Origin of the sequence: Mycobacterium lehmannii (assembly GCF_001499925.1) — a bacterium.
GTDB classification, from domain to species: domain Bacteria; phylum Actinomycetota; class Actinomycetes; order Mycobacteriales; family Mycobacteriaceae; genus Mycobacterium; species Mycobacterium lehmannii.
Map to the genome: position 1 here is coordinate 56,089 of NZ_LQIR01000004.1, position 56,275 is coordinate 112,363.

The following is a 56,275-nucleotide window of genomic DNA, read 5'->3' on the forward strand; positions in this document are numbered from 1 at the left end:
GCGGGATCGGGTTGAGGAAGCTGCGCGGATGGCTGATCAACCCGTTTTCCACCGCGTACGCCCAGAACTGGCGCGTCACCTGGAACTGCTCGTTGACGCGCACCGCCTTGGAGATGTCGATCGACCCGTCGGGCTTTTGCGGGGTGTAGTTCAGCTCGCACAGCGCCGAGTGGCCGGTACCGGCATTGTTCCACGCGTCGCTGCTCTCGGCGGCCGCCGCGTCGAGGCGCTCGATCAGTGTGATGTCCCAGTCCGGCTCCAGCTGTCGCAGCAGCGCGCCCAACGTTCCGCTCATGATGCCGGCCCCGATGAGCACGACGTCTGTCTTCCTCGGTTCGTCAGACACTCTCAGTTCCCCCGACTGGACTCGGTGTTCCGCGCGGCCAGAGAGATCCGGCCCCGGCCATGGTCGATCATCAGGTTAGCCCGCAAAGGGCGTTCTCAATCCCCGCGCGATCGCCGCGCGCAGAACCCCATAGGGCCGCTTCGCCCAGCGGTACCGGCTGTCGCGGCTATCGTTGCTGTCGTGCCCGACTGGAAGGCAGACGTGCTGCCGGGCTACTGGCAACACACGATGGCCCTCGGCGCAGACCCGGACGGGGAGGGCGAGCTCGTCGCGACCCTGGTGCGGCGCGGTGAACCGGATCGGTCGGCCACGCGCGCGGTGCTGTTGGTGCACGGGTTCACCGACTACTTCTTCAACACCGAGCTCGCCGACCACTTCGCCGGTCGCGGATTCGCGTTCTACGCGATCGACCTGCACAAATGCGGGCGTTCGTGGCGCGAGGGCCAGACCCCTCACTTCACCACCGACCTGGCCCGCTACGACGTCGAACTCGAGTGCGCACTCGACATCATCGGTTCGGTGTCCCCCGCGGAGGTCCTGGTGTACGGGCACTCGGCCGGTGGGCTGATCGTGTCGCTGTGGCTGGACCGGTTGCGTCGGCGCGGGCGGACCGGGCGCAAGCGCGTCGGCGGCCTCGTGCTGAACAGCCCGTGGCTTGACCTGCAGGGGCCGTCGATCCTTCGGGCCGCACCGACGCGCGCCGCGCTGGGCGCCGTCTCGCGGGTGACCAAGCGGCTGGTGGTGCGCCCGCCGAGCGAGGGCGGCTACGGTTCGTCGCTGCACCGCGACTACCACGGCGACTTCGACTACGACCTGAGGTGGAAGCCCGTCGGCGGCTTTCCCGTCACGACGGGCTGGATCGCCGCCATCCGCCGTGGCCACGCGAGACTGCATCGCGGTCTCGACGTGGGTGTGCCCAACCTCGTTCTGCGCTCGGACCGCAGCGTGCGTGAGGCGCGGGACCCGGACGCAATCCAGCGCGGGGATGCGGTGCTCGACGTCAGGCAGATCGCCCGGTGGGCCGGATGCATCGGCAACCGGACCACGATCGTGCCGATCGTCGACGCCAAGCACGACGTGTTCCTATCTGTACCCGAGGCGCGGCGGGCCGCCTACGGCGAACTCGACCGGTGGCTGGACTGGTACCTCGACCCGGCCGCCCGCGGCTCGGCCGTCACCCGATCCCCAGGAGGCTGGTCATGACGCACTTCGACATCGCGATCATCGGAACCGGCTCGGGCAACTCCATCCTCGACGAGCGCTACATCGACAAGAAGATCGCGATCTGCGAGCAGAGCGTGTTCGGCGGAACGTGTCTCAATGTCGGTTGCATCCCGACGAAGATGTTCGTCTACGCGGCAGGCATCGCCGACAACGTCAGGGACGCGGCGCGATACGGCGTCGACGCGCACATCGACGCCGTGCGGTGGCCCGACATCGTCTCGAGGGTGTTCGGACGGATCGACCCGTTGGCCGTCGCGGGAGAGAACTACCGTCGCTCCTCACCGAATGTGCAGGTGTTCTCCAGCCACACCAGGTTTGTGCCCACGCGACCCGATGGCCGGTACGCGCTGCGCACCGACGACGGCGACGAGTTCACCGCCGACCAGGTGGTGATCGCAGCCGGTTCCCGCGCGGTGGTGCCCGACGCGGTCAGCGAATGCGGTGCGCCCTACCACACCAGCGACACGATCATGCGGATCACCGATCTGCCCGAACACCTCATCATCGTCGGCGGCGGTTATGTCGCTTGCGAATTCGCCCACATCTTCTCGTCTCTCGGAAGCAGGATCACGCTGCTGATCCGCGGCAGCACCCTGCTGCGCGGCCACGACGACGACATCGCAATGCGCTTCACCGACATCGCGGCCAAGAAGTGGGAGGTGCGCAACCATCACGAGCTGGCCGACGCCCGCGAGGTCGACGGCGGCGTCGAAGTCACCTGTCACGACGGCTCGAAACTGCGCGGCGACGTGCTGCTGGTGGCGACCGGTCGCGTCCCCAACGGTGACCTGCTCGACGCAGAGCACGCCGGCGTGAAGGTGACCGCGAGCGGACAGGTCGTCGTCGACGAATACCAACGCACCACCGCCCGCGGCATTTTCGCGCTCGGCGACGTGTCGTCGGACTTCCAGCTCAAGCATGTGGCCAACCATGAAGCGCGCGTCGTCAAACACAATCTTCTGCAGGACTGGGATGACACGGATGCGCTCATGCCTGCCAACCACCGCCATGTCCCGTCGGCGGTGTTCACCGACCCGCAGATCGCCAGCGTCGGGTTGACCGAAAACGAGGCGCGCGCACAGGGTTTCCGGATCCGGGTGAAGATCCAGGATTACGCCGACGTCGCCTACGGGTGGGCGATGGAGGACACCTCCGGCATCGCCAAACTCATCGTCGACGACGACACCGGCCTGCTCCTCGGCGCGCACATCATGGGCCATCAGGCGTCATCGCTGATCCAGCCGGTCATCCAGGGCATGGCGTTCGACCTGCCCGCCCAGGAGATGGCGCGCGGGCAGTACTGGATTCACCCCGCCCTCCCGGAGGTCGTCGAGAACGCATTGCTGGCGCTGTGCGGCGAGCCGCCGTGGCCGCCGTCCCGACGACACTGACTTCCCGGCGATTTGTGCACATTCAGGAGCGCTCAGCGCTCCTCGATGTGCACAAGTCAGGGCCTGGTGGGCACCTCGAAGCCCCAGGGCAGCTCGAGGCGGTGCGCGGCAAGCAGCTCGGTGTCGGCGAGGATCTCCCGGATGGGCGCGTCGGCGACGATCACGCCGCGATCCATCACGACCGCCCGCTCACACAGCTGAGCGGCATAGGGCAAGTCGTGCGTGACGATAAGCATCGTGGAGTCCAGTCCAGACAACGTCTCGGCCAGTTCCCGGCGAGCGACCGGATCGAGGTTCGCCGACGGTTCATCGAGCACAAGGATGTCGGGCCGGCAAGCCAGTACGGTAGCCAACGCCGCACGGCGCCGCTGGCCCGCCGACAGGTGGGTGGGGCTGCGGTCGGCCTCCTCGGTCAGAGACACCGTCTGGAGCGCTTCTCGGACCCGGTCGGCCAACGCGTCACCGCGCAACCCGAAGTTCGCCGGACCGAACGCCACATCCTGGGCGACGGTCGGCATGAACAACTGGTCGTCGGGGTCCTGGAAGACCAGGCCCACACGCCTGCGCACGTCGTGAAGCGTCTTGCGGGTCAGCGCGAGATCGCCGATGCGCACCGAACCCGACGTCGCGGTCAGCACACCGTTGAGGTGCAACATCAGCGTGGTCTTGCCCGCGCCATTGGGACCGAGCACGGCGATGCGTTCGCCGCCGCGCACGGTCAGGTCGACACCGTCGAGGGCGACGTGGCCGTCGGGGTAGACGTGGCGAAGGCCATCGATCGTGATCGCGTTCATCGCAGCACCCACGCCGACGCGGAAACGATGACCGCGGCCGCGGCGGGAGCCATCACGATCACCCACTGCGACGCGACGGCGCGTGGCGGCGCACCGATCACGGCTAGATCCGGTGCGTTGCCGTCGAACCCGCGCGAGAGCATCGCGACGTAGACCCGCTCACCGCGTTCGTAGGACCGCAGGAACAGTGCGCCGATACCCTTCGCGATCGCGCCGGCCTGATGCAGGACGCGCGGTGAATCGCCACGCGATATGCGCGCCATGCGCATCCGGCCGGCCTCGGCGGTCAGCAGGTCGACGTAGCGGATCATCAGCACCAGGACCGACGTCGCGATCGCGGGCACACCGAGCCGGCCCAGCGCGGTGGGCAGCTCTGTCGTCGACGTGGTGGCGGCCACGGTCAGTGCCGCCGCGACCCCGAGCGTGCCCTTGATGACGATGCCCCATGCCGCCCACAACCCGCTGACCGAAAGCGCCACTCCCGCAACGTCGATACGTTCGCCTCCCTCGGCGAAGGGCAGCAGCACGGCCAGGACGAGGAAAGGCGCTTCGATCAGCATCCGAGGGAGGACCCACCGCAGCGGGATACGGGCGAGATGCCAGATCCCGACGACGATCAGCGCGTAGACGGCGAAGGGCCAGAACACCTCCCGCGGGGTGGCGACGACCGCGAGCACGAACACCAGAAGGCAGACGACCTTCACCTCGGCGGGGGCGCGGTGCACGGCGGAGTCGTCGTGCCGGTAGAGGGGGTGAGCGCCCGCGCCCATGGTCAGCCCGATCCGCTGCGGTCGGTCGCTCTGCGGCTCCGCGCGATCAGCCAGAACACCGATCCTGCGACGACGAGCGTCGCGAGCACGCCGATGATTCCGGCGACGCCGCCGGTGCCGTCGCGTCCGCCGATGGCGTAGTCGGCGAGCGGTGAGGCCGCCAGGCTGTGCTCCTCGGCGTGCTGGGCGATGCACTCACCGGTGAGTTCCTCGCCGTCGGCGGTCTCGACGACCTCGCACCCGCGCAGCGTCGTCGAGTCGAGCCCGTCCGGGTTCGAGCTGGCGAAGTAGGACACCACCCCGGCGATCAGCAGCGTGACGGCCGCGAAAATCGCCAAGAACTGCCAGCGCGACCTCATGCCGCAACCTCCTGTCGGGTACGCCGCAACAGGTAGACGAGGTCGGGTCGCGAACGCGCGACGGCCATCACGGTGACGGCGGTGATGACGCCCTCTCCCACGCCGATCAGCGCATGGGTGCCGAGCATGTAGCCCGTCACCGCGCCCAGTGACGTGGTGGCCGCTCCACCCATCGCGTATTCGACGACGAAGCCCATTGCCGCACAGATGGTTCCGATCAGCGCGGCCACGAAGGCGATCACACCCAAGCCGGCCACTGGCACGTCCGCGCGCTTTCTGGCCATGGCGTAGAGCAGGACGGCGGTCAGATATCCGGCCGCGACGCCGATCACCGCCATGTTGACGATGTTGGTGCCCAGCGCCGTGACCCCGCCGTCGGCGAACAACAGCGCCTGTACGACCAACACGATGGCGATGCACAGCGCCCCGGTGTAGGGGCCGACCAGGATCGCGGCGAGCGCCCCGCCGAGCAGGTGCCCGCTGACCCCCGGCAGGATCGGGAAGTTGATCATCTGGACGGCGAAGATGAACGCGGCGACGAGGCCTGCCAGCGGCACCGTGCGCTCATCGAGCTCGTTTCTGGCCTTGGCCGCGCACAGTGCGACAACGGCGACGGCGATGAGGCCGAAGACGACGGAGGTCGGGGCGTCGACGATGCCGTCGCTCATGTGCATCGCGACGTACGAAGAGGTCACCAGGCGACTCTAGAACTCCGGGCGAACACCTGTCTAGCTGAACACATGTTCACGCGAGCTCAGCCCTTCGGCGGGACCGGGCGGGCATCGTGGCCCGCCCGGTCGTCGCCTCAGCTGAGGCAGAGCCTGTGGTAGTTGTCCAGCGTGCGATTGGCAATATGAGTCCAATCCTTTTCCGCCTTCTTGTCACCCTGCTGGCGTGCCACGTTGGCTGCATGAATGGCGCTATCGGCCGACGCGGCGATCGCTGCGCAATTGCCCTCTCTCGGCTTAGCTGCGGCAGTACCTGTGGTGAGACCGGCGACTGCCGGCGTCGCGAGGGCCGCGGACAGCAATCCGGCGGCGATCGCCCGGTTGAGCATCGTTCCCATGGTGTTCTCCTTCGCATGTCGCCCGCGGCTGCTCCCGCGAACTGTTACGTCGTCACGTCGCGCGGGCGGTTTCGGTCTTCGTTGACGTATCGTGAAAAGCCCTGGTCAAGCGGCTATCGGCGGAAGCGCAGGAGGGACGCCCTGGCGAGTTCGACCGCCTCGGCGCCGGACAGACAACGGTGACCGGGTTCGATGCGAACGTCGCCGAGCGGTGATTCCTTGCCGGCTACCGTCAGCGCGTGGTGAAGCGCGCGCGCGTCGTCCTCGGCCCCGATGCGGGCGAGGAAGCGAGTCACGTAGCGCAGGTTGAGCCACTGCTGGCTCCAGTCACCGACCCGGCCCCAATGGTCGAGGACGTCGATCAAAACTGTTGCGGCCTCGCCAGGTTCACCGTGAACGGCCCGGGTAGACGCGGCCTCCATCAGCGCGATGCCGTACCACCACAGGTTGCGCACCGACGCGGCCAATGCTGCGGCGTCGTCGAACAACTGCAGCGCGCGATCGGGCTCGGATTTCTTGAGCACCAGACCGAGCGCGTAGCGGCCCATCGACTGCGCGGTCGCGTTGCGCGTCTCGTCCGCGACACGCACCGCCTCCTCGGCCGCGGCCACGCCGTCCATCGGCACGCGCAGTGCGGCATGGCATATCGAGATGTAGAAGAGCGTCCACACCAGACGAATCGGGTCGGCATCGCTGCTGGCCCGCTTCGCCTCCGCCTCGTAATGCCGCAGAGCGGCGGCGGCGTCGCCCTCGTAGAGCGCGACATCGGCGAGCACATCACCGGGATAGGCGACGCGGGCGGTGCCGCGGGCGGGAGCGCGCCCCTGCGCGAGCTTCGCGAGAGAGCGGGCCGTGTCGAATTCGCCCCTGTTCCAGGCCCCCCGCGCCGCGAAGCCGACGGCCGCGGTGTAAAGCGGGTGAGCGGGGTCGGCCACTTCGACGGCGCGCTCGGCCCAGCCTGCCGACTCGTAGCTGTGTCGTAAGTGGACGACTTCGGGTAGTGAGGTCACCAACCGCAGCGCGGTGTCGACGTCCTCATCGGACAGCGCGTGCTCGAACGCCACTCGCAGGTTGTCGTAGTCGGGCAGCATCCTGTCCACCCACATCCGCTCGTCAGGGCCGTGCATACCGGCGGCCGCACTTTCGGCCAGCGCGGTGAAGTACTCGGCGTGCCGCGATGCCACCGATTTGTCGATGCCGTTGTCTAGCAGACGGTCCCGGCCGTATGCGCGAAGCATCTCGAGAACCGTGTATCGCGTTCGATCGATGACGGTGTGCCGTGTCACCATCGATTTTTCGATGAGTCCGGTGAGCGAGTCGAGCGTGTCGTCTTCGTCGCCCACGCCGCAGACCACATGCGCGGCTTCGAGATCGAAACCACCCGCGAACACCGACAATCTGATGAACAGTTGCTGTTCGGCATCGGTCAGCAGTTGGTAGGACCAGTCGATGGTCGCGACGAGGCTCTGTTGACGAGGGCTGCCGCGCGCGCCGCCACTGAGGACCCGCAGTCCGTCCAGCCGGCGCGCGACGTCGAGGCTGCTCATGGCGCGCATCCGGGCGGCCGCCAGTTCGATCGCCAATGGCAGACCGTCGACGCGACGACAGATTTCGGCGACGGCGCCGACGGGCTCGTGCTCCAATGCGAAATCGGGCCGGCTGGCCTTGGCGCGGTCGGCGAACAACCGGGTGGCCTCGCCGAGCGGCAGCGGTGACACCGGCCAGATGTGTTCGCCGTCAACGCCGATCGCTTCTCGACTGGTGGCCAGTACCACGACGTCGGGGCAGTTGCCGACGATCGAGTGGGTCAGCGTCGCCGCCGCATCGAGCAGATGTTCGCAGTTGTCCAGGACCAGCAGCAGGTTTTTCGTTCGGAGGTAGTCGGTCACTGTTTCCTCGATGCCCAGCCCATGACGTTGCTGCAAGCCAAGCGCGGCCGCCGCGGTGTGGCCGACAGCAGCACCGTCGTCCAGAGGCGCGAGCTCGACCAGCGTGACGCCGTCGGAGAAGCGTTCTCCGGCTCTGGCTGCGACCTCGAGGGCCAAGCGGGTCTTGCCCACGCCGCCGACCCCGGTCAACGTCACCAGCGACCGTTCACCCAGCACATCGACGACGTGAGCGACCTCGTCGTCACGGCCAATGAAACTTGTGCTTCGCCGCGGCAGGTTCATCCGCGGCCGCGCGCTGGCGGCCGCGAGAGGTCCGCCGGGAACCACACATTCGGAGTCGCCCTCCAGGAGCTGCATGTGCACCTGTCGCAGCGCCGGACTCGGATCCGCGCCCAGCTCGTCGACGAGCCGTTGACGCATCGCGCGGAACGTCTCGAGGGCGTCGGCCTGACGGCCACACCGATACTGCGCCAGCATCAGCTGCGCGGCCAACCGCTCGTCCAGCGGATGCTCGCCGAGCATGGTGGTCAGTTCGGGAAACAACTCGGCGTGCCGGCCGGCCCGCAGTGCGGCGTCGTTGCGATCCAATGCCACAGCCAGTCGTTCGGCGTGCAAGGCGTTTCTGACCTCGTTCAGCCACGGAGTGTCCAGCATGACGAACGGGCTGCCACGCCACAGCTGCAGCGCTCGGGCGAACAGGTCGTCGGCTTCGACGGGATCCACGGCGGCGCGCGCCTGGTTGGCCAGGTGGCGGAAACGGTACAGGTCGACGGTCATCGGGTCGGCCAGCAGGATGTAACCGCCGGACTCCCGCTTGATGTCGACGCCTCCGCTGTGCCCGATAACCGCCCGCAACCGAGACACATAGGCGGCCAGGGCGTTACGAGCGCGGTAGGGCGGCTCGTCGGCCCACACACGATAGATCAGCTGGTCGGACGGTACGGGGCGGTTGAGGTCGATCAGCATCGCGACGAGAACCGCACGCTGGCGCGCGTGCCCGACGTCGACGCGTTCACCGTCGATGTCGGCCCCGATGTCGCCGAGCAGCCGGAGCATCACCGTCACGGTCACAGCTTTCACCAGGCCGCAGCGGGTGTCCGGGCTATTCGTCAAGTACAAAGAATCGGAGACTCAATGCCCCGGTGCCGCCTTCGTGGCAGTGACCAGCAAATACTCGGCGTCGTACGCGGTGGCCGCCGAGCGGGGCCAGTCGGTGAGGAACTGTAGGAAGTCACGGTCGAGGTCGGCGATCCGCTGTGGCTCACCGGCGTTGAACGCATAAGTGGCGATCGTCGGCCCGTAGTTACGCTTCCAGTACTCCCTGAACTCGAGCGGGCTCGCGCAGCGATGCATGCGCACGGTTCGCCGCTGCATCCGCAGATCCGTCACCCGGTCGGCGAACAGTGACTGCACATGCGCTTCGCTCCCCCACAGCGGCGCGGGGCTCGCACCGGGCGGTGGCGGCGGCGCGTAGGGCTTCATCGTTGTGAACAAGTTGCCGATGAACCCCTCGGGAGTCCAGTTGATCATTCCGATGGTTCCGCCGGGGCGGCACACCCGCACCAGCTCATCGGCGGCGACCTGATGGTGCGGTGCGAACATCGCACCGACACACGACATCACGACGTCAAAGCTGTTGTCGGCGAACGGCATCGCTTCGGCGTCCGCTTCCACCCATTCGATCTGGACTCCATGCTGGCCAGCGATCGCGCGCCCCGCCGTGAACAACTCCGGTGTGAGGTCGCTCGCCGTCACGGCCGCACCCACGGTGGCGGCCGGGATGGCCGCGTTACCGGAGCCCGCGGCGACGTCGAGCACGCGGTCGCCCGCGCGGACACCACAGGCCCGCACCAGTTCGGGCCCCAGCTGGGGAATCAGTTCGGCGGCGACGGCCGGGTAGTCACCCGATGCCCACAGCGCGCGGTGTTTGGCCTTCAGCGCGCGGTCCGCGTCGTGTTCGGTCGTGTTTTCGAGGGTGTTCTTCATGGTCATGCGCCTCGGTCTCTCTGCCCGTCGTCCGCCGAGCATGTTCATCTGACGGTTCCGACGATCGGTCGAGGTTGTGAAACGACGATTCGGGAATCGTGAAATGCCCTGGTCAGGCGTCAGCCGTGCCGGGCGCCGATCCAGTGCAGCAGGTCGTGCACGATCTCGTCGTCGAGGCGGTAGCTGACGGCCCGTCCCACCCGCGTGGCGCTGACCCAGCCCTGCTGGCGCAACACGCGAAGCGCTTGGGAGACGGCGTTTTCCGAGCGGCCCAGCGCCGCTGCGAGGTCTCCCACACGAATCCCCGGCACTCGATGCAGCGTGAGCAGGATCTCCAGCCGATGCGGGTCCGACAGCAGGTCGAATCGCTGCGTCCAGCTCGCGGTGTCGACGTCGGCCAGCGCCGACGCGGCGCGTTCGACGTCCACCTGGCCGACTGGCTCGTTCACGGGACTCAATGTAGCGCCGATGTGCACGCTCGCGGGCGCATGAGCGTGCGCGGATGTCGAGAAATCGGCGGCGTGTCGTGTGCCGACACGCACACTCGCGGTGCTGGGGGTGCGGTGCGTGGCGTCAGTCGAGGAAGCCGTGCAGCAGCGCGGCCGACCCCTCGACGTGAGTCCGCATCGCTGATGCCGCTCGGTCGCCGTCGCCTGCGAGGATCGCGAGCACGATCGCCTCGTGCTGCTCGTCGGAATGGGCGATGTTGCGTGGCAGCAGCGGGATCTGGTCGAGCAGGGCGTTGAGCCGCATCCTGTTCTCGGCCAGCAGCGGGACCAGCGACGGTGATCCGACGGTCTCGGCGATCGCCAGGTGCAGGCGCGAGTCGAGCCGGCGGTAGTCGTCGGGGGCGGCGGTGCGGACGTCGGTCATCCGGGCCCACAGTTGTTCGCGCTCCGATTCGCTCAACGTGCGGCTGGCCGCCATGCGCGCGGCGCCGACTTCGAGGATCTCCCGCAGGCGCAGTGTGTCGTCGATCTCCGCGCGCGTCACGGCGTCGGTGCGGGTAATCGGTCGCGGCAGTTCGTCGGCGAGAAACGTCCCTCCGTACCGTCCGCGCCGAGATACCAGATAACCCGCATCGGACAGCGACTTGATCGCCTCGCGCACGGTGTCGCGGCTGACGCCGAGACGCGAGGCGAGTTCCCGTTCGGGCGGCAGGCATTCGCCGGGTGCCAGCACACCGAGCCGGATGGTCTGCAGGAGCCGGGCGACGGTGTCCTCGAAGGCGTTACCCCCACGCACCGGACGCAGCAGCGCCTCGGCGGCCGCCAACGCGGTGAACCCCGCGTGCGCTATTGGTACGTCCGAGTCGGCCGACATGGCTACAGCGGGGTGACGTAGTGGCCGCCGATACCGCCGTCGACCAGGAAGCTCGACGCGGTGATGAACGACGCGTCGTCGCTGGCCAAAAACGCGACCGCGGCGGCGAGTTCCTCCGGTTCGGCGAAGCGGCCCACCGGCACATGCACCAACCGCCGTGCCGCGCGCTCCGGATCCTTGGCGAACAACTCCCGCAGCAGCGGCGTGTTGACCGGCCCGGGACACAGCGCGTTGACGCGAATCCCCTGCCGCGCGTACTGCACACCGAGTTCACGCGACATGGTCAGCACCCCGCCCTTCGAGGCGGTGTAAGAAATCTGCGACGTCGCCGAGCCGACCACCGCGACGAACGACGCGGTGTTGATGATCGACCCCTTCTGCTGCGGAACCATGTGCCGCAGCGCCGCCTTACAGCAGAAGAACACCGACTTGAGGTTGACGTCCTGAACCCGCTGCCAGGCGTCGACGCCGGTGTCCTCGATGAGACCGTCCTCAGGTGGGCTGATGCCCGCGTTGTTGAACGCGATGTCGACCGATCCGTGTGTCTCGGCGGCGGTGTCGAACAACTTGTCCACCGCGACCTGATCGGAGACGTCCACCTGGATGAAGGTGCCGTTCAGATCGTCGGCGACGGTCTTTCCGGCCGCCGGGTCGATGTCGCCGATGACGACGGTCGCGCCCTCGGCCTGCATCCGCTTGGCGCTTGCCAGGCCGATGCCGCTGGCGCCACCGGTGATGACGGCGACCTTGCCCGCCAGTCGTTGCGTCAGATCCATCTAGGGTGCCTCCTGCACGGCGATGAACACGTTCTTGGTTTCGGTGAACGACAGCGGCGCGTCAGGGCCGAGTTCGCGTCCGAGGCCGGACTGTTTGAAGCCACCGAACGGCGTGTTGTACCGCACCGACGAATGTGAGTTGACCGACAGGTTGCCCGCCTCCACCGCCCGCGACACCCGCACCGCCCGCGACAGGTTCTCCGTCCAGATCGACCCGGACAACCCGTAAGGGGTGTCGTTGGCCAGTGCGATCGCGTCGGCCTCGTCGTCGAACGGCAGCACGGTGACCACCGGGCCGAAGATCTCCTCGCGCACCGTGCGGTCGGTGCGCTGCGGCGTCAACACCGTCGGCGGGAACCAGTACCCCGGGCCTGAGGGAGCCGAGCCGCGGAACGCGACGGGCGCGTCGTCGGGCACGAACGAGGCGACGGTGTTCCAGTGCCCCTTCGACACCAGCGGGCCCATCTCGGTGTCCTTGACGCGCGGGTCGCCGACCACCACACCCTTGACCGCGGGCTCGAACAGTTCCATGAAGCGGTCGTAGACGTTGCGCTGCACCAATATTCGACTACGCGCACAGCAGTCCTGGCCCGCGTTGTCGAATACCCCGTACGGCGCGGTGGCCGCCGCCTGCACCAGATCACAGTCGTCGAAGACGATGTTGGCGCTCTTGCCGCCCAGTTCGAGGGTGACGCGTTTGACCTGTTTGGCCGCGCCCGCCATGACGCGAGTGCCGACCTCGGTGGAACCGGTGAACACCACCTTGCGCACATCGGGGTGCGAGACGAAACGCTCCCCCACCACCGACCCCTTACCGGGCAGCACACGGAACAGGTCGGCAGGGATTCCCGCCTCGACGGCCAACTCCCCCAGGCGGATCGTGGTGAGCGGCGTCCACTCAGCGGGTTTGATGAGCACCGCGTTGCCCGCGGCGAGCGCAGGCGCGAAACCCCACGAGGCGATCGTCATCGGGAAGTTCCACGGCGTGATGACACCGACCACACCGAGCGGCTCGTTGAACGTCACGTCGATACCGCCCGCGACCGGAATCTGCCTGCCGGACAAGCGTTCCGGTGTGGCGGCGTAGAACTGCAGCACGTCGCGGACGTGGCCGGCCTCCCACTCGGCGTTACCGATGGGGTGCCCGGAGTTGGCGACTTCCAGCGCCGCCAGCTCGTCGACGTGCGCGTCGACGGTCGCCGCGAATGCGCGCAACGCCGCCGCCCGTTCGGCGGGCCCCTGCCGCGCCCAATCCCGTTGTGCCGCTTTCGCCCGGGCCACCGCATCGTCGACCGCGGCCTCGTCGGTCTGCTCGACGGTACGCAGCAGCTCCTCGGTCGCCGGGTTGATCACGTCGGATGTGCTCAAGCGCTCGCCCTTTCTGTTGCGTATGCGTCCGCCGCTTCGACGACGGCGGCGAACAGCCGCAGGTCGTCGAGGCGCTCTTCGGGATGCCACTGCACCGCCAGCACGAAATGCTCACCTGATAGTTCGACCGCCTCGATGACCCCATCGTCGTCCTGCGCGCTGATCACCAGACCGTCGCCGAGTCGGTCGATGGCCTGGTGGTGGTAGCACTGCGCGTCCGACGACCCGCCGATGAGCTCGGCCAACCGGGTGCCCGCAACGGTGCGGATGGTCGACGTGGTGAACACGGCGTTGCCCTGCTGATGGCGGTTGTGCCCGATGACGTCGGGCAGGTGCTGGTGCAGTGTGCCGCCCATCGCGACGTTGAGCACTTGGGCGCCGCGGCAGATGCCCAGCACCGGCATGCCGCGCCGCAGCGCGCCGCGCACCAGCGCAAACTCGAACTGGTCACGGCGCCGGTTGTCTTCGACGTCGGCGTCGGTGGCCGGGTGCGGTTGCTGGCCGTAGTGCGCGGGCACGACGTCGCGTCCACCGGTGATGATCACGCCGTCGAGCCCGTCGAGCACCCGGTCGGCGATGTGGTCGTCGACAGGTTGCGGCGGAAGCAGAACGGAGATTCCGCCGGCCAGTTCGACACCCTCGAAGTAGATCGCGGGCAGAAAGCTCGCCCGCACATCCCACACCCCGGTCTGTGCCTGCTGCAGGTAGGTGGTCAGCCCGAGCACGGGTCTGCGCTTCTGCCCGCCTGCCGAAACACTAGAGCCGCTCAAAACCGCGGATCCTTTCCCAGTCCGTGACGGCGGCGTTGAACGCGTCCAATTCGACGCGGGCGTTGTTGAGGTAGTGCTCGACCACCTCGTCACCGAACGCCTCACGGGCCACCTCGGACTTCTCGAACAGCGCCGCGGCCTCGGTGAGGGTGGTCGGAAGCCGTTCGACGCCACTGGTGTAGGCGTTACCCTCCATCGGCTCGGGCAACTCGAGCTCGCGTTCGATGCCATACAGGCCGCCGGCGATCAACGCCGAGACCGCGAGGTACTGGTTGACGTCACCGCCGGGGGCCCGGTTCTCCATCCGCATGCCGTGGCCGTGGCCGACGACGCGCAGCGCGCAGGTCCGGTTGTCCAGACCCCACGCGATCGCGGTCGGGGCGAAACTCGCGTCGACGAAACGCTTGTAGGAGTTGATGTTCGGCGCGTAGAAGAGCGTCAGCTCCCGCAAGGTGGCCAGCTGTCCGGCCACGAAGCTGCGGAACATCGGCGACATTCCGAGCGGGTCGGTGTCGTCGGCGAACACCGCTGTGCCATCTGGACTGCCATCGTCGCCTCGCAGCGAGATGTGGACATGGCAGCTGTTGCCTTCGCGTTCATCGAATTTCGCCATGAACGTCAGGCTCTTGCCGTGCTGGTCGGCGATCTCCTTTGCGCCGTTCTTGTAGATCGTGTGGTTGTCACAGGTGACCCGGGCATGGTCGAAGCGGAATGCGATCTCCTGCTGGCCGAGATTGCACTCCCCCTTGACGCCCTCGCAGTACATGCCCGCGCCGGTCATGCCGAGCCGGATATCGCGCAGCAGCGGCTCCATCCGCGTCGAGCCGAGCATCGCGTAGTCGACGTTGTAGTCCGAGGCCGCCGTCAATCCGCGATAACCCTTGGCCCACGCCTCGCGGAAGCCGTCGTCGAACACCATGAACTCGAGTTCGGTCCCGACGTAGGGCACCAGACCGCGTTCGGAGAGCCGGTCGATCTGACGGTTGAGGATGCTCCTCGGGGCCTGCTCAACCGGGCTGCCGTCGTGCCAACCCAGGTCGGCCATCACCATCGCGGTGCCGGGCAGCCACGGGATCAGCCTCAGCGTCGAGAAGTCCGGCGTCATCACCATGTCCCCGTAGCCGGTCTCCCAACTCGACATCGCATAGCCGTCAACGGTGTTCATGTCGACGTCGACCGCCAGCAGATAGTTGCAGCACTCTGCGCCGTGTTCGGCGACCTCCTCGACGAACAGCCGGGCCGACACCCGCTTCCCGGTGAGCCTGCCCTGCATATCGCAGAACCCGACGATCACCGTGTCGATCTCGCCGTCGGCGACCATGCGCTCGAGGTCGGCCTGCGACAACATGCCCGATGTGACGCTCATCCGTAGTGGGGCCTTTCCTTCGACAGCGCGAGATTGCGGGTGGTCAACCATTGGATGCGGCTCGCTCCGGCGTTCGCCCAAGGCTTTTACAGAGAAGTCACTTCCAAAGGTAGGACACCAGACCTTTGCAAGTTTATTCTCCCAATGCCCCATAACCGCAAGAACGGAGCGACCACGTGGCCCAAGATCAGGCAGGGGACAAGATGAAGCGCTCGGGCGGGGTCACGTACAGCCAAGCGGGCGAGGGCTACTTCGAGAAGCGGCAACTCAAACGCACCGCAGGCTTCTGGGGCCTGTGGGGCATCGGTGTCGCCGCGGTCATCTCCGGCGACTTCTCCGGCTGGAACTTCGGCATCGGCGCGGCCGGATGGGGCGGCTTGGCGATCGCTTCGGTCGTCATAGTGATCATGTACTTCGGCATGCTCTTCTCGATCGGGGAGATGTCGGCGGCCATGCCGCATACCGGCGGCGCGTACTCATTCGCGCGCGCCGCGATGGGACCCTGGGGCGGCTTTGTCACCGGGTTCGCCGAGACCATCGAGTACGTGTTCACCACCGCGGTGATCGTCTACTTCTCGGCCTCCTATGCCAACGCCGTCACAACCGACCTGTTCAACCTCTCCCTGCCGATGTGGGTGTGGTGGGTCATCCTGTATGCGCTCTTCGTCGGGCTGAACTCGTGGGGTGCGGAGATCTCGTTCAAGTTCGCCCTCGTCGTCGCGATCCTGTCCATCGGCATCCTGGTGTTGTTCGGCATCCTGGCCATCGCCAACGGCGCCGTGGACTTCAGCAAGCTCTTCGATATCGCGCCCGATCCGGCCGCCGCCGGTTCGTCGACGTTCCTGCCGTTCGGCTGGGTGGCGATCCTGTACGCGATGCCGTTCGCGATGTGGTTCTTCCTGGGCATCGAGGAACTCCCGCTGGCGGCCGAGGAGGCGCACGACCCTGCCCGCGACATTCCCCGCGCCGGCATCTGGGGACTGCTCTCGCTGATCGGCTGCGGTGCGATCGTGTTCTTCCTCAACCCGGCGGTGACCGGGTCCGAGGCCCTGGGCAGTTCGGACGAACCGCTGCTCGACGGCTTCCGCGCCTTCCTGCCCGCCAACCTCGCCGCGGTGTTGTCGGCGTTCGCGCTGATCGGCCTGCTGGCCAGCCTGCAGGGCATCATGTACGCCTACGGCCGCAATATGTACTCGCTGAGCCGCGCCGGCTACTACCCGAAGACGTTGTCGCTGACCGGTTCTCGGCAGACACCGTACGTCGCGCTGCTGGCGGGGGCGGTCATCGGATTCGTGGCGCTGCTCATCGTCAACTACAACGAGGGCGCCGGTGCGGTGGTCCTCAACATCGCGGTGTGGGGTGCGGTGCTGGCGTACGGGTTACAGATGGTCTCGTTCATCCTGCTGCGGCGAAAGTTCCCCAACGCGCGACGACCGTGGGTGAGCCCGACCGGCAACTCGGGCGCGGTCGTCGCGCTGGTCATCGCGGCGGTGACATTCGTCGGCATCCTCGTCAACCCGGACTACCGGCCGGCGGTCATCGCGATCGTCATCTTTTACATCCTGGGCCTGCTGGTGTTCGGCCTCTACGGCAGGCACCGCCTGGTGCTGTCGCCCGAGGAGGAGTACGCCGTCACCGGCGGCCTGCACGGCTACGACCCGAGCGCCGAGGGGCTCGGCGGCACCATCGAGGACGAGATCCTCAAGGGCCGCACCGACTGAGCCGCCGCGGCGCCACATGTTGCCCGTGGGGAGTCCCGCGTCGGCAGTTTTACGCCACCACCAGCGCGAACATAACCCACGTCACACCCGTAACAGGTTTCGCTGCCGTCAACAAGGGTAATGTCGAGGGCGTGTGTGGAGCCACCGGCGAGGTGCGTCTCGACGGCCGGATACCTGATGTAGCAGCTGTCTCGGCGATGGCCGAGGCGATGACACCGAGGGGCCCGGACTCGGCGGGCGCCTGGTCTCAGGGCAGGGTCGCGCTGGGTCACCGTCGCCTGAAAATCATCGATCTCTCCGAAGCGGGCGGTCAGCCCATGCTCGACCCCGAACTGGGGTTGGCGATCGCGTGGAACGGCTGCATCTACAACTACAAGCAGCTGCGCCGCGAGCTCAGCGGCCACGGCTATCGGTTCTTCTCGCACAGCGACACCGAGGTGCTGCTCAAGGCGTATCACCACTGGGGCGATCGGTTCGTCGACCACCTCCATGGCATGTTCGCGTTCGCGATCGTCGAGCGTGACAGCGGCCGGGTCCTGCTCGGTCGCGACCGACTCGGCATCAAACCGCTGTATATCAGCGAGAATTCCGCCCGCGTCCGGTTCGCGTCGTCGCTGCCCGCACTGCTGGCCGGTGGCGCCAGGGACGGATCAGTGGACACCCGCATCGATCCGATCGCGCTGCACCACTACATGACGTTCCACTCGGTGGTGCCCGCGCCGCGCACCATCCTGCGCGGGGTGGCCAAGGTGCCGCCGGCGTCGCTGGTGGCGATCGAGCCCGACGGCCGGCGCACGACGACGACGTACTGGGAGCCCGACTTCACCCGTAGGGCCGACCGGGCCGACTGGTCCGAACGGGATTGGGAGAACGCCGTCCTCGACGCGTTGCGCGTAGCCGTGGAGCGACGCCTTGTCGCGGACGTGCCCGTCGGCTGCCTGCTCTCGGGCGGCGTCGACTCCAGCCTGATCGTCGGCCTTCTCGCCGAGGCGGGACAGCACGGACTCAAGACGTTCTCGATCGGCTTCGAATCGGTCGGCGGTGTGGCCGGCGACGAATTCAAGTACTCCGACATCATCGCCGAGCACTTCGGCACCGACCATCACCAGATCCGCATCGGCACCGACCGCATGCTGCCCGCGCTCGACGGCGCGATCGGCGCCATGAGTGAACCGATGGTCAGCCACGACTGCGTCGCCTTCTACCTGCTCAGCCAGGAGGTGGCCAAGCACGTCAAGGTCGTGCAGTCGGGTCAGGGCGCCGACGAGGTGTTCGCCGGATACCACTGGTATCCCCCGCTGGGCGGACCGGACGCGACGTCGATCGACGGGGCGGTGGCCAGCTACCGCAAGGCGTTCTTCGACCGCGACCGCGCGGGCTACGACGCTCTGGTGACGCCGGCGTTCGCCGTCGACGGCGACCCGAGCCTGGACTTCGTCACCGAGCACTTCGCGCGGGCGGGCGCCGAGACCGGCATCGACCGCGGTCTGCGATTGGACACCACCGTCATGCTCGTCGACGACCCGGTCAAGCGCGTCGACAACATGACGATGGCGTGGGGCCTGGAGGGTCGCGTGCCGTTCCTCGACCACGAACTCGTCGAACTCGCCGCCACCTGCCCACCCGGGCTGAAGATCGCCCACGAAGGCAAGGGCGTGCTGAAGCAGGCCGCGCGCCAGGTGATTCCATCCGACGTCATCGACCGGCCGAAGGGCTATTTCCCGGTGCCCGCGCTCACCCATCTCGAGGGTCCGTACCTGGACATGGTGCGCGATGCGTTGTACGCGCCCGCGGCCAAGGAACGTGACCTGTTCCGGCCCGCTGCGATCGACCGGTTGCTCGCCGACCCGAACGGACGCCTGACGCCGCTGCGCGGTAACGAACTGTGGCAACTGGCGCTGCTCGAGCTGTGGTTGCAGCGACACGGCATCACCGGACCCGCGGCATGACGGCGCTCGGGCCCGACGCAGAGCAGACCGAAGCGATCACCCTCGGCTTGCACGACGCGTCGCCGCAGCATCTCGTCGATGCGATGGCCGACGATGTCGTCATCGAGATGGGTTGGGGCCGATTGGTTTTCGGTCAAACATTCGCCGACCCCGCCAAGCTGGCCGAAGTGCTCAGGCATGAGGGACCCGGACGACGCGACATCTGCATCTACGCGCGCGAACCCCACGTCCTGGTGTCGATGGCGCCCGCGGAACTCTTCATCGATCCGAGCCACACCTACCGGCTGCGGTTCACCGAGGATCCCGAGCCCGACAAGGCGCCGAGCGGGTTCTCGGTGCGTGCGCTGCAGAGCGCCGACGACGCCGACGAGATGAACCGCGTGTACGTGCGCTGCGGCATGGTGCCCGCACCCGTCGAAGTGCTGTGGAACAACCACCGGACTCAGGATGCCCTCGATTACCTGGTCGCGGTGCGTGACGACGACGGGTCCGTGCTGGGCACCGTGACCGGTGTCGACCACAAACGGCTGTTTTCCGATCCGGAGAATGGTTCGAGCCTGTGGACGCTGGCTGTCGACCCGGCGACGAGCCTGCCCGGTGTCGGCGCGGCGCTCACCCGGGCGCTGGCCGCGATCTACCGCGAACGCGGCCGCGCCTACATGGATCTGTCGGTCAGCCACGACAACGCGGCTGCGATCTCGCTCTACGAGAAGCTCGGTTTCGAGCGGGTTCCGGTGATGGCGGTCAAGCGCAAGAACGCGATCAACGAACCGCTGTTCACCCACCCGCCCGAAACCGTCGAGGACCTCAATCCGTACGCACGGATCATCGCCGACGAGGCCATGCGCCGCGGAATCTGGGTCGAGGTGCTCGACGCCGAGGCCGGTGAGATACGCCTGTCGCACGGCGGCCGCACCGTCATCACCCGGGAGTCGTTGTCGGAGTTCACCTCCGCGGTCGCGATGGCGCGCTGCGACGACAAGCGCCTCACTCGGCGGTTGGTGGCCGAGAACGGCATCGCGGTGCCCAAGGGCAGGCTGGCGACCTTCGACGAAAGGGACCACGAGTTTCTCGAGGAGGTCGGCGACGTCGTGGTCAAGCCGACGCGGGGTGAGCAGGGCAAGGGCATCACCGTCGGGATCAGCAGCGCCGAGGACTTGGACGCCGCGCTGGCCCGCGCCCGCCAAGAACATCCGCACGTGCTGATCGAGCAGCGGGCACCCGGCGACGATCTTCGGCTGGTGGTCATCGACGGCAAGGTGGTGGCCGCGGCGCTACGCAAGCCCGCCGAGGTCATCGGGACCGGACACCACACGGTGCGCGAGCTGATCGAGGCGCAGAGCCGGCGCCGGGCGGCGGCCACGGGCGGTGAATCGCGCATCCCGATCGATGCGGTCACCGAGTCGACGGTCACCGAGGCGGGTTGGTCGTTCGACGATGTACTTCCCGAAGGCGAGCGGCTGCGGGTGCGCCGCACCGCGAACCTGCATCAGGGCGGCACCATTCACGACGTGACCGCCAAGGTTCACCCCCACCTGTGCGACGTCGGGGTCCGGGCCGCCCACGCGATCGGCATCCCCGTCACGGGGATCGACCTGCTGGTGCCCGATGTCACCGAGCCGGAGTATGTCTTCATCGAGGCCAACGAGCGGCCGGGGCTGGCCAATCACGAACCACAGCCCACCGCAAAGGCTTTCGTCGACTTTCTGTTCCCGGGCAGCCCGGCGCTGCCTCAGGCGTGGACGCCCGAGGAGTCGCCCGCCTGAGTCACCAGGTGCTGGTGCGCATCACGATCTCGGCGGCCAGCTGCGCGGTGGATTCGGCGGCGTTGCGCCTGCCGAGCAGGTCGACCATCCGGTAGTCGCCGTACACGTAGCGCTGGCTGGCCTTGGCGACCGCGCGCGCCGCGGGGGTGCTGACCAGTGCCGTGGTGTTCATCTCCACCGGCGGGCAGTGCTCGTCGCGGATCACGCCCGCGGCGTCCGCGACGCGCGGATGGCCGCGGTCGATGACGACCAACCCGATGAACCGGTCGAGCCGGGTGGCGGCCAGTTCCCACGCCAGCTCGCCGCCGACGCGGTCCCCCACTAGCAGCGCCCATTTCACGTCGAGGGCGTCGAGGATGCTGACCACCGACTTCGCGGTCAGCCGGGGATCGGGAGGCACGACGACGGTCCGCAGCGACGCGGTGTGCAGCCGTTGACACACGGCGTCATAGGCGGCGGCCGGCTGATGGCCCGCCCCGAGCACCACCACGACCGACCCCTTCTCGGGACCGGCGACGTCGACGGGCACGTTGAACCCCTCGACGGTGACCGTGGTGGATGGCATTGGGCCACGCTACAGCGGTCGACGGTGCGACGCGGTCATTTCGCCGGGAGTGAACGGGGCGATTCAGAGTGCGGCGATGCGCTCGGCCTGCTCGGTCGCGATGTCCAGAAAGGTCTGCGGCAGCGCGGCTTTGACCGGAATCGTCGGGTTCGGAGTCGGAAATGCGACGCCGTACACCGCCATGGTCCCGATGTTCTCGAACGTGAAGTAGACGCTGCTGTCGACTCCGCCGAGTTGCATGGTCTGCTCGTAGAGGAGCGCGTCGGCGCGAGATGGATCCATCCTGGTCGTCGTCATCGGGATGCCCGGCGAGGATTCGTCGAAGAACGTCTCGAAGTTCGCACACCGTTCGGCCGTGGCCGCCAGCTTGTCGAGATCCAAACGCCATGTCAGCACCGTCATCACGATGCGGGCGCCGTCGTAGCCCACGACGTACTCCGCGGCGCTGCCCGGCCCGCGCTCTCCCGTCTCGGCGATCACCCGGGTGAGTCCCTCCGAACACCCCGCCGGTCGGGACAGCATGGCCGGCGGGGCACCAGCACCGTCGCCACCCTCGCCGGGTTCGCGGACGACGTGGTCGAACTGCACCCCCTGCGGGAAGTCGGCCGCGGTGAGCAGCGCTCGGTCCAGCCGGGCGCCTGGCCAGGTCGGCGAGCCCTCGGTCGAGTGCGTGCAACCGGTCAACGTCACCGCGGTCAGGGCGGCCGCCAGGGCGAATCGCCGGATCATCGCCGCAGTCCCGTCACGATGTCGGGCCGGGCCGGGGCGCCGTCGGAGAGCAGGGTCAGCACCGCGTCCACGTCGAGGTGGCTGGTCAGCAGGTCGGCCATCAGGTCGAGTTGCGCGTCGCGCCGGGCGCCGACGTCGACGTCGTCGGCCACGACGAACCCGTTGCGGCCGGCGGCCTGCGCGACCTCGACCAGCCACGAGCGCCGCACGTCGTCGTTGTCGAGCACACCGTGCCAGTGGGTGCCGTACACCGCCCCGCGCCGCAAGCCCACCCCGAGCCACTGTTCCTCGGTCGAGCGACCGATCTGACCATGATGAATTTCGTAGCCGGACAACGGTTCTTCGTGACGCAACAGCGTCTTCTCGGGCGTGAAGACGATGTCGGCGTCGAGCAGGTTCAGGCCGGGCACGACGCCTGCGCCGGATTCCACGTCATCGTCGATGCGCGCGCACAGCATCTGGAAGCCGCCGCACACCCCCAGCACGGGCAGGCCGCGGGCGGCGTGCGCGCTCAGCGCGCCGGCAAGCCCGCTGCGGCGCAGCCAATCGAGGTCGGCGACGGTGGCCTTGCTGCCGGGGATGACGACAACGTCGATGTCGACGAGATCGGCGGGTTCTCCGACCCAGCGCACGAGCACGCCCGGCTCGCAGGCGAGGGCCTCGACGTCGGTCGAGTTGGAGATCCGCGGCAACCGGATCGCGGCCACGCGCAACCACTGCTCCCCCCGTGGGGGCTGCGGTTCACCGACCACGCGACGGGCCACCACCGAGACCGAGTCCTCGGTGTCCAGCCACAAACCCTCGGCATACGGGATGACGCCGTAGGTCGGCCGTCCCGACAGCTGCTGCAGTTGCGCCAGACCGGGGTCGAGCAGCGACGGATCACCGCGGAACTTGTTGACCACGAAGCCGGCGATCAAGCGTTGGTCCTCGGGTTCGAGCACCGCGACGGTGCCGTACAGGTGCGCGAGCACGCCGCCGCGGTCGATGTCGCCGACGACGATCACCGGGAGGTCCGCCGCACGGGCCAACCCCATGTTCGCCAGATCGGTTGCCCGCAGATTGATTTCGGCAGGGGAACCGGCACCCTCGCAGATGACGGCGTCGAATTCGGCCCGGAGTTGCTTCAGTTCGTCGGCGACCACCGCTCTAAGGTGCTCACGGTGCCCGATATAGTCGCGCGCGCTGACGGTGTCGACCACCCGACCGCGCACCACCAGCTGCGAAGTGCGGTCGCTGCCGGGTTTGAGCAGGATCGGGTTGAACCGCGTGTGCGGCGATAGGCCGGCGGCGCGGGCCTGCATCGCCTGGGCCCGGCCGATCTCGCCGCCGTCGACGGTGACCGCGGAGTTGTTCGACATGTTCTGCGCCTTGAACGGTGCGACGCGAATGCCCTTGCGCGCCAACAGCCGACACAGCCCGGCCACCACCATCGACTTGCCCGCATCCGAGGTGGTTCCGGCCACCAGGAGTGCGCCGCCCGCCGGTTGTGAATCAGGCGACGGCATTTCGTGTCTGGGCGTCGTCGGATTCACAGTCGAGCGCCCTAGTCGGCGACTGTCAGGATCTCGGCGCCGCCGTCGGTGACCACCAGCGTGTGCTCGAACTGCGCGGTCCACTTCTTGTCGGTGGTGGCGACGGTCCAACCGTCGTCCCAGATCTCGTAGTCCAGGCCGCCGAGGTTGATCATCGGCTCGATGGTGAACGTCATGCCCGGTTCCAGCACCGTCTCCACGGCGGGCTGGTCGTAGTGCAGGACGACGAGGCCGTTGTGAAACGTGGTGCCGATGCCGTGGCCGGTGAAGTCGCGAACCACGTTGTAGCCGAACCGGTTCGCGTAGGATTCGATGACCCTGCCGACGACAGAAAGCTGCCGACCGGGCTTGACGGCCTTGATCGCACGCATGGTCGCCTCATGCGTGCGCTCCACGAGCAGCCGATGTTCCTCGGAGACGTCGCCGGCGAGGAATGTCGCGTTGGTGTCGCCGTGCACACCGTCGATGTAGGCGGTCACGTCGATGTTGACGATGTCGCCGTCCTCGATGACCGTCGAGTCCGGGATGCCGTGGCAGATGATCTCGTTGAGCGAGGTACAGCAGGACTTCGGGAATCCCTTGTAGCCGAGCGTGGACGGATAGGCGCCGTTGTCGATCATGAACTCGTGCGCGATGCGGTCCAGCTCGTCGGTCGTGACGCCCGGCGCGACGGCTTTGCCCGCCTCGGCCAGCGCGCCCGCCGCGATCCTGCCCGCGACGCGCATCTTCTCGATCACCTCAGGTGTCTGCACCCACGGTTCGCTGCCCTCGTCGACGGTCGGCTTCCAGGCGTACTCCGGCCGCGGGATCGACGCGGGCACCGGCAGCGTCGGGGAAACCACGCCGGGGCGGAGGGCGGTACGAACGGGCATGTCAACAGGGTAGACGAGGCTAGCGCCGGTCGAACGGGCTCAACCGCCAGGACCGGCGCGGCCCGCGGATGTCGACCGAGCCGAAGACCACCTTGCCGGTCAGGATCACGTGCGGGTTGCCTTCGGCAGGCGCGTCCCTGCGGTGGTCGCGGGCGCTGCCCGCGTTGACCTCGACGTCATCGATGGAGGCGCTGGCCCCGTCGGGCAGCCGCAGTTCGAGCCCGCCGAACTTCAGGTCGAGCTCGATGACGACCATCGGCCCGGCGAAGCGCGCCCGGGTCAGGTCCAGGTCCACCGAACCCATGCGCCGGTGCAGGGCCAGCCGGCTGGGCACCGTCCATTCGCCGTGCCGCTTGAGGGAGCCGAGCACGCCGCGCAACTCGATGCGGTCGGCGGCCGAGGTGACGATCGCACCCGGTCCGGGCAGGTCGCCCACCAGCGCGTCCAGGTCCGAGTGCAGCCGCGCGCGCGCCACCGCCGCCGAGCGCTCCTCGAACTCCTCGATGTCGATCAGGCCCAGCGCGACGGCGTTGTGCAGTCGCCGCAGCGTGCCATTGCGGTCGGCGTCGGAGACGCGCATGGCGTCGTGGTTGGTCTCGGTCATCGCACGTTCCACGGTACGGCGATGACGCCCGATCAGGCCAGGTAGTCCGGCGGCAGTCCGTCGAGCATGCCCTTGAGCATGCGCACCGCGTACTCCGAGGAACCGCCCCCGACGATCATCGCCGCGAACGCCATGTCGCCGCGGTATCCGGCGAACCAGGAGTGCGAACCGCCCGCGAACTCCGCCTCGCCGGTCTTGCCGCGCACGTCGCCCGCACCCTGCAGGTCCTCGGCGGTGCCATTGGTCACCACCAGCCGCATCATCGGCCGCAACCCCTCGACGATCTTCGGGTCCATCGGCGCCGGGCTCTCGGCGATCTCGGTCTCTTTACCCTGGATCAGTTGCGGGACTGGGGTTTTGCCGGCAGCGACGGTCGCCGCGGCCAACGCCATGCCGAAGGGGCTGGCCAGCACCTTGCCCTGACCGAAGCCGTCCTCGGTGCGCTCGGCGAGGTCGACGGTGGGCGGTACGGAACCGGTCACGGTCCTCAGCCCGGGGATGTCGTAGTCGGCGCCGATGCCGTACTTGGCCGCGGCCATCGTCAACCCGCGCGGCGGCATCCGGCTGGCCAGCTCGGCGAAGGTGGTGTTGCAGGAACTGGCGAACGCCCGCGACATCGGCACGGTGCCCAGGTCGAAGCCGCCGTAGTTGGGCACGGTCCGGTGGCCGATGTCCATCGTGCCGGGGCACGGAAGCATCGTGTTCGGGGTGGCCATATCGCGTTCGATGGCCGCACCGGCGGTCACCATCTTGAACGTCGACCCGGGCGGATACAGGCCGGTGGTGGCGATGAGGCCCTCGGTGTCGGCGGCGGCGTTCTGCGCGACGGCCAGGATCTCACCGGTCGACGGTTTGATCACGACGATCATCGCCTTCTTGCCGGTGAAATTGACCGCGTTCTGCGCGGCGTCCTGGACCGACCGGTCGAGGCTGATCCGGATCGAGGGTGCGGGATCCCCCGGCACCTCGTTGAGTACGTCGACGTCGACGCCGTTCTGGTTGACGGTGACCACCCGCCACCCCGCGGCGCCGGCGAGTTCACCCGCCACCGCCCTCTTGACCTCACCGACGATCGCAGGCGCGAAAGTCTCGTCGGTGGGCAGCATTTCGGCCAGCGGCGTGATGACCACACCGGGTTGCGCACCGATCGCGGCGGCCACCCGGTCGTGGTCGGCCTTGCGCAGCGTGATCAGGTTCAGCGGCTGTTTGGACGAGCTGGCCTGCTCGGCGAGCCGCTGCGCGTCGAGGGTGTTGTCGAAGGGCCGCAACGCGTCGACGACGGCCCGCGCGGTCTGCATCAGCGAACCGCCGGCCTCGCGCGCGTCCAGCGAGTAGCCGTAGAGGTATCCCGGCACCAGCACCTCGGTGCCGCCCCGCTCGATCACCGACGCCCGCGGGGGCGAGTCGGCGCGCAGCGCGAAGGTCTGGTTCTCGCCGAGCCGCGGGTGCAGGCCGGTGGCGCTCCACCGCACCATCCACCGGCCCTCGTCGCGGACCATGTTCAGCTGTCCGTCGTAGGTCCAGGTGCGGTCTTTCGGCAGATGCCACGTGTAGCGGTAGGTGACGCTGCCGGTGTCCATCGCGTACTTGGAGCCCAGGATCTGCGTGTCCAGGTGGGTGGCCTGCAGCCCGGCCCACGCCTCGTTGAGGTCTTCGCGCGCATCGGCGGGCCGGTCGCTGAGTTCGGCCGCGCCCGCGGTGTCACCGGTCGCGAGGGCCGCGAAGAATTTCTCGGCGGCGGTCTCGGGTCCGGCGGGCTTGGGCGTACAGGCGCTGTTGAGGCCGACGACCAGGATTCCGGCCGCGGCGAGGCTCACTATGCGTGTTACTGAAGTTGCCATTGGGGCAGATGTTACGAAGTCGAGACCTGCAATCCCGGTAGGCGCACCGCATTGGGGGGCCGGTTCTTCCGATCGGAGGGCTTACCGGGTTGATCGCACTCACCTCCTGCGTGGGATCAACCGGTTAAGGCCCGCAGCGCACGCCGGCGGACCGCAGCGTCAAGCGGCGCCCAGGCAGCGTCGGGCGTCCTCAACCCGCGGCCGGTGCCCGCACCACCAACGGCACTCCCGGGAAGTAGGCGGCCATCTCCGAGCGCGACTTGCGCAGCGCCGCGGTGCCGTACCCCTGCTTGCGATGGTCGGGGTGGATCCAGATCCGCACGTTGACCTCGCCGGAGACCAGGTCGCCGAACACCATCCCGATCTTCTCGGTGCCGTGCACCGCGACCAGCCAGGCCGCCTCCTCGGCGTCGACGCGCCGCAGGCCCGCGCGGATCTCGTCGTCGAGATCGCCCGCGGGGGCGCGCGACCCGTCGCCCGCCTCACGCACGTCCTGGGTGCGCGCAGCGAAGATGTCGCGATCGGCGGCGGCGAGGAACGGGCGCAGCGCCATGCTGTCGGCACTGCGGGCGGGCTCACCCATGGTGAAGCTGAGCTGATTGTTGAGGTCCTCGAGTTCGGCGGCGATCCGGCGCCGCGACACCTTGGTCAGCCGATCGAAGGACAGCCGCAGCACCGCCTCGGCGGCCGTGTGCGATGCGCCGAGCATGCTCGCGATCGACTCGATCGCGGCGTCGTAGTCCTCCGAATCGACGATGACGTCGAGCAGTTCGTGGCGCCGTTCCAGAGCGCGCACCATCGTGTCGGCGATCTCCCTGCGCGCGATTGTACGGTCGTCGTCAGCCATGCCGTGAGCGTAAATCAGTCGGATCGTCAGTCGAGCAGAACGGTGGCGAACGTACCCACCTGTTGGAAGCCGACGCGGTCATAGGTCGCGCGCGCGACGGTGTTGAAGTCGTTGACGTACAAGCTGGCCGTGCGCCCAGAGCGCACCACCGCCTCGGCCAGCGTGGCGGTGCCCGCGGTGCCCAGACCGTGCCCGCGCCAGTCGGGGTGCACCCACACACCCTGGATCTGCCCGACGGTGGGCGACTGCGAACCGACCTCGGCCTTGAAGACCACCTCGCCGCGTTCGAAGCGGGCCCAGGCCCGGCCCGCGGCGATCAGACCGGCGACCCGCCTGCGGTATCCCCTGCCTCCGTCGCCGAGCCGCGGGTCGATGCCGACCTCACCGATGAACATGTCGATCGAGGCGACGAGGTAGGCATCGAGTTCGTCGGCACGCACCCGGCGCACGGCGCGGTCGGTCGCACACGACGGCGGCGTGCTCAGCGCCAGCAGCGGCTGATGCTCGCGCACGTCGCGGGCGGCGCCCCAGGCGTTCTCCAGGCGACGCCACATCGGCAGCACCAACTCGGCCCGGCCGACCAACGACGAGCAGCGACGTGCGGTGCTCATCGCCTTCTCGGCGAACGCGTGCAGGTCAATCATGTCCCCGCGCAACGGAATCAGGTTCGCACCGGCGTAGCACAGCGATTCGGTGGGCCTGCGTCGCGTCCACAGTTCCCCGCCGATCGCCGAAGGCTCCACACCGTACTCGGCCACCCGGCAGGCGACCATGCACGAGCCGACCGGATCTTCGTCGAGCACCCGCATCACGGCGCCGACGTCACGCACCACCGAAACCCGTCGTTCGTCGACGTGACGAAACAGCGGCGGTGCCGACATGGGATCTCTTTCTAACCGACACCGGGCGGCTCTACCCGGTGTTTGGGATCACATTCAGCTTACGGTCACGACCGGCGAACCGCTGGCATCTGTTCCACGCTCTTCAGCGATTCGCATGGCCTCTTCGATCAGCGTCTCGACGATCTGGGCTTCGGGGACGGTCTTGATGACCTCACCCTTGACGAAGATCTGACCCTTACCGTTGCCGGACGCCACCCCGAGGTCGGCTTCGCGCGCCTCGCCGGGACCGTTGACGACACAACCCATCACGGCCACGCGCAGCGGGACGTCCATGCCCTCCAGCCCGGCGGTGACCTCGTTGGCCAACGAGTAGACGTCGACCTGGGCGCGCCCACACGACGGGCACGACACGATCTCCAGCGACCGCGGACGCAGGTTCAGCGATTCGAGGATCTGGTTGCCCACCTTGACCTCTTCGGCGGGCGGCGCCGACAGCGAGACGCGGATCGTGTCGCCGATGCCCTTGGACAGCAGCGCGCCGAACGCGACCGCAGACTTGATCGTGCCTTGAAACGCCGGACCCGCCTCGGTGACGCCCAGATGCAGCGGGTAGTCGCACTGCGCGGCCAGCTGTTCGTAGGCGGCCACCATCACGACGGGGTCGTTGTGCTTGACGCTGATCTTGATGTCGCCGAAGCCATGCTCCTCGAACAGCGAGGCCTCCCACAGCGCGGACTCGACCAGCGCCTCGGGTGTGGCCTTGCCGTACTTTTCCATGAAGCGCTTGTCCAACGACCCGGCGTTGACGCCGATGCGGATCGGGATGCCCGCTGCGCCAGCGGCCTTGGCAACTTCGCCGACGCGGCCGTCGAACTCCTTGATGTTTCCGGGGTTGACCCGCACGGCCGCGCAGCCGGCGTCGATGGCGGCGAAGATGTACTTCGGCTGAAAGTGGATGTCGGCGATCACCGGGATCTGACTGTGGCGGGCGATCTCGGCGAGCGCGTCGGCGTCCTCCTGGCGCGGGCACGCCACCCGCACGATGTCGCAGCCCGACGCCGTCAGTTCGGCGATCTGCTGCAGCGTGGAGTTGACGTCGTGAGTCTTGGTGGTGCACATGGACTGCACCGCGATCGGGTGATCGCTGCCGATGCCGACATCGCCGACCATGAACTGACGGGTTTTGCGTCGCGGCGCCAGAACCGGTGCCGGCGGCGCCGGCATGCCCAGTCCTATTTGTTGAGGTCCGCTCTGTTGGCCGGAGGCCATTTACTCTCCTACTGCTTACTGGAAGATTCTGATGGGGTTGACGAAGTCGGCGGTCACGGTCAACAGCATGTAGCCGGCCACCACGACGAGGATCACGTACGTGGCGGGCATCAGCCTCAGGTAGTTGACCGGAGCCGCGGCCACCTTGCCGCGTGCCGACCGGATCGAGTTGCGGATCTTCTCGTAGAACGCGATCGCGATGTGGCCGCCGTCGAACGGCAGCAGCGGTACGAGATTGATCGCGCCGAGCACGAAGTTCAACTGCGCCAGGAAGAACCAGAACGCCACCCACAGCCCCTGATCCACGGCGTCACCGCCGATGATGCTGGCGCCGACGACGCTGATCGGGGTTTCGGGATCGCGCTCCTCACCGCCGATGGAGCGCACCAACGCGCCCATCTTGGTCGGCAGCTTGGCCAACGACTTGCCGATCTCCACGGCGAGGTCGCCGGTGAACGCGATCGTCGCGGGCGCCGCCGACAGCGCGTTGTACTGCGTGGGCCCGAACTGCGCCGCGGTGATGCCGACCGTGCCGACCGGAGCCGGTTCGGCGAGATCACCCTTGGCGACCCAGCGCTGGGCGGGCACGACGTCGACCAGGGTGGTGAACTCCTCGCCGCCGCGCTGCACGGTGAACTCGGTCGGGCCGTCGAGCGCGCGGACGGCGGTGACCAACTCGTCGAAGTTCGCCACGGGCGTATCGCCGATCTTGACCACCGTGTCCCCGGCTTGGATGCCCGCGGCCGCGGCGGGAGAGGGCGCCAGGCAGTCGCCGAGCTGACCCCTGCTGACTTCGGCCTTCACACACGAGGTCTCACCGACGATCGCCGTGGTCGGCGCGTGCAAGTTGGGCAGCCCCCACACCACGGCGATGCCGTAGATCAGCACCAGGCCGATGACGAAATTCATGCCGGGGCCGGCGGCCAGCACCGCGACGCGCTTCCACGTCTTCTGCTTGTACATCGCGCGGTCCTGCTCGTCGGGCGCGAGCTCTTCGACCGAGGTCATGCCCGCGATGTCGCAGAACCCGCCGAGCGGGACCGCCTTGACGCCGTACTCGGTGCGATCGCCGAGCTTGTTCGCCCGCCAGGTCGCCCACAGCGTCGGCCCGAAGCCCACGAAGTAGCGGCGCACCTTCATTCCGGTGGCGCGCGCCACCCACATGTGGCCGCATTCATGCAGGGCCACCGAGACCAAGATGGCCAGTGCGAACAGCACGACACCGGTGAGCCACATCATCTGGTGGTGATTACCTTCCGCTCGACCGCGCGCGCGGCACGGTCACGCGCCCACTGCTGGGCGTCAAGTACGTCATCCACGGTAGCTGGTTCGGCGGCCCACTGGTCGGCAGCGCGCAGCACGTCGTCGATGGTGCGCACGATCGCCGGGAAGCGAATCCGCCCGTCGAGGAACGCCGCGGCCGCCTCCTCGTTGGCGGCGTTGTAGACGGCCGTCAGGCAGCCGCCCCCTTCCCCGGCCCGCCGGGCCAGCGTCACGGCGGGAAACACCTCGTCGTCGAGCGGCTCGAAATCCCAGGTCGACGCGGTGGTGAAGTCGCAGGCTGACGCCGCCGCGGGCACCCGTTCGGGCCAGCCGAGCGCCAGCGCGATCGGCAGCTTCATATCGGGAGGGCTGGCCTGAGCCAGCGTGGAACCGTCGGTGAACGTGACCATCGAGTGCACGATCGACTGCGGGTGCACCACCACCTCGATGCGGTCGTAGGGCACGCCGAACAGCAGGTGCGTCTCGATGAGCTCGAGCCCCTTGTTGACCAGCGACGCCGAGTTGAGGGTGTTCATCGGCCCCATCGACCAGGTGGGATGGGCGCCGGCCTGTTCGGGCGTGACCGACTCCAGCCGCTCGGCGGCCCACCCGCGGAACGGGCCGCCCGATGCAGTCAGCACGATCTTGGCGACCTCATCGGGGCTGCCGCCGCGCAGGCATTGCGCCATCGCCGAGTGTTCGGAGTCCACGGGCACGATCTGGCCTGGTCGGGCCGCTTTTTGCACCAGGGGGCCACCGGCGACCAGCGACTCCTTGTTCGCCAGCGCCAGGCGGGCGCCGGTCGCGAGCGCGGCCATCGTCGGTTGCAGCCCGAGCGCACCCACGAGCGCGTTGAGCACCACGTCGGCATCGGTGTTCTCGACGAGCTCGGTGACGGCATCAGGCCCCGAATACGTGACGTCGCCGACGCGAGCGGCGGCGGCCTCGTCGGCGACCGCGATATTGGTCACACCCGTCGCGGCGCGCTGGCGCACCAGCAGGTCAGGATTACCGCCGCCTGCGGCCAGGCCGACGACCTCGAAGCGGTCTGGGTTGGCGGCGATGACGGCGAGCGCCTGCGTCCCGATCGATCCGGTGCTGCCGAGGATCAGCACGCGTCGCCGGCCTGATGCCGCGTCGCCGCGCTCGGCCCCGCCGGAAATACTCACCGAACCATTGTGCCGCCTGCCGGTGCCCGTTCGTCAGCCCGCCGAGCGCGCGGTGACCCGCCTTCGAATTGTGACGTGAATCTGACGGGATCCATCCGCTCGCCGCCGCGGTCCGAATCCCCGGTGTCACAGCAGAGGACGGCCCGGCCGTCCACGACAAGGGAGCAGCGCATGAAGATCAAATTCGGCAAGTCCGTATCCGCGGCGGGTGTGGCCGCGGCCGCGATCCTGACCCTCTCGGCGTGTTCGAACGACGCCACCACCGCGGCACCGTCGGCCACGGCGGAGTCGGCATCGACCAGCGTCGCGCCCGCCCCGATGGAGCAACCCATGGACCCAGCCGCCAACCTGGTGGGCGCCGGGTGCGCGGCATATGCCGAGCAGGTGCCGTCGGGTCCGGGTTCGGTCAACGGAATGGCGCCGTCCCCGGTGACCGTCGCCGCCTCGAACAACCCGATGCTCACCACGCTGACGCAGGCGCTCTCCGGACAGCTGAATCCGAACGTCAACCTCGTCGAGACGCTCGACGGCGGTGAGTTCACGGTGTTCGCGCCGACCGACGACGCCTTCGCCAAGATCGACCCGGCCACCATCGAGACGCTCAAGACCGACTCGGAGTTGCTGACCAGCATCCTGACCTACCACGTGGTGCCCGGCCAGGCCGGCCCGGCGCAGGTCCCCGGCGACCACAAGACCGTGCAGGGCGCGACCGTCACGGTGACCGGCGAGGGCGACAACCTGAAGGTCAACGACGCGGGCCTGGTGTGCGGTGGAGTGCGCACTGCCAACGCGACGGTGTACATGATCGACACCGTCCTGATGCCGCCGGCCGCCTCCTAGGCCGCTCCCTGGCGGGCGGGCCCGGGATCGCTTTCGACTCCACATGCGCGGTTCCGAGCCCGTCGCAACCCCGATCGAGAGTCACCACCCATCCGACACGTCGTCGGCACCGAATAGAGATCGAAGCAAAGATCCGACGGCACAAGCCGTCCCGTCCCGAATGGAGCACGAGTGATGAACGCAACGAAGAAATTGGCCGGCGCAGGGCTGGCCGCGTTGGGAGCCACCGCCCTGATATTGGGCACCACCGCCACGGCCCAAGCCGAGATGGTCGGACCCGGCTGCACGGCATACGCACAGCAGGTCCCTGTCGGCCCGGGCTCGGTGACGGGCATGGCTCAGGATCCGGTCACGGTCGCGGCTTCGAACAACCCGCTGCTGACCACATTGACGAAAGCTGTTTCCGGACAACTCAATCCGAACGTCAACCTCGTCGAGACGCTTGACGGCGGCCAGTTCACGGTGTTCGCGCCGACCGACGATGCGTTCGCCAAGATCGACCCGGCCACCATCGAGACGCTCAAGACCGACTCGGAGTTGCTGACCAGCATCCTGACCTACCACGTGGTGCCCGGCCAGGCCGCTCCTGCTCAGGTCGTCGGCACGCACAAGACGGTGCAGGGCGCCGATGTCACCGTGACCGGTCACGGGACTGACCTGCGGGTCAACGACGCCTCGGTGGCGTGCGGCGGCGTGCAGACGGCCAACGCCACCGTCTACCTCATCGACACGGTGCTGATGCCCCCGATGAACTGATCTGCGCCACAACAGGATCCGAGGGCAGCCCGATACCCCCGAGCCGGGCTGCCCTCTCCTGTCGGCGTCAGCCCCGCCTCAGCCCGCCCCGAGTTGTCGCAGCAGTCCGTGCATGTCGAGTTGGCCGCGGTGGGCGACCAACATGTCGCCCTGAAACCGGTCGATATGGATTCCGGTGACCTCGACCTTGGTCCCGGTCGCCGGTATGCCGCGGAACTCGCCGTCATGGGTGCCGGTGAACGTGAACCGCGTGATGCCGTGCGAACCGTCGACCAGAATCTCTTCGATCGCATGCCGTCCGTCGGAGAAACCCCGGGTGAACTCCTCGAGGTGCGACTGCCACTCCTGCCACCCTAGGGTCGGTGGTCCTGCGACCTCGACGACCAACCGTGGCGAGACCAGGCTCTCGACCGTCGCCCAGTCCCTGCGGTCGATCGAGGCGTAGAGGCACTCGACCAGTTCGCGGATCTCATCCTCGGAGAAGGTCATGGCCGCACCTTGGCGATGATGGTCTCGGCGAACCGCTCGATCGGCTCCCGATACCGCTCCACCCCACCGGGTTCGAGGTCCATACCCATCCACGGACTGCACATCACCGCGGTGATGCCTGCGTCTTCGGCCCGCTTGTACAGATCCGGTGACGGCGGCTCGAGCAGCGCCAGCATGATGCCGAACGGCTCGTTCTCGCGGCCGTACTCGCGCAGCAGCGAGCGCAACTTCCGGGCGTAGCCCACGGCATCGTCCCACCGGTAGGCGTAGCCGACCCACCCGTCACACAGCCGTGCGGCGCGGCGCAGCGCGGCGTTGGACTCCCCGCCGCACAGGATCGGGACCGGGGCCACCGGATGAGGTTCGATCATCATCTCCGGCACCTGGTAGTACTCGCCGCTCCACGACACCCAACCACCCCGCCACAGCTCGCGCAGGGCGGGGATCATCTCGTCGAGCCGCTTGCCGCGGGTGCGGAAATCCTGGCCCATCAACTCGTACTCCTCGCGCATCCAGCCGACGCCCGCGGCCAGCGACACCCGGCCCTCGGACAGCACCGACGCCGTCGCGACCTGCTTGGCCACCTCCAGCAGCGGTCGCGCCGGCGCGATGTACACGGCGTTGGAGAACCGCAGCCGCGTCGTCACCGCCGCCATCGCACCGATCTGCACCCAGCAGTCGGGCCAGGCGGTTTCCGGTGCCCACATCGGCTTTCCGGTCGGCGAATCCGGATACGGCGAACTGAGTTCGCGCGGATAGATCATGTGGTCCGAGCACACCATCCCGTCGTAACCGGCCTCGTCGAAGGCGCGGGCGAGCCCGACGATCTCTGACGTTTTCATGAACGCGGTGCCCGACCAGAACTCCATCCTGTTTCTCTACCGCGATTTCAGGGCAGCATCAATGCCATGCCCACATTGTTGTGGTTTCGCCGCGATCTGCGCCTGCGCGATCTGCCCCCGCTGCTGGCCGCGGCCGCCGGTGACGGCGAGGTGCTCGCCTGCTACGTCCTCGATCCCCGGCTCGAAGCGTCGGCGGGAGCCCGCCGACTTCAGTACCTCTACGACGCGCTGCGCGATCTGCGCGACGGCCTCGGCGGCAGGCTGTACGTAACGCGAGGTCGGCCTGAAGAACGAATACCCGTTGCCGCCAAGGCGATTGGCGCGTCCGCGGTGCACATCTCGGCGGACTACACGCCGTTCGGTCGGCGGCGCGACGACGCCGTGGAGGCCGCACTGGGCGATATCTCTCTAGAGGCGTCGGGTTCGCCGTACCTCGTCTCTCCCGGCCGGGTGACCAAACCCGACGGCGGCCCGTACAAGGTGTTCACCCCGTTTCACCGGGCTTGGCGCGAACACGGCTGGCGCGCGCCCGCCACGTCCGGCCTGAAATCGGCGCGCTGGCTCGACCCGTCGGATGTCGCGGGCGCGGTGGACATCCCGGACGCGGGGGTCGCCCTCGACATGCCCGCCGGCGAGACGGCTGCCCGCAAGCAGTGGAAGTCGTTCGTGGCCAACGGACTCGACACGTATGCCGCCGACCGGAACCTCCCCGATCTGAACGGCACCAGCCGCATGTCGGCGCATCTGAAGTTCGGCACCATCCATCCGCGCACCATGGCCGCCGATCTCGGCCGGGGCGAGGGCGCGCAGGCGTATTTGCGGGAGTTGGCGTTTCGCGACTTCTACGCCGCGGTGCTGGGCGAATGGCCGCGCAGCGCCTGGTGGAACTGGAATTCGTCGTTCGACGACATGGAGGTCGACGACGGTCCCGACGCACACAAGCGGTTCGAGGCCTGGAAAGCGGGCAGGACGGGCTATCCCATCGTCGACGCCGGCATGCGGCAGCTCGCCGAGACCGGCTGGATGCACAACCGGGTCCGCATGATCGTCGCCTCCTTCCTCGTCAAGGACCTGCATCTGCCGTGGCAATGGGGTGCGCGCTGGTTCCTCGAGCAGCTGGTCGACGGCGACATGGCCAACAACCAGCACGGTTGGCAGTGGGCCGCGGGCACCGGGACGGACGCCGCACCATTCTTCCGCGTCTTCAACCCGACCACCCAGGGTGAGAAGTTCGACCCCGACGGCGGTTACGTGCGGCGCTGGGTGCCCGACCTCGACGACGACAGCTATCCGGAGCCGATCGTCGACCACGCCGCCGAACGCAAGGAGGCGCTGCGGCGATACTCCGAGATCACTTGATGATCTGACCCCCGTCGACCGGCAGCGCCACCCCGGTCAGGTATCTGCCGGTTGCGCCGCACAGGTACACCATCGCGTCGCTGATCGCCTCGGGCTCGACCGGTGGAACGTTCAGCAGCGGCTGCTGGCTGACACCGAACGCCGGATGCTCGCCCGACCACTGCGCCAACGCCTCGTTGTAGATCATCGGGGTGGCCACCCCGCCAGGGTGAACCGAGTTGACGCGAATGTTCTTCTCCGCCAACGCCCGCGCGAAGTGGCGCATCACGCCGATGACTCCGTGCTTGGCGACCGTGTAGCCCGCCGCACCGTGGTTCATGGTGCCGAAGTCGACGGTGACAGGTTTGAACGCGGCCGCCGAACTGGTGATCACGATCGCGCCACCGTCGCCGTGGGCGAGCAGCGCAGGCAACGTCGCGGTGATCGTGTAGTAGACGCCGTTGAGCATGACGTTCACCGCGTCGACGAACGCGGAGATCTCGCGCCCCTGGTCCCCCGCGGCGGGCAGGATCCCCGCATTGGCGAGCACGAAGTCGATACGGCCGAACTCTTGGGTGCCCTTGGCCGCGATCTCCTGCATCCGCTCCAGGTCGCGGACGTCTCCGCGTTCGGCGATGATCCTGCGGCCGGTCTTCTCCACCAGGTTGACGGTCTCGTCGAGGTCCTCCTGCGTCGCCATGGGATAGGCGACGCTGTCGATCTGCTCGCACAGGTCGACGGCGATGATGTCGGCGCCCTCCTCGGCGAACCGCACGGCGTGCGCCCGGCCCTGACCTCGCGCCGCGCCAGTGATGAATGCGACCTTGCCCTCGAACTGCATCTGCCGTTGCGCTCCTCGCGTCCGCGCTGTCATGACGCATCACCCTACGGCCGGCGTAGTAGGCCCTGAATACGCATATGCCAGAATGTCGGCAGTATCGAGCCCGACCATGAGGAGCAGCCGTGGCCAACACCGAGGTGCAGCGACACACCGGGGTGGACGTCGAAGACGTGCCGTCCGCCGAATGGGGCTGGTCGAAGGAAAACCCGAAGTCCTTCCACATCGGCGGCATCATCGCGGCGCTGTTCTTGCTCTCCCTCATCCACGGCAACCACACCGGGCGCGTCGAGGACCTCTTCCTGATCGGATTCGCCGTGCTGATCCTCGGCGCGGTCGCGCGCGACTGGTGGCTGCGCAGACGCGGCTGGATCCGCTAGACCGGATTCAGCGGCCGGAAGGAATCGACCCCTAGGCCGACCAGCGTCTCGGTGGCCCCCACGCTGTGCGTCAATCCGGCCGCGGTCAGGGCATGGGCCTTGAACGCGCGGGCCGCGACGCTGAGCTGGTGCTCGATCGTGTCGATGCGATCACCGAAATCACCCGACCGGTCATCACCCCAGGCCGTCACCTCGACGCCGCGCCTCGCCAGCTCGAAGACGCCGGCGCGGACCCGTGGATCGTCGCGCAGCAGCGCCGCACTGACCGCCAGCGCGCCGTTGCGGGGTACATCGCGCAGGACAGCCTCACGGGTGTCGTCGACGGCGTTGGCGCCCAGGATCGTCAGCGGCCGCTCGTCAGCGCAGTCCGCGATCCACACGTCGACATCCCACCCGGCCCGCGCCCGGTCGAACAGCCAGCCGCCCGCAGACCCGATCACATCGGCCAGGTCGGCCGCCAGGACCGTCAGGTGATGGTGGTTGGCCGGGCCGTCGGCAGCCGAAGCACCGTCGACCGACACGACGTCGTCGGGAAAGGGTCGAGTTGCCATAGTTCCTATCCGATCGGGTCAGCGACGCCGGTCGAGGGGCCGTCGCGGCGCCCTTAGAGCGTGACACTATTGTCGCGATCTGTAAAGGTCCGACGTCGCGGTGCCGGTCAGTGAGACGCGGCGGCCAGCGGCATCGCCGATGCCACGGTGGCCAACTCGCCGGGGAGTCCGGCCGCGCAGCGGATATCGGCGAAGGATTCCAGCAGCGCGTCGGTGGCCTCATGCGGGTCGTCGAGTGTGCGGTCATCGGTCAGTACCGAGATGGCAAGTTGATCGACGTAGCTCCACACCGTGATGTTCATCCCGCTGCCCGTGACGACCGGCCCCACCGAGTAGATCTCGCTGAGGACGCCACCGGCGATATGCCCGGGGTCGCGGGGTCCCGCCACATTGGAGATGGTCAGGTTCATCACCGCGCCGGACTCCATCCGACGCGCCTGCAATCGGAAGAACCTGGGCGCCAGAGCCGGCGGGAGATACGACATCCACGCCGGCAGCACCGTCGGTCCGAGCAACTGATGGCTCTCCTTGGCGATCCTGGTCGCCAGCGCGGTGAGCCGGACCCGTTCCAGTGGATCGGCGATGTGCACCGGCAGCGACGGCATCATGTAGGTGAACTCGTTGCCCGTCAACCGATCTGGCGAGGGGTTGGTGCTGACCGGAACGCCGGCGATCAGCGGCGCGTCGGCCTGCCCGTCATAGCGCAGCAACAGCGTGCGCAGCGCCCCGGCCGCGGTAGCCAGCACGACGTCGTTCAGCGTCACGCCTAGATGCCTGCCGGTCTCCTTGACCTCCGCCAACGACAGCGGCGCCGTCGCGAAGCGGCGTCCAGGGGACACGACGTGGTTGATGAAAGTCTGCGGCGGGGCGAAGTTGCGCGCCAGATCGGGATGACGGCCCCGCTCCTTGGCGCGCTTGCGCACCCGCGCGACACCGGCGGCCGTCTCGTTGACGAGCCTGGGCAGTCGACGGATGAGGTGCGCGTGGTCGCGGCCCGCGGCCTTGAGCAGCTGCGCGGTGGTCCTCATGGCGGGATCGGCCACGGCGCGAACGGGCGTCGGCGTCTCGTCTTCCAGGGCCTTGGCCAATTGATTGGCCGAGGCGACGCCGTCGGCCAGCACATGATGGACCTTATGGATGATCGCGACGCGGCCGTCGGCCAACCCCTCGGCGACGTACATCTCCCACAGCGGGCGGCTGCGATCCAGCGGCGTGCTGGCGATCTCGCCGATCAGGTCGTCGAGTTCGCGCCGTCCGCCCGGCGGTGCGACTCGTGCGCGGCGCAGGTGGTAGTCGAGGTCGATGTCGGGGTTCTCCCACCACATCGGATGGTGGAGTCGCAGCGGGATGTCGACGAGCTGGTAGCGCAGTGCCGCCAGTCCCAGCAGGCGCGGATACGCGACCTCCCGGAACATCTCGAAGCTGTAGTTGGGGACATTCGACACGTCGAGGATGCCGATCTTGAGGGTGTGCATGTGGACCTCGGGCGTCTCGCTGTACAGCATCAACGCGTCCACGCCGTTGAGTCGCTTCATTCCTCCCCGCATCCCACCTCGCCCAGCCGACGCCTACCGGTTTCCCAATCGTGCTCTTTCTCAAGCGCGTTCGGACAAGAGGTGACGATGTGCGCGAAATTTGTAAGGCTGACGACATGACCCTCGTCGCCGCCCGCGGACCCCTGAGCAACGATCCGGCCGGCTGGTTCACGCCCCCGCTGCCCGACGACGTGGTGTTCGTCGAACCGCATCCGCGCCGCGTGCAGGCCCTGCGCGGCGGTCGCACGGTGCTCGACACCGAGCGGGCGCTGATGGTGCATCGGCGCGACCATCCGCTCAGCTACGCCTTTCCCGTCGACGAGGTCGGCGACCTTCCGAGTGAGCCTGTGGTCGAGGCGCCCGGTTATGTCCGCGTGCCATGGGACGCCGTCGACACCTGGCTGGAGGAAGGCCGCACGCTCGTGCACTATCCGCCCAACCCGTATCACCGCGTGGACTGCCGCCCGACCGATCGCGCGCTGCGGGTGACGGTGGCGGGCCAGGCACTGGTCGACACGACAGAGACGGTGATCGTGTTCGAGACGTCGCTCGAGCCGCGCCTCTACGTCGACCCGTCGCACGTGCGAACGGACCTGCTACGGCCGTCACCGACCACCACCTACTGCAACTACAAGGGCTACGCGTCGTACTGGTCGGCCGTCGTCGGCGACACGGTCGTCGAGGACATCGCGTGGAGCTATCCGGACCCGCCGCCCGAGACGCTGCCGATCGCAGGCTTCTTCAGCTTCGACCCGGCCCGCGCCGACGTGCTGGCCGAGTTGCCGTCGCCCGACCAATAACCCCCGCGCCGATAACCCCCGCGCCGAACCTGAAATCTTTGCTCGACTTTGCGCCGAAATAGCGCACAGAAGTTCAGGTTCGGCGACCGTAGCTAGGCTTTGGCGATCACCGACTCCCCGAACCGCTCGATGGTCTCGAGCACGCGCGCGAGGCTGTCGCCCGGAAGACCGACCTGAACCCACGTCACCCCGATCCCGGCCAGCTTCTCCAGGCCGGACAGGTACGCGTCGGCGTTGAAGTCGTCGCCGCCGGGGCTGCCGCCGTCGGGGTTGGTGAACGTGATGTCGATGCGCGACCAGTCGCGTCCTGCCTCGTCGAAGCGGCGGCGAAGGTCCTCGACGCCGGATGTCAGTGCGTCCACGTCCATCGGCGCCGTGCGCGCGGTCTGGGCCAGTACGGCCGGTGCGGGGAACGGGCACCACCCGTCGCCGTGGGCGACGACGCGCTTGCGGGCGGCGCCGGTGTTGCCGCCGATCCAGATGGGGGGATGGGGGTCGGAGACGGGCCGAGGGTGCGCGGTGATCCCGCTGGCGGTGAAGTGTCGGCCCTCGTACGAGAAGTCATCGGTGGTCCAGATGCCGCGGATGACTTCCAGCGCCTCCTCGAACAGGGCGGCGCGCTCTTCGAAATCGACTCCGAGCGCGGTGAATTCGCGCTTCAGGTAGCCGACCCCCACGCCGAGCGTGAACCGTCCTTCCGACAACAGGTCCAGGGTGGCACCGGCTTTGGCGACAACGAACGGATTGCGGTACGGCAGCACGACGATGTTGGGAATGAGCCGCAGCGTCGTCGTGGTCGCGGCCGCATAACCCATGGCCACGAACGGGTCCACCGCATCATGGCCGCCGGCGTTCAGCCAGCGCTCAGTCGGCGCCGGATGGTCGGTGAAGCCGAACCCGTGGAAACCCGCGGCCTCGGCGGCGGCCGCGACCGTCGCGATCCCCCTGCCGGTGACCAACTCCGGGTTGTACGGATGAGTGTGCATGGGGTGGGTGAAGGTGAACCGCATGTCTGTTGTGTCCCGTCTAGAACATTCTTCTCGTTTTCCGAGAATGTCGTTACCATGCGAACCGCGGAAAGTACAGCTCCGACAGCGAGGGGACCTGCGAACATGGGCAAGCCCGAGATCGGCGTGTACCTGCCTCAAATGGGGTTCACCTACGGGCAGATGCTGGATCGCACCCGGCGCTGCGAGGAACTCGGCATCGACTCGCTGTGGCTCTACGACCATCTCTACGGCCCGGGCGTTCCGGACTATCCGTCGCTGGAGGCGTGGACGCTGGCCACCGCGCTGCTCAGCAACACCGAACGCATCCACGTCGGACACATGGTGCTGTGCAACCAATTTCGCCATCCCGCGGTACTGGCCAAGATGGTTACCACACTCGACCAGATCGCGGCCGGCCGCCTGCAACTCGGGCTCGGCAGCGGCTCGATCGAGGACGAGCACGACCGGGTGGGACTGCCGTGGGGGTCGTTTCGCGAGCGTTCCGAACGCCTCGGCGAGACGTTGGAGATCCTCACCCAGGCCTTCGCTGACGAGCGAATCGACTTCAGCGGCAAGCACTTCACCGTCACGGACTTTCCCGTCAAACCCGGTCCTGTGCAGCAGAGGCCACCCATCGTGGTCGGCGGTGTCGGCGAGAAGTACACGCTGCCGTTGGTCGCGCGCTATGCCGACGTCTGGAACGTGCCGACGTACGCCCTGGGGGAACTGCAGCACAAGGTGTCGGTATTGCGCGCCATCTGTGAGGACGTCGGTCGGGATCCGTCAAGCGTCGTGCTGTCGGTCGAGGCGGTGATGGCACTGGCGCCCGACGACGCGTCGCTACCGGATGTCAAGCGGCAGGCCGAGAAGCGTTTCGGCGCACCGGCGTTCGGGCTCGACGAAGGCGGCCTGATCGGGACGCCGTCCGCCGTCGTCGACAGGCTGCACGAACTGCACGAACTCGGTTTCGGCCAGATCGTGCTGTTCACCCACGATCGCGCGTCCGACCAGACGTTGGACCTGCTGGCCGGCGAGGTGATCGCACGGCTTTAAGCGGGCCGCTTCGCCGGTGGCGAGTAGTTCGGCCGCCCGAGTCCGAGTGCGTGCTGGGCGATCATGTTACGGAACACTTCCAGCGTGCCGCCGTAGATACCGGCGGGCCCGGCCAGGCGGAAGGCGTACTCGACTCCCCCGTCGCCCGCCGCGCCCTCGGCGCCGGTCGGCAAGCTTCCCGCGGCGCCCACCAGGTCCATCAGATCCGGTGCGACGTCGCGCATCGTCTGCGCGTTCGCCACCCGGCCGAACATCTCGGGCGTGCTCATCGCCGCCTCGATCCTGGCGATCGCGCGGCCGAGCCGGTACCGGGCCGAATCCTCCTTGCCGACAACGGCGGCGATGTGGTCGACCGCCTCGGCGAGCAGCAACAGGTGCTCGGTCATCGTCGCCAGCTTCTGCAGGCCCTGGTCGTCACGTTCGATGGTGCCGTGCTCGGCGTTGAGCGCCTCGCGCAACACCGACCAGCCGCCGTTGACGGCGCCGACGCGGTACTTGTCGTCGACGCGGACGTCGCTGTAGTAGGTGATGTTGGTGCGGTCGCCGTCGACGGTGCGGATCGGCTGGATCTCGATGCCCGGCGAGGAGAGCGGCACCAGGAACATCGTCAGGCTCTGGTGTTTCGGCGCGGCGGGGTCGGTATTGGTTATCAGGAAAACGTAGTGCGCGTTGTGCGCGTTCGATGTGAACATCTTGGAGCCGTTGACCACCCAGGCGTCGCCGTCGCGCACCGCCCGGGTCTTGCAGGTCGCGACGTCCGAACCGCCCTCGGGTTCGGTGTAGCCCAAGCACAGCCGGTAGTGCCCCGAGAGAACCTTCGGGAGTATCTCCTGCTTCAGCTCCTCGGAGCCGAACTGCTGCAGGCTTCGTGCCACCATCATCGTCGTCGGCCAGTGGAACCACGGTGCGTGCGAGCGGCCGATCTCCAGCTCCCAGATTCGTCGGCGAATGGCGTTGAACCCGCCTTCGGCCTCGGAGTTGAAGTCCGCGGCGAGGTATCCGCGCGCGGCGAGCGCCAGATGGACACCCTCGTCGAAGTTCTCGCCGGTTTCGCGGTCCCGCGCGATGACCTCGTCGGTGACGACGGAGCGCAGGAAGTCCCGGAGCTCGTCCTGAAACGCCCGGTCGTCCTCGCTCAGCTGCACGCGGGAGAAGTCCACCTGGACACCGTGACACTATTGCGGTTAGTTGTAAAGTCTTGAGCGGTTCATCCATGGAAGGCAGCACATTGGGCATCGTCACCACCAGTTCGGAGACCGCGTTTCGGCACCCGGCGGAGACGATCTATGACTTCGTGACCAACCCGGCGAACTGGCCCAAGACGTATCCCACCAGCGCCCACATCGGCGGATTGCCCGACCACCTGCCGTTGCGCGTCGGTGACACCTGGACCGAGACCGGTCCCGACGGTGATCGCATCTTCACCTGGCACCTGGCCGTCGCCGCGCGCCCGACGATCTGGGTGTTCACGTCGGTCGGCCGGCTCGGTCATGACAGCGACGGCAACGGCGGCATGGAGGGCCGCATCACCGTCGAGTATCACTTCACCCGCCCGGGCGAGGACGTCACGCTGTTCACCCGGACGATGACGGTCGAGGCCCCCAAGCACGCCCCGATGCCCGACGGTTTCTTCCGGGCGGTCAACCCGGCACACATCGACGCCTACCACTCCGCGATCGCCCGCGAACTCACCTTGTAACAACCCCCGCGAGCGCCCGTGTCTGTACACGACACACCGCCACCTCACGACAATTGGTGGACACTCGCCGCCGGCAAGCGTGCGTTTTCAGCTGCCGTGCAACGCGCGCCGCAACGCCGCGCCCTGCAGTTCGAACAGCCGGATGCTGGTGTCCCACTCCGGTAGCAGCGAGTCGAACCCGTGGCAGGTGCCCGGAAACACGTGCAGTTCGGTCGCGACGCCCGCACGCATCAACCGCAACGCATACTCCACCGCTTCGTCACGTAACGGGTCGAGCTCTGAGCAACTGATGAAAGCGTCTGCCACACCGGACAAGTCGGCCGAGCGGGCGGGAACCGCGGACGCATCGGCGGCCGTATCGCCGAGGTAGTGCCGCCACATCATCTCGGTTGCGGGCCCGTCGAAGCCCGGCGTCGTGGTGAACTCCGACTTCGATTCGGTGGGCCGGTCGTCGAGCACCGGTTGGTGCAGCAGCTGAAACACGACCGGCGGCGCCGACGAGCCCGCCGAGCGTTGCGCGAGTCCTGCCGCCAGCGCGCCACCGGCGCTGCTTCCCGCGACCGCCAACCTGGCGGCGTCGAGCCCGAGTTCGGTCGCGCACTCGTCCGCCCAATTCAACACGGCCAGCGCGTCCTCGAGCGCCGCCGGGTACGGATGCTCGGGGGCCAGCCTGTAGTCGACCGAGAGCACCGTACAACCGCCGCGCCTGGCCAGCTCGACGCACTGCAGGTGATCGGTGTCGAGGTTGCCCAATACGAACGCCCCGGCGTGGCAGTAGATCACCGCCGGCGACGGTGCAGCCGCGCCGCGGTAGATCCGCACCGGAACCGAGTGCGCCACCCTCTCTTCGATTTCGACGACGATGTCGTTGACGGCCCTGGCCGTTTCGGCGCGACGCTGGTTGAGCGAATCGCGCACGACGCCCAGCAGTCCGGGCGACAGATCGGTGCGGGCCTCCGCCAGATGGCGCAGCGTGGGGTCGAGGCGCTCGACGATGGTCACGACGTCAGCGCCTCGCAGCGGTCGGGGTTTCCGTCGCCGTCGACCGGTCCTGCCGCGGTGGCTCGAACGTGTAATCGGATGGCTTGAACCGCCGCGTCATACCCCAGAATGCGCGGGCACTGCGCGGCCACTGCGTGACGACCCTGCCGTTGGCGGCGCGAAAGTAGTTGCTGCAACGGGTCAGCCAGACGGTGCCTTGCATCCAGCGGTCGATCTTGGCCAGGAACGCCGCCATCGTGCGCGGTCGGACCTCGATGTACGACTTACCCCGGCGCCGAGAGTGTTTCAGCACCCGCACGATGTAATGCGCCTGCGCTTCGAGCATGAAGATCACGCTGTTGGACCCGACGTTGGTGTTGGGACCGTAGAGCATGAAGAAGTTGGGAAAGCGCGGCACCGCGATGCCCAGGTAGGCGTAGGCCCCGTCACTCCAGGTCTCACGCAGCGAGACCCCGCCCGCGCCCAGGTCGTCGATCTGGCCGAGGTAGTCGGCCGCGGCGTAACCGGTCGCGCAGAGCACCACGTCGACCTCGAGTTCTGTGCCGTCTTCGGTGACCAGTGACCTCGCGCGCAACGATCGCGCTGGGCTCGCGACGACCTCGACGTGCGGCTGCGTCAAGGCCTGCAGGTAATCGGTCGCGAACACCAACCGCTTACAGCCCAGCGGATGGTCGGGAGTCAGCTTGCGACGTAGCTCCTCGTCGGGGACCGTCGCCTCGAGCGTCTTGAGCGCGATGCCCTTGAACTCCTGTGTCTTGTCGCTGCCGTTCTCGATGACCGAGATGTTGGACTCGCTGCGCAGCCACAGCCGGGTTCGGTAGATCTTCTTCGCCAGCGGGATGTTGCGAAACATCCACTTCTCCCGCTCGGTGTAGGCACGATCGGGTTTGGGCAGCACCCATGTCGGTGAGCGCTGTACCGAGTAGACCCGCTCGGCCACCTTGGCGACCTCCGGAACCAGTTGCGCCGCCGTGGAGCCCGTGCCCAGCACCGCCACCCGCTTACCGGTCAGGTCCACGGAATGGTCCCACCGCGCGGTGTGCATCAACGAGCCGGTGAACGGTTCCTCTTCTACCAGGTCGGGCATGACGGGCCGGGTGAACAGGCCGACCGCGGAGACCACCACGTCGAAATCAAACCGTTCACCGCTCGCCGAGGTCAGCTGCCACCGGTCACCCGCCCATTGCGCCGAGGTGATCTCGGTGTTGAGCCGCAGGTGCGGCGTGAGTTCGTAGCGCTGCGCGCAGCGTTCGAAGTACTCGAGGATCTCCTTCTGCCCGGACCACAGCCGTGACCAGTCGGGGTTGAGGTCGAACGAGTAGGAGTACAGATGCGACTTCACATCGCAGGCCAGGCCAGGGTAGGTGTTGATTCGCCACGTACCTCCGACGCCGTCCTCACGATCGAAGATCGTAAAGTTCCCAAACCCGGCCTTACGCAGGAAGATTCCCAGCGCCAGGCCACCGGGGCCGGCACCGATGATCCCAACCGACAGGCTCGGGTACCTCACCCGATTCGAAGGCATTGCCCTCCATCCACGACGACTTCGGCTCCCGTCATAAAGGACGCCTGCTCGGAGACCAGAAAGGCGACCACATTCGCGACCTCGTCGGGCTTCCCGATCCGGCCGAGCGACGCGGTCAGCCGCTGCTGCGTGGCGGGGTCGAGCATCGGGGTCTCGATCGGGCCCGGGAACACCGCATTGACCCGAATGCCGGCCCCGGCGAGTTCAGCGGCGGCGGCTTGGGTCAGCCCGCGCAATGCCCACTTCGACGATCCGTACGCGGCGTGGTTCGGGAAGGGCCGGATGGCACCGGTGCTGACGGTGTTGACGATCGCGGGCCCCGCTGCCCGTCGGAGATGCTCCAGTGCCGCCTTGATTCCGAGGAACGGGCCCAGACAGTTGAACTGCCAACTGCTTTCGAACGCCTCGGGTGTTTCGTCGTCGAGTGAGCACCGATGCAGCACCCCGGCGTTGTTGATCAGCGTCGACAACCCCCCGAACCGGTCGACCACCTGGCTCACGGCGGCTTGCCACTGCTCGGGCGAGGTGACGTCGAGTTCGACCGGGATCACCTCGTGGCCGAGGCCGGCGATCGTCGCCCGCAATTCGTCCATCCGCACGTCACATGCCGCGACCCGGAATCCGTCCTGGAGCAGGCGTTTCGTGATCGCCGCGCCCTGCCCGCGTGCGGCGCCGGTCACTAGCGCGACGCGATCGCCCGTCATTGGGAATCCTTGAGGATCTCCTCGGCGCCGCGCCGCAACGCCTGAGACTCCGACGCCACTGTGAGCATGCGATACCCCATGTCGGCCATGGCCCTTCCATTCTTGCCGGCGTGGATGCCGGCGATGACGCCGGACGCGGCGGCGCTGGACTGGATACGAGCGAGCGCGTCCGTGACGGGCGACGCGGTCCAGGCCGCGGCCGGGGCGTGTCCGAGCGCGATCGCCAAATCGTTGGGGCCGACGTACACCCCCGTCACCCCGGGCACCGCGCAGATCTCGTCGACCGCGGCCAGTCCCCGCACACTCTCGATCATCGCGAACACCCCTGCGCGGGCTTCGTGTTCGGCCGGATCGCGCCCGATGTCGGCGCGCAGCGGCCCGTAGCTGCGCACCCCCGCGGGTGGGTACCGGGTCGCCGCGACGGCCGCGGCGGCCTGCTCCGGCGATTCCACCATCGCGATGATGACGGCGTCCGCGCCCGCGTCGAGCACACGGCCGATCGGTGCGGGGTCGGCAGAGGGTAACCGCACCGCCGTCGCGATCCGGACGTGTTCGAGGCGACGCAACAACAGCGCGACATCGGCGTCGCTCAGATACCCGTGCTGCACGTCGAATCCGACGTAGTCGTAGCCGGCCTGGGCGAATTCTTCGGGACCCATGATGGTCGGCCCGACCACCCATCCTCCCCACACGTGCTCACGGGTGGCGAGCGCCCGCTGAATTCTGCTGGTCATTCGACGATCGCGATCTTGATGCGGTCGGGCGCCGGGCGGCACGCGAGTTCGAACGCGGCCTGGGCATCGTCGATGTCGAATGTGTGTGTGACATAGGCGGGCAGCAGGTCGGGGTGGTGCCGGACGAACTCGTTGGCAGCGGCCAGCATCCGTCGCCGGTCCAGGGTCACACCGGACTTCAGGGTGAGGTTGTTGCGCAGCATGGTGCGCATGCTGATCGGATAGCTGTCGTCGTCGGGCACGCCGAAATAGAACACGGTCCCGCCCGGCGCGGCCGCCTCGATCGCGTGACCGAGGGTGGCGACCTGGTGCCCGACGGCTTCGATGACCACATCTGGCCGGTCGCCGGGCTCGAGGTGGCTCACCCACCGGTCGCTGGTGGCGCGCACGATTGTGTCCACGCCGAACTCCTTGGCCACCGCGTCGCGGTCGACCGGGTCGACGCCGGTGACGCGGCGGGCGCCGAACGCCTTTGCCGCATAGGAGAACAGCAGACCGATTGAGCCCTGCCCGATCACCGCGACGTGCAGGCCTTTGAGTCTGGGCAACTGTTCGACCGCATACAGCACACACGCCAGCGGCTGCAGTGCGACGGCATGCTGCGGGCTCAGATTATGGTCGTAGTAGGCCAGCCCGTCGCCGTCGGCGACGACATGTTGCATCAGGCCGTCGAAGCCGGACGCCCAGCCGACGACCCAGTCCCCCACACCGTGGCTGCGATGCCTGCTGGCGATCACCTCGCCGACGACCTCGTGGATCGGGAAGCCCGGCATCTCCGCCGCGCTCAGGCCGCGATCGCCGGCGATCTTGCCGCGAACACCCCGGAACGGCGGCAGGTCGCTACCACAGACCCCCGCCGCGCGAAAGCGCAGCAACACTTGCTGATCCGCCAACGACTCCGGCGTTGTCTCCGGAATGTCTTGGCGCTCGAAAGTGTACGGCGCGACCAGTCGATAGGACCACATCTCACACCTCCACCGGCACGCTGCTCCAACCCCACTGGAAACTCGACGGCGGCCGGGACGCGGCCTCACCGTCGATGCGCCAGTCTGTGACCCGCTTGAGCCATTCGGTCACCATGATGCCGATCTCCAACCGCGCCAGGTGCACCCCGAGGCAGAAGTGTTGTCCGCGACCGAAGGCCAGCAGGCGCTCGATGGGACGGTTCCAGATGAACGTGTCCGGATCGGAGTATTCGCGATCGTCACGGCTGGCCGACGCCAGCAGTGAGATGATCCGTTGCCCGGGCCGCATTGTGGTGCCGTGCATGGTGAACGGTTTACGCACGGTGCGTGCAAACCATTGCGCGGGCGCGCAATAGCGGATCATCTCCTCGCGCGCGACGGGAACGCGGGTGTCAATGTCGCTGCGCACGGCGGACAGCTGATCGGGCCGAAGGCCCAGCTCCCAGAGGCCGTGTGCGACGATCTTCGGCACCGTTTCGGTTCCGCCGATGAAGATCCCGAGCAACTGGGTGGCGGCCTCGACGTCGTTGAACGCCGAGCCGTCCGGCAGCCGGTACGCGATCAGGTTGTCGGCGATCGGGTTCTTGCCCGGCGTGGTCCTGCTGCGCTGGATGATCGGAATCAGGTACTCCAGGTAACCCGGCCGCGCATTGGCTACCTCAACCCCGCTGCCCGGCTGCGCGAGGCTGCCCGCATTGACGGTCGCCAGCACGTCGGCCGCGAGATCCGCGGGCAATCCGAGCAATTCGCACACCACCGATGCGGCGACGATCCCGCCGTAGTCCTGGGTCAGGTCGAAGGCGCTGCGCGGCAGCAGCTCGTCGAGCCGCTCGTTGGCCAGTTGACGGATGCGGTCGGCCAACTTGCCGGCCGACCTCGGCCGGAACGGGGGCGATGTGCAACGTCGCACGGTGTCGTAGATCGGGGCGTCGAAGTTCGCGTGGAAGGGCATCGGATGCAGCGCCGGGTCGGGCACGGGCCCGTCGTTGTGCTTTGCGAGAACCGTTGCCGCGGGCAGGGTTCCCTCGGAGGCGACGAATGTGCCGTCGTTGACTTCCAGCACCCGCCAGATGTCCTCGAAACGCGAAAGGGCGTAAGTGTCCCATTTCTCGACGTAGTACACCGGGTGCCGATCGCGCAGCGCCCGATAGAACGGTAGCGGGTCGGCCATCACCGCTGGGTCGAACGGATCATAGGAAAACGTCTCGAGAACAGTCATGTTCATCGCAGCGGTGACGGTGGGAGGGCGGCCAGGATGGAGTCTTCCCAGCCGTCGCGCAGCGCGGGCGCGACGCTCATCCAGGTGACGATCTCGGCGGGCGGGCTGTCCTTCCACGACGGGTAGTGGTTGGCGAAACAGTCCCAGTCGTCGTCGAGCGCCCAGTAATGGATGACCTCGTTGAAGCGGAAGGTCGTGATGAACGAACCGAGCCAACGCTTTCCGGTGCGTTCCGACCACGGCACGTAGAGGCGTTCCAGTTCGCGGATGTAGTCGTCCTGGCGACCGGGTTTGGTCTGCATGATCTCCTGGATCACCAGCCCGGCACCGAAGTTCGCCTCCTGCAGCTGCGCGAGTGTCCGATTGTATTTACCCGCGTACATGATGCGGCCCTCACCCGATGCGCCGATCTCGGCGAGGTACGTCGACCACTTCGCTGCGGCTTCCTCATGGCTGCCGCCCCTGGCCTGCGCCTTGCCGATGCGCGCATAGTCGGCGAACTTGTCGATCTCCCAGATGATCGTGACCTGCGGCCAGTGGCCGTTGTACGGCGTCGTCTCCCAGATCGCGAACAGCCGCGCGCCGAGGTCGGCCATCATCGGCTGGTACACGTCGCCAAAAACCTCACTGAACCCGCCGGACCGGCCGGAACCGAGCGCGATGGTCTCGTGGAGATAGAGCAGCGTGTGACCGTAGTACTTCTTCATGACCTGCACCCATTTGACAGCGACACCTTGCGAGCGTGACACTTATCGCGTGTTTTGTAAAGGTGTGCCGGGATGACTCCGACGCCGCTGGCGAAGGGGTTCTGCTTCGGCGAGGGCCCGCGCTGGTTCGAAGGTCTGCTCTGGTTCTCCGACATGCTCGGCGAAGCCGTGCACACCGTCGACCTCAACGGTGATCTGACGACGCTTCCGCTTCCGGGACATGCGCCTGCCGGCCTCGGATTTCGCCCCGACGGGTCGTTGCTGATCTCCTCCACCGAGGCGCGCCAGGTGCTGCGCTACGACGGCGAGAACGTCACGACGATCGCCGACCTGTCCGCGATCGTCCCGGCCCCCCTCGGCGACATGGTCGTCGACGGCACCGGGCGCGCCTACGTCGGCTCCCAGGCCCGCGAACACGGAGTTATCGTGCGGCTCGATCCCGACGACACCTTCACCGTCGTCGCCGTCGGCCTCGACTTCCCGAACGGGATGGTCATCACCGCCGACGGCACGACGCTGATCGTCGCCGAGTCGACCGGACGCCGACTGACCGCGTACTCCGTTGCAGGTGACGGCGCACTGTCCGATCGCCGGGTCTTCGCCGACGGGCTCGACGGACCACCGGACGGCATCTGCCTCGACGCCGAGGGCGGCGTGTGGGCCGCGATGACGCTGGCCGGTCAGTTCGAGCGGGTCACCGAAGGCGGCGACGTCACCGACCGCATCGACATCGGCGAGCGCATCGCGATCGCCTGCGCGCTCGGCGGTCCCGAGCGTCGCACCCTCTTTCTGTTGTCCAGCACCGACGCGTATCCGCAGCGGCTCAAAGGCACCAAGCTGTCGCGCGTCGATGCGACCACCATCGACATACCGGGAGCCGGGCTACCGTGAGCGATTCCTATTACGAGCTCATCGACGACGCCGATCCGCTCGGCGAGAAGTTCCGCGCGACCGACCTGGTCCGGAGCACCTGGTCGGCCGCGATCCAGCACGGAGCGCCGGTGTCCGCCATCCTGGTTCGCGCGCTCGAACGCTGCGAGGCCCGCGACGACACCCGTTTGAGCCGGGTGCTGATCGACCTGCTCGGTGCTGTTCCCGCCGAGGGTGATCTGTGGGCGCGGTCGCGAATCGAGCGCTCGGGCAAGCAGATCGAGCTCGTCACCTCCGAACTGCTCGCTGCGCGACCGGACGGGGACCCGCGACCCGTCGCGCGGGCCAGCGGGTGGCGGTTGAAGACCGTCGACACCCACGCCGTGCAGCATGCGCCGCAACCTCCTCTGCGTCCGCTGTCCGAGGCGAAAGGCCGTGACATGAAGAAGGACTGGGATCGCAACTACGTGCACAGCCTCGACTGGCGGTGGCTGACCGAACCGCTGTGCGAGGGGCCCGGCGAGTCGTGGATCCGCCCAGAGGTCGACCTGGTCAAGGGCGAGGCCATGACACCGCTTCAGCGGTTGTTCGCGGTGGCCGACGACGCCAACGGCATCGGGACCAAGCTCGACATCCGCCGCTGGACGTTCATGAACACCGATCTCGTCGTGCACGTGCACCGGATCCCGGAGGGCGAGTGGATCGGTATCCGCGCGGAGACCAGCTACGGGCCCGATGGCATCGGTACGACACTCGGCACGCTGTTCGACGAGACCGGCGCGCTCGGCGCGATCCAGCAGTCCGTGCTCGTCCGGCCGATGCCCCAGCGCTGATCAGGGCGTGCAGGCGCCGGTCGCGACGGGCCTGTCGGCGCGTAATCCGTCCGACATCATCGCTGAGACCTGCTTGGCGGTCAGCACGAATCCGGTCTCGGGGTCGTCAATGGCCGCCCCGAAGCTGATGCCCAGCACGTGGCCGTTCAGGTCGATGAGTGGCCCGCCCGAACCGCCGCGCCGGATCGGGCCCCGAATGACGTAGACCTCGCGATTCACCGTCGTGGTGCGGTAGATGTCCGGCACGAGAAGCTCCATGACCCTGCGGATCCGCGCGGGGGTGGCCACGAACGGCCCTCCGCCGGGATATCCGAGCACCACGGCATCGGTGCCGGTGAGGGCGGTGTGCTGGTCCATCGACAGCGTTGGGGCCTGCAGGTCGGGCACATCGAGCACGGCGACGTCCATCGCCGGGTCGAAAACAACGACGGTGGCCGGTATCTCCCGGTCGCCCGCCCAGACTCTGACGACGTCCGCGCCCGCCACGGTGTGTGCGGCCGACATCACCCGGTTCGGTGCGACGACGACTCCGCTGCCGTCCACCGTCCTCGCGCACTGCAGGGCCTCGGTGTGGATCTTCACGACGCTGCGCGCAGCCTCTGCGACGACGGCGCTGTCGGCCAACGTGGCATCGGGTGCGGCGAGTGTGGTGATCGCGATCGGAGTGGGCTCCTCGGCGACGAGGTCGAACGATCCCCTGATCGCGCCGCAGCCGGTCACGCCGATCGCGACCAGGCACACCGCAAGCAATCTCGACCTCATTGCCGAAACGATAACTCCGCGGGAGGCGAATCGGAGGCCAAGCTCGCCCAGCCGGTCGAGCCGGTTGAGCTAGTCGAGCAAGCGCAACGCCGCGGCCGGGCACTGCGTCACAGCCTGCTGCATCCGGTCCCTGTCGGACTCCGGACGTTCGGGCTCGTGGATCAGCACGATGCCGTCGTCACGCACCTCGAACACCTCCTCGGCGATTGACTCGCAGATCCCGTGTCCGGTGCACCGGCCCAGATCGACTTCGACGCGCATGCTCACTCCTAGCGAACGACGGCGGGCAGCCGTTTGACGCCGTGCACGAAGCTGCTGTACAGCAGGTCGGGTTCGCCGAACTCGATCGTCGTCAACCGAGTCAGCAACTCTCGGAACAGGTTTCGCAGCTCGGCTTTGGCCAGCTGGCTTCCCAGGCAGAAATGCGGGCCTCCGCCGCCGAACCCGAGGTGCGGGTTGGGCGACCGGGACAGGTCGAATGCGGCGGGGTCGGTGAACGCGGCCTCGTCGCGGTTGGCTGAGCAGTAGAACAGCGCGACCTTATCGCCCTCGCTGACCGGCTGGCCGTTGATCTCGGTGTCCTCGGTGACAAAGCGCGCGAACTGCAGGACCGGCGAGGACCAGCGAACGAATTCTTCGACGGCCAAACCGATCCGGCCGTCGAAGTCCGCCATCAACCAGCCGCGCTGGTCCGGGTTGTCGACCAGCGCCATCATCGCGTGCGTCGTGGCCTGCTTGGTGGTGTCGTTCCCGGCCGAGGCGAGCAGGATCAGGAAGGCCCCGATCTCCTCGTCGGTCAGCCGGTGGCCGTCGACCTCGGCGTTCACGATGCTGGTCATCAGGTCGTCGCCGGGGTGGGTGCGCCGGAACTTGGCCAGCTCGACGCCGGTGTTCGACAACAGCGCGATCTGTGCGACCGGGTCGGCGGCGCGCTCATCCTCGGTGACGTACTCCTCGTCGCTCATGCCGAACAACTTCTCCGCGGCATAGGCCACGGCGGGCTGGTCGGCGCTGGGCACGCCGAGCATGTCCATGATCGTCAGCATCGGCAGTTGGGCCGAGCATGCCGACACGAAGTCGACTTCGCCTGCGCCGACGAGGTTTTCGACGATGGTGACCGCGTTCTTGTGGATCTGTTCCTCGATCAGCCGCACGTTGCGGGGCGTGAACGCCGAGCTGATCAGCCGGCGGTACACGGTGTGCTGCGGCGGGTCCATGGTCAAGAAGAACGAGGCGAACCGCTGGATCTCGGCGGGCATCGGGTTCAGCGCAACGCCCTGAGCGGAGGTGAACTGCTCGGGATGCTGGCTGACGTAGGCGATGTCGGCGCGCCGCGTCAGCGCCCAGAAGCCGGGCTCCTCGATTCCGAACATGGAGGGCAGCGGAGGATGCCAGGACAACCCGTCGGCGGCTCGCAGCCGTGCGAACGTCTCGTCACGCACGGCGAAGGGCCGACTCCAGAACTCTTCCGACGTGATGTCGACAGCGCTGTATTCGCGGGCTGATGTCACCGATTCAGCGTGACACTTCGTCAAAAGTTTGTAAAGCTATGACGGTGCCGGTAGCCGACGCAGACTCCTCGACGCGCGAACGCATCCTCGCAGCGACCGCAGAAGTACTCGGCCGCCACGGCATGACCAAGCTCAGCCTCTCCGAGGTCGCACTGCAGGCGCAGGTCTCCCGGCCCACCCTCTACCGTTGGTTCGCCTCCAAGCGTGACCTGCTCGACGCGTTCGTGGTGTGGGAGCGCCAGTACTACGAACGTGCGGTGGCCGAGGCGACAGCGGGCCTGCCTCCGAGCGAGCGGCTCGACGCGGCGTTGCGGGTGATCGTCGACTACCAGCAGTCCTATCCGGGTCTGCGGATGATCGACATCGAACCGGAGCAGGTGATCAAACGGCTCTCCCGGGTGATTCCGTTGATGCGCCAGCGCCTGGAACGGCTGGCCACCGGTCCCGATCCCGGTCTTGCCGTGGCGACCGCGGTGCGGGTCGCGGTGTCGCACTATCTGGTGCGCAGCGACGACGACGCCGACTTCCTCGCGCAGCTACGCCACGCGGTGCGGGTCAAGCACCCGACGTCTTGAGCTCGGCCGTGATCTCGTCGGTGTGCTGCCCCAAGCGCGGTGCGGCCCAACGGGGTTCCCACGGCGTGCCCGAGAAGTCGGCCGGTGAGGCGACCATCGGCGCCGCGCCTTCGCCGTCGGGCACGTAGACGATGCCGCCGGCGGCGTGGAACTGCTCGTCGGCCACGATGTCTTCCAGCGAGTTGATCGGCGACCAGAAGAAGTCCGGTTCGGTGGCGAAGACCTCCGCCCACTCGGCAAGGGTTTTCGAGGCGAAGATCTCGTCGAGTTCGGCGACGAGTTCGACCGCGTTGACGGCGCGCGCCCGCGGGGTGTCGAACCGGGGATCGGTCAGCCACTCAGGACGCTTGACCGCGCG

58 protein-coding genes (2 of these 58 running past the window's edge) are annotated in these 56,275 nt (G+C 67.8%); 15 read left to right on the forward strand and 43 right to left on the reverse strand.

From position 1 onward, the window contains the following. Positions 1-346 carry the start of a malate dehydrogenase (quinone) gene (gene mqo / locus AU192_RS04245; RefSeq protein ID WP_064394541.1) on the reverse strand. It extends 1,154 nt beyond the left edge of the window, so only the first 346 of its 1,500 coding nucleotides appear in the window; the start codon lies at positions 344-346; its stop codon lies off the left edge, out of view. Positions 347-574: 228 nt separating this feature from the next. Between mqo and AU192_RS04250 the strand changes: the two genes are divergently transcribed. Further along, entirely contained in the window at positions 575-1,549 is a 975-nt protein-coding gene (locus AU192_RS04250; protein ID WP_064394595.1) for an alpha/beta hydrolase, read from the forward strand. Continuing rightward, positions 1,546-2,961, forward strand: coding sequence for a mycothione reductase (gene mtr, locus AU192_RS04255; RefSeq protein ID WP_064394542.1), 1,416 nt, complete (start codon positions 1,546-1,548; stop codon positions 2,959-2,961). Before AU192_RS04250 ends, mtr begins: the two co-directional genes overlap by 4 nt. Before the next feature lie 56 nt (positions 2,962-3,017). On the opposite strand, the gene AU192_RS04260 is transcribed toward mtr, so the two are convergent. From AU192_RS04260 to AU192_RS25345, 13 genes are all read right to left on the reverse strand, one after another. Continuing rightward, a complete protein-coding gene (locus AU192_RS04260) occupies positions 3,018-3,755 on the reverse strand; it encodes an energy-coupling factor ABC transporter ATP-binding protein (protein ID WP_064394543.1) in 738 nt (245 codons plus the stop codon). Further along, positions 3,752-4,525, reverse strand: coding sequence for a cobalt ECF transporter T component CbiQ (gene cbiQ, locus AU192_RS04265; protein WP_064394544.1), 774 nt, complete (start codon positions 4,523-4,525; stop codon positions 3,752-3,754). The genes AU192_RS04260 and cbiQ overlap by 4 nt, the downstream gene beginning before the upstream one ends. A gap of 2 nt (positions 4,526-4,527) precedes the next feature. Then, positions 4,528-4,884 (reverse strand): PDGLE domain-containing protein, encoded by a 357-nt coding sequence (locus AU192_RS04270; protein WP_064394545.1) that lies wholly within the window; start codon positions 4,882-4,884, stop codon positions 4,528-4,530. After that, positions 4,881-5,558, reverse strand: coding sequence for an energy-coupling factor ABC transporter permease (locus AU192_RS04275; RefSeq protein WP_064394596.1), 678 nt, complete (start codon positions 5,556-5,558; stop codon positions 4,881-4,883). The genes AU192_RS04270 and AU192_RS04275 overlap by 4 nt, the downstream gene beginning before the upstream one ends. 131 nt (positions 5,559-5,689) lie before the next feature. Beyond that, positions 5,690-5,950: a hypothetical protein gene (locus AU192_RS04280; protein ID WP_064394546.1), complete on the reverse strand. Its 261-nt coding sequence runs from the start codon at positions 5,948-5,950 to the stop codon at positions 5,690-5,692. Positions 5,951-6,063: 113 nt separating this feature from the next. Next, positions 6,064-8,895 (reverse strand): AfsR/SARP family transcriptional regulator, encoded by a 2,832-nt coding sequence (locus tag AU192_RS04285; protein ID WP_064394597.1) that lies wholly within the window; start codon positions 8,893-8,895, stop codon positions 6,064-6,066. Positions 8,896-8,970: 75 nt separating this feature from the next. Continuing rightward, the gene (locus tag AU192_RS04290) at positions 8,971-9,825 is read right to left on the reverse strand and encodes a class I SAM-dependent methyltransferase (protein ID WP_082694906.1); all 855 of its coding nucleotides are present in this window, start codon (positions 9,823-9,825) and stop codon (positions 8,971-8,973) included. Between the two features lie 119 nt (positions 9,826-9,944). Further along, positions 9,945-10,274 (reverse strand): ArsR/SmtB family transcription factor, encoded by a 330-nt coding sequence (locus AU192_RS04295; protein WP_164673997.1) that lies wholly within the window; start codon positions 10,272-10,274, stop codon positions 9,945-9,947. A 124-nt stretch (positions 10,275-10,398) separates the two neighbouring features. After that, a complete protein-coding gene (locus tag AU192_RS04300) occupies positions 10,399-11,148 on the reverse strand; it encodes a FadR/GntR family transcriptional regulator (protein ID WP_064394548.1) in 750 nt (249 codons plus the stop codon). Between the two features lie 2 nt (positions 11,149-11,150). After that, positions 11,151-11,924 (reverse strand): 3-oxoacyl-ACP reductase, encoded by a 774-nt coding sequence (locus AU192_RS04305; RefSeq protein WP_064394549.1) that lies wholly within the window; start codon positions 11,922-11,924, stop codon positions 11,151-11,153. Further along, positions 11,925-13,292 carry an aldehyde dehydrogenase family protein gene (locus AU192_RS04310; RefSeq protein ID WP_064394550.1) on the reverse strand — a complete coding sequence of 456 codons (1,368 nt, stop codon included), beginning with the start codon at positions 13,290-13,292 and terminating at the stop codon, positions 11,925-11,927. Beyond that, positions 13,289-14,062, reverse strand: a complete 774-nt coding sequence (locus tag AU192_RS04315; RefSeq protein WP_064394551.1) for a gamma-glutamyl-gamma-aminobutyrate hydrolase family protein — start codon at positions 14,060-14,062, stop codon at positions 13,289-13,291. The genes AU192_RS04310 and AU192_RS04315 overlap by 4 nt, the downstream gene beginning before the upstream one ends. Continuing rightward, complete coding sequence (locus tag AU192_RS25345; RefSeq protein ID WP_064394552.1) at positions 14,049-15,428, reverse strand: glutamine synthetase family protein; 1,380 nt, start codon at positions 15,426-15,428, stop codon at positions 14,049-14,051. Before AU192_RS25345 ends, AU192_RS04315 begins: the two co-directional genes overlap by 14 nt. A 203-nt stretch (positions 15,429-15,631) precedes the next feature. On the opposite strand from AU192_RS25345, the gene AU192_RS04325 reads away from it, so the two are divergent. The 3 genes from AU192_RS04325 to ngg all read left to right on the forward strand — a co-directional run bounded on the left by AU192_RS04325 (position 15,632) and on the right by ngg (position 20,864). Beyond that, the gene (locus AU192_RS04325; RefSeq protein WP_064394599.1) at positions 15,632-17,149 is read left to right on the forward strand and encodes an amino acid permease; all 1,518 of its coding nucleotides are present in this window, start codon (positions 15,632-15,634) and stop codon (positions 17,147-17,149) included. Positions 17,150-17,280: 131 nt separating this feature from the next. Continuing rightward, the gene (locus tag AU192_RS04330) at positions 17,281-19,098 is read left to right on the forward strand and encodes an N-acetylglutaminylglutamine amidotransferase (RefSeq protein ID WP_064394553.1); all 1,818 of its coding nucleotides are present in this window, start codon (positions 17,281-17,283) and stop codon (positions 19,096-19,098) included. Next, positions 19,095-20,864 (forward strand): N-acetylglutaminylglutamine synthetase, encoded by a 1,770-nt coding sequence (ngg, locus tag AU192_RS04335; RefSeq protein WP_064394554.1) that lies wholly within the window; start codon positions 19,095-19,097, stop codon positions 20,862-20,864. Before AU192_RS04330 ends, ngg begins: the two co-directional genes overlap by 4 nt. Position 20,865: 1 nt before the next feature. On the opposite strand, the gene AU192_RS04340 is transcribed toward ngg, so the two are convergent. The 11 genes from AU192_RS04340 to dxr form a co-directional block, all read right to left on the reverse strand. Further along, positions 20,866-21,429 (reverse strand): alpha/beta fold hydrolase, encoded by a 564-nt coding sequence (locus AU192_RS04340; protein WP_064394555.1) that lies wholly within the window; start codon positions 21,427-21,429, stop codon positions 20,866-20,868. Positions 21,430-21,492: 63 nt separating this feature from the next. Further along, entirely contained in the window at positions 21,493-22,158 is a 666-nt protein-coding gene (locus AU192_RS04345; RefSeq protein ID WP_064394556.1) for a hypothetical protein, read from the reverse strand. Next, on the reverse strand, positions 22,155-23,666 hold the full coding sequence (locus AU192_RS04350) for a cobyric acid synthase (protein ID WP_064394557.1): 1,512 nt from the start codon (positions 23,664-23,666) through the stop codon (positions 22,155-22,157). Before AU192_RS04350 ends, AU192_RS04345 begins: the two co-directional genes overlap by 4 nt. 38 nt (positions 23,667-23,704) lie before the next feature. Beyond that, on the reverse strand, positions 23,705-24,565 hold the full coding sequence (gene map, locus AU192_RS04355) for a type I methionyl aminopeptidase (protein ID WP_064394558.1): 861 nt from the start codon (positions 24,563-24,565) through the stop codon (positions 23,705-23,707). A gap of 19 nt (positions 24,566-24,584) precedes the next feature. Then, the gene (locus AU192_RS04360; protein ID WP_064394559.1) at positions 24,585-25,169 is read right to left on the reverse strand and encodes a DUF1707 SHOCT-like domain-containing protein; all 585 of its coding nucleotides are present in this window, start codon (positions 25,167-25,169) and stop codon (positions 24,585-24,587) included. Positions 25,170-25,201: 32 nt separating this feature from the next. Next, entirely contained in the window at positions 25,202-27,010 is a 1,809-nt protein-coding gene (locus tag AU192_RS04365) for a penicillin-binding transpeptidase domain-containing protein (RefSeq protein ID WP_064394560.1), read from the reverse strand. A 190-nt stretch (positions 27,011-27,200) separates the two neighbouring features. Further along, positions 27,201-27,857: a GNAT family N-acetyltransferase gene (locus tag AU192_RS04370; RefSeq protein WP_064394561.1), complete on the reverse strand. Its 657-nt coding sequence runs from the start codon at positions 27,855-27,857 to the stop codon at positions 27,201-27,203. A gap of 26 nt (positions 27,858-27,883) precedes the next feature. Continuing rightward, a complete protein-coding gene (locus AU192_RS04375) occupies positions 27,884-28,738 on the reverse strand; it encodes a GNAT family N-acetyltransferase (protein WP_064394562.1) in 855 nt (284 codons plus the stop codon). 54 nt (positions 28,739-28,792) lie between these two features. Further along, positions 28,793-29,968, reverse strand: coding sequence for a flavodoxin-dependent (E)-4-hydroxy-3-methylbut-2-enyl-diphosphate synthase (gene ispG / locus AU192_RS04380; RefSeq protein WP_082693885.1), 1,176 nt, complete (start codon positions 29,966-29,968; stop codon positions 28,793-28,795). Between the two features lie 15 nt (positions 29,969-29,983). Beyond that, a complete protein-coding gene (locus AU192_RS04385; protein WP_064394564.1) occupies positions 29,984-31,207 on the reverse strand; it encodes a M50 family metallopeptidase in 1,224 nt (407 codons plus the stop codon). After that, entirely contained in the window at positions 31,204-32,394 is a 1,191-nt protein-coding gene (dxr, locus tag AU192_RS04390; RefSeq protein WP_064394600.1) for a 1-deoxy-D-xylulose-5-phosphate reductoisomerase, read from the reverse strand. Before dxr ends, AU192_RS04385 begins: the two co-directional genes overlap by 4 nt. A 177-nt stretch (positions 32,395-32,571) precedes the next feature. Here dxr and AU192_RS04395 point away from each other — a divergent pair, with 177 nt between their 5' ends. Next, positions 32,572-33,240, forward strand: coding sequence for a fasciclin domain-containing protein (locus AU192_RS04395; protein WP_064394565.1), 669 nt, complete (start codon positions 32,572-32,574; stop codon positions 33,238-33,240). A 174-nt stretch (positions 33,241-33,414) separates the two neighbouring features. Continuing rightward, on the forward strand, positions 33,415-33,996 hold the full coding sequence (locus AU192_RS04400) for a fasciclin domain-containing protein (RefSeq protein ID WP_064394601.1): 582 nt from the start codon (positions 33,415-33,417) through the stop codon (positions 33,994-33,996). A 78-nt stretch (positions 33,997-34,074) separates the two neighbouring features. On the opposite strand, the gene AU192_RS04405 is transcribed toward AU192_RS04400, so the two are convergent. Together AU192_RS04405 and AU192_RS04410 are read right to left on the reverse strand one after the other, a co-directional pair. Then, positions 34,075-34,485, reverse strand: a complete 411-nt coding sequence (locus tag AU192_RS04405; protein WP_064394566.1) for an ester cyclase — start codon at positions 34,483-34,485, stop codon at positions 34,075-34,077. Beyond that, entirely contained in the window at positions 34,482-35,354 is an 873-nt protein-coding gene (locus AU192_RS04410; RefSeq protein ID WP_064394567.1) for a TIGR03619 family F420-dependent LLM class oxidoreductase, read from the reverse strand. The genes AU192_RS04405 and AU192_RS04410 overlap by 4 nt, the downstream gene beginning before the upstream one ends. Before the next feature lie 39 nt (positions 35,355-35,393). Between AU192_RS04410 and AU192_RS04415 the strand changes: the two genes are divergently transcribed. Then, positions 35,394-36,686, forward strand: a complete 1,293-nt coding sequence (locus AU192_RS04415; protein WP_064394568.1) for a cryptochrome/photolyase family protein — start codon at positions 35,394-35,396, stop codon at positions 36,684-36,686. Here AU192_RS04415 and AU192_RS04420 read toward each other — a convergent pair. Continuing rightward, entirely contained in the window at positions 36,679-37,539 is an 861-nt protein-coding gene (locus AU192_RS04420) for a mycofactocin-coupled SDR family oxidoreductase (protein WP_242656901.1), read from the reverse strand. The two genes, AU192_RS04415 and AU192_RS04420, sit on opposite strands and share 8 nt — an antisense overlap. 89 nt (positions 37,540-37,628) lie before the next feature. On the opposite strand from AU192_RS04420, the gene AU192_RS04425 reads away from it, so the two are divergent. Further along, positions 37,629-37,883: a DUF2631 domain-containing protein gene (locus AU192_RS04425; protein WP_064394570.1), complete on the forward strand. Its 255-nt coding sequence runs from the start codon at positions 37,629-37,631 to the stop codon at positions 37,881-37,883. Here the strand turns inward: AU192_RS04425 and AU192_RS04430 are convergent. Then, positions 37,880-38,434 (reverse strand): hypothetical protein, encoded by a 555-nt coding sequence (locus tag AU192_RS04430; protein ID WP_242656902.1) that lies wholly within the window; start codon positions 38,432-38,434, stop codon positions 37,880-37,882. The two genes, AU192_RS04425 and AU192_RS04430, sit on opposite strands and share 4 nt — an antisense overlap. 107 nt (positions 38,435-38,541) lie before the next feature. Further along, on the reverse strand, positions 38,542-39,969 hold the full coding sequence (locus tag AU192_RS04435; protein WP_064394571.1) for a WS/DGAT/MGAT family O-acyltransferase: 1,428 nt from the start codon (positions 39,967-39,969) through the stop codon (positions 38,542-38,544). A gap of 116 nt (positions 39,970-40,085) precedes the next feature. Between AU192_RS04435 and AU192_RS04440 the strand changes: the two genes are divergently transcribed. Continuing rightward, a complete protein-coding gene (locus AU192_RS04440) occupies positions 40,086-40,769 on the forward strand; it encodes a DUF427 domain-containing protein (protein ID WP_064394572.1) in 684 nt (227 codons plus the stop codon). Between the two features lie 92 nt (positions 40,770-40,861). Here the strand turns inward: AU192_RS04440 and AU192_RS04445 are convergent, their stop codons facing one another. After that, positions 40,862-41,779, reverse strand: coding sequence for an LLM class F420-dependent oxidoreductase (locus tag AU192_RS04445; protein ID WP_064394573.1), 918 nt, complete (start codon positions 41,777-41,779; stop codon positions 40,862-40,864). 102 nt (positions 41,780-41,881) lie between these two features. Between AU192_RS04445 and AU192_RS04450 the strand changes: the two genes are divergently transcribed. Then, positions 41,882-42,811 (forward strand): LLM class flavin-dependent oxidoreductase, encoded by a 930-nt coding sequence (locus tag AU192_RS04450; protein WP_064394574.1) that lies wholly within the window; start codon positions 41,882-41,884, stop codon positions 42,809-42,811. Here the strand turns inward: AU192_RS04450 and AU192_RS04455 are convergent. Further along, a complete protein-coding gene (locus tag AU192_RS04455; protein ID WP_064394575.1) occupies positions 42,808-43,971 on the reverse strand; it encodes an acyl-CoA dehydrogenase family protein in 1,164 nt (387 codons plus the stop codon). The genes AU192_RS04450 and AU192_RS04455 overlap by 4 nt on opposite strands. Before the next feature lie 68 nt (positions 43,972-44,039). Here AU192_RS04455 and AU192_RS04460 point away from each other — a divergent pair, with 68 nt between their 5' ends. Next, entirely contained in the window at positions 44,040-44,510 is a 471-nt protein-coding gene (locus AU192_RS04460; RefSeq protein WP_064394603.1) for an SRPBCC family protein, read from the forward strand. An 87-nt stretch (positions 44,511-44,597) separates the two neighbouring features. On the opposite strand, the gene AU192_RS04465 is transcribed toward AU192_RS04460, so the two are convergent. From AU192_RS04465 to AU192_RS04495, 7 genes are read right to left on the reverse strand one after another with little or no spacing between them, the layout of a single operon-like run. After that, positions 44,598-45,512 (reverse strand): alpha/beta hydrolase, encoded by a 915-nt coding sequence (locus AU192_RS04465; RefSeq protein ID WP_064394576.1) that lies wholly within the window; start codon positions 45,510-45,512, stop codon positions 44,598-44,600. A 4-nt stretch (positions 45,513-45,516) separates the two neighbouring features. Continuing rightward, positions 45,517-47,022 (reverse strand): flavin-containing monooxygenase, encoded by a 1,506-nt coding sequence (locus AU192_RS04470; RefSeq protein WP_423202667.1) that lies wholly within the window; start codon positions 47,020-47,022, stop codon positions 45,517-45,519. Further along, positions 47,019-47,741, reverse strand: coding sequence for an SDR family NAD(P)-dependent oxidoreductase (locus AU192_RS04475; protein ID WP_064394578.1), 723 nt, complete (start codon positions 47,739-47,741; stop codon positions 47,019-47,021). Before AU192_RS04475 ends, AU192_RS04470 begins: the two co-directional genes overlap by 4 nt. Then, positions 47,738-48,475, reverse strand: coding sequence for an HpcH/HpaI aldolase family protein (locus AU192_RS04480; protein ID WP_064394579.1), 738 nt, complete (start codon positions 48,473-48,475; stop codon positions 47,738-47,740). Before AU192_RS04480 ends, AU192_RS04475 begins: the two co-directional genes overlap by 4 nt. Beyond that, complete coding sequence (locus AU192_RS04485) at positions 48,472-49,440, reverse strand: zinc-binding dehydrogenase (RefSeq protein ID WP_064394580.1); 969 nt, start codon at positions 49,438-49,440, stop codon at positions 48,472-48,474. Before AU192_RS04485 ends, AU192_RS04480 begins: the two co-directional genes overlap by 4 nt. Before the next feature lies 1 nt (position 49,441). Beyond that, entirely contained in the window at positions 49,442-50,665 is a 1,224-nt protein-coding gene (locus AU192_RS04490; RefSeq protein WP_082694904.1) for a cytochrome P450, read from the reverse strand. Further along, positions 50,662-51,366 carry a hypothetical protein gene (locus AU192_RS04495; protein ID WP_064394604.1) on the reverse strand — a complete coding sequence of 235 codons (705 nt, stop codon included), beginning with the start codon at positions 51,364-51,366 and terminating at the stop codon, positions 50,662-50,664. The genes AU192_RS04490 and AU192_RS04495 overlap by 4 nt, the downstream gene beginning before the upstream one ends. 72 nt (positions 51,367-51,438) lie before the next feature. On the opposite strand from AU192_RS04495, the gene AU192_RS04500 reads away from it, so the two are divergent. After that, a complete protein-coding gene (locus tag AU192_RS04500) occupies positions 51,439-52,257 on the forward strand; it encodes an SMP-30/gluconolactonase/LRE family protein (protein ID WP_064394582.1) in 819 nt (272 codons plus the stop codon). Further along, complete coding sequence (locus tag AU192_RS04505) at positions 52,254-53,069, forward strand: thioesterase family protein (protein WP_064394583.1); 816 nt, start codon at positions 52,254-52,256, stop codon at positions 53,067-53,069. The genes AU192_RS04500 and AU192_RS04505 overlap by 4 nt, the downstream gene beginning before the upstream one ends. Here AU192_RS04505 and AU192_RS04510 read toward each other — a convergent pair whose 3' ends face one another. The 3 genes from AU192_RS04510 to AU192_RS04520 all read right to left on the reverse strand — a co-directional run bounded on the left by AU192_RS04510 (position 53,070) and on the right by AU192_RS04520 (position 55,342). Continuing rightward, the gene (locus AU192_RS04510) at positions 53,070-53,831 is read right to left on the reverse strand and encodes a MarP family serine protease (RefSeq protein WP_082694241.1); all 762 of its coding nucleotides are present in this window, start codon (positions 53,829-53,831) and stop codon (positions 53,070-53,072) included. It abuts the gene before it with no gap. 69 nt (positions 53,832-53,900) lie between these two features. Then, the gene (locus AU192_RS04515) at positions 53,901-54,092 is read right to left on the reverse strand and encodes a ferredoxin (protein ID WP_064394605.1); all 192 of its coding nucleotides are present in this window, start codon (positions 54,090-54,092) and stop codon (positions 53,901-53,903) included. 8 nt (positions 54,093-54,100) lie between these two features. Continuing rightward, the gene (locus AU192_RS04520; RefSeq protein WP_120275420.1) at positions 54,101-55,342 is read right to left on the reverse strand and encodes a cytochrome P450; all 1,242 of its coding nucleotides are present in this window, start codon (positions 55,340-55,342) and stop codon (positions 54,101-54,103) included. Positions 55,343-55,380: 38 nt separating this feature from the next. Here AU192_RS04520 and AU192_RS04525 point away from each other — a divergent pair, with 38 nt between their 5' ends. Further along, positions 55,381-55,917 (forward strand): TetR/AcrR family transcriptional regulator, encoded by a 537-nt coding sequence (locus AU192_RS04525; RefSeq protein ID WP_064394586.1) that lies wholly within the window; start codon positions 55,381-55,383, stop codon positions 55,915-55,917. Here AU192_RS04525 and AU192_RS04530 read toward each other — a convergent pair. After that, positions 55,898-56,275: the 3' end of a CaiB/BaiF CoA transferase family protein gene (locus AU192_RS04530; protein ID WP_064394587.1), read on the reverse strand. Its footprint extends 789 nt past the window's final position; only the last 378 of its 1,167 coding nucleotides appear in the window; its start codon lies off the right edge, out of view; the stop codon is at positions 55,898-55,900. The two genes, AU192_RS04525 and AU192_RS04530, sit on opposite strands and share 20 nt — an antisense overlap.

Coding starts and splice junctions, on each gene's coding strand:
- AU192_RS04375 (WP_064394562.1), bottom strand. CDS start 28,738: ATGTCGGCACCGCCGCTGTTTCGTCACGTCGACGAACGACGGGTTTCG.
- AU192_RS04525 (WP_064394586.1), top strand. CDS start 55,381: ATGACGGTGCCGGTAGCCGACGCAGACTCCTCGACGCGCGAACGCATC.
- AU192_RS04495 (WP_064394604.1), bottom strand. CDS start 51,366: ATGAAGAAGTACTACGGTCACACGCTGCTCTATCTCCACGAGACCATC.
- AU192_RS04415 (WP_064394568.1), top strand. CDS start 35,394: ATGCCCACATTGTTGTGGTTTCGCCGCGATCTGCGCCTGCGCGATCTG.
- AU192_RS04305 (WP_064394549.1), bottom strand. CDS start 11,924: ATGGATCTGACGCAACGACTGGCGGGCAAGGTCGCCGTCATCACCGGT.
- AU192_RS04260 (WP_064394543.1), bottom strand. CDS start 3,755: ATGAACGCGATCACGATCGATGGCCTTCGCCACGTCTACCCCGACGGC.
- AU192_RS04290 (WP_082694906.1), bottom strand. CDS start 9,825: ATGAAGAACACCCTCGAAAACACGACCGAACACGACGCGGACCGCGCG.
- cbiQ (WP_064394544.1), bottom strand. CDS start 4,525: ATGGGCGCGGGCGCTCACCCCCTCTACCGGCACGACGACTCCGCCGTG.
- AU192_RS04275 (WP_064394596.1), bottom strand. CDS start 5,558: ATGCACATGAGCGACGGCATCGTCGACGCCCCGACCTCCGTCGTCTTC.
- map (WP_064394558.1), bottom strand. CDS start 24,565: ATGCCCGTTCGTACCGCCCTCCGCCCCGGCGTGGTTTCCCCGACGCTG.
- ispG (WP_082693885.1), bottom strand. CDS start 29,968: ATGGCCTCCGGCCAACAGAGCGGACCTCAACAAATAGGACTGGGCATG.
- AU192_RS04345 (WP_064394556.1), bottom strand. CDS start 22,158: ATGATCCGGCGATTCGCCCTGGCGGCCGCCCTGACCGCGGTGACGTTG.
- AU192_RS04515 (WP_064394605.1), bottom strand. CDS start 54,092: ATGCGCGTCGAAGTCGATCTGGGCCGGTGCACCGGACACGGGATCTGC.
- AU192_RS04300 (WP_064394548.1), bottom strand. CDS start 11,148: ATGTCGGCCGACTCGGACGTACCAATAGCGCACGCGGGGTTCACCGCG.
- AU192_RS04250 (WP_064394595.1), top strand. CDS start 575: ATGGCCCTCGGCGCAGACCCGGACGGGGAGGGCGAGCTCGTCGCGACC.
- AU192_RS25345 (WP_064394552.1), bottom strand. CDS start 15,428: ATGAGCGTCACATCGGGCATGTTGTCGCAGGCCGACCTCGAGCGCATG.
- AU192_RS04385 (WP_064394564.1), bottom strand. CDS start 31,207: ATGATGTGGCTCACCGGTGTCGTGCTGTTCGCACTGGCCATCTTGGTC.
- AU192_RS04430 (WP_242656902.1), bottom strand. CDS start 38,434: ATGGCAACTCGACCCTTTCCCGACGACGTCGTGTCGGTCGACGGTGCT.
- mtr (WP_064394542.1), top strand. CDS start 1,546: ATGACGCACTTCGACATCGCGATCATCGGAACCGGCTCGGGCAACTCC.
- AU192_RS04350 (WP_064394557.1), bottom strand. CDS start 23,666: ATGCCGTCGCCTGATTCACAACCGGCGGGCGGCGCACTCCTGGTGGCC.
- AU192_RS04410 (WP_064394567.1), bottom strand. CDS start 35,354: ATGGAGTTCTGGTCGGGCACCGCGTTCATGAAAACGTCAGAGATCGTC.
- AU192_RS04325 (WP_064394599.1), top strand. CDS start 15,632: ATGAAGCGCTCGGGCGGGGTCACGTACAGCCAAGCGGGCGAGGGCTAC.
- AU192_RS04420 (WP_242656901.1), bottom strand. CDS start 37,539: ATGACAGCGCGGACGCGAGGAGCGCAACGGCAGATGCAGTTCGAGGGC.
- AU192_RS04370 (WP_064394561.1), bottom strand. CDS start 27,857: ATGGCTGACGACGACCGTACAATCGCGCGCAGGGAGATCGCCGACACG.
- AU192_RS04440 (WP_064394572.1), top strand. CDS start 40,086: ATGACCCTCGTCGCCGCCCGCGGACCCCTGAGCAACGATCCGGCCGGC.
- ngg (WP_064394554.1), top strand. CDS start 19,095: ATGACGGCGCTCGGGCCCGACGCAGAGCAGACCGAAGCGATCACCCTC.
- AU192_RS04445 (WP_064394573.1), bottom strand. CDS start 41,779: ATGCGGTTCACCTTCACCCACCCCATGCACACTCATCCGTACAACCCG.
- AU192_RS04395 (WP_064394565.1), top strand. CDS start 32,572: ATGAAGATCAAATTCGGCAAGTCCGTATCCGCGGCGGGTGTGGCCGCG.
- AU192_RS04435 (WP_064394571.1), bottom strand. CDS start 39,969: ATGAAGCGACTCAACGGCGTGGACGCGTTGATGCTGTACAGCGAGACG.
- AU192_RS04475 (WP_064394578.1), bottom strand. CDS start 47,741: ATGACGGGCGATCGCGTCGCGCTAGTGACCGGCGCCGCACGCGGGCAG.
- AU192_RS04400 (WP_064394601.1), top strand. CDS start 33,415: ATGAACGCAACGAAGAAATTGGCCGGCGCAGGGCTGGCCGCGTTGGGA.
- AU192_RS04365 (WP_064394560.1), bottom strand. CDS start 27,010: ATGGCAACTTCAGTAACACGCATAGTGAGCCTCGCCGCGGCCGGAATC.
- AU192_RS04510 (WP_082694241.1), bottom strand. CDS start 53,831: ATGAGGTCGAGATTGCTTGCGGTGTGCCTGGTCGCGATCGGCGTGACC.
- AU192_RS04485 (WP_064394580.1), bottom strand. CDS start 49,440: ATGTGGTCCTATCGACTGGTCGCGCCGTACACTTTCGAGCGCCAAGAC.
- AU192_RS04450 (WP_064394574.1), top strand. CDS start 41,882: ATGGGCAAGCCCGAGATCGGCGTGTACCTGCCTCAAATGGGGTTCACC.
- AU192_RS04270 (WP_064394545.1), bottom strand. CDS start 4,884: ATGAGGTCGCGCTGGCAGTTCTTGGCGATTTTCGCGGCCGTCACGCTG.
- AU192_RS04285 (WP_064394597.1), bottom strand. CDS start 8,895: ATGCTCCGGCTGCTCGGCGACATCGGGGCCGACATCGACGGTGAACGC.
- AU192_RS04405 (WP_064394566.1), bottom strand. CDS start 34,485: ATGACCTTCTCCGAGGATGAGATCCGCGAACTGGTCGAGTGCCTCTAC.
- AU192_RS04490 (WP_082694904.1), bottom strand. CDS start 50,665: ATGAACATGACTGTTCTCGAGACGTTTTCCTATGATCCGTTCGACCCA.
- AU192_RS04360 (WP_064394559.1), bottom strand. CDS start 25,169: ATGACCGAGACCAACCACGACGCCATGCGCGTCTCCGACGCCGACCGC.
- AU192_RS04340 (WP_064394555.1), bottom strand. CDS start 21,429: ATGCCATCCACCACGGTCACCGTCGAGGGGTTCAACGTGCCCGTCGAC.
- AU192_RS04480 (WP_064394579.1), bottom strand. CDS start 48,475: ATGACCAGCAGAATTCAGCGGGCGCTCGCCACCCGTGAGCACGTGTGG.
- AU192_RS04280 (WP_064394546.1), bottom strand. CDS start 5,950: ATGGGAACGATGCTCAACCGGGCGATCGCCGCCGGATTGCTGTCCGCG.
- AU192_RS04500 (WP_064394582.1), top strand. CDS start 51,439: ATGACTCCGACGCCGCTGGCGAAGGGGTTCTGCTTCGGCGAGGGCCCG.